A 41,543-nucleotide genomic window follows, 5' to 3' on the forward strand; every position below is an offset into this window, starting at 1 on the left:
ACGGTGTTGAGGGCGACGTGGGAGTCGGCGGGTCTCACGCCGTCGGGGAGTTCGATGTTGGCGAGTCGGGTGCGCCCGATGGCCCTCTCCTGGTCCTCCACCGACAGGGCGTTCCACGCCTTCATGTCGTGCAGGTACTTCTGCACGATCACATAGCTGCCGCCGCGGAACCCGGCGTCCTCGTCGCCGACGAACACGGCGTCGTCCGCGGTCTCGCCCTCGGGATTCTCGCTGCCGTCCACGAAGCCGAGCAGATCGCGTTCGTCGAAGAACTTGAAGCCGTGCACCTCGTCCACCACGGTGGCCGCGCCGTCGAGCCGCTCGGCGAACAGGCGGGCCAGCTCGAAGCAGAGGTCCATGCGGCGGCAGCGGACGTGGAAGAGGAGGTCTCCGGGGGTGCCCGGGGCCCGGTGACGGGGGCCCGCCAGCTCCCTGAAGGGGTGCAGGTCGCGCGGGCGCGGCCCGTCGAACAGGCGGCTCCAGGCGGCCGACCCGATGCCGACGACGCAGCTCAGCTCCTCGGGCGGGGCGCGGAAGGCGACCGAGCGGCGCAGGGCGGACACGTCCTGCAACAGGTCACGGACGGTGTCCTCGCCGCCCTGGTCGACGGTGGCCACGAGGAACACGGCGGCTCGGGCGGGCGGGACGACGACGGGCTGCGACTCGGGCACGGGGATGCCTCCTCGCACGGGGGCGGAGCCGGACCGTTCCAGCATCACGCGGACCCGTCGAGTCGGCACGCCCGGCGGGGGCTCACACGGGGGTGTGCCCCTCGAGGTAGTCGCGCACGGCCGGGGGTAGCTCGGTGGTCGCGGTCTCCTCGATCGGCGTCCAGCGGATGCGCTCGGGCGCGAGCCGGGCGCCGTCCGAGGGGTCCTCGCTGAGGAGCTGGCACACCACGGCCGAGGTGCCGTCCAGTGGCGCGGAGCCGTCGGCCAGGTAGCCGGTGAGCTCGTAGACGACGCGGGCGGCGGTGGCCTCCGCCGTCTCGGCCGGCTGACCGGCGCCCGACGGCAACTGCCAGCCGCCCGCCTCCCGCACCAGCAGCAGCCGTCCGTCGTAGACGACGACGGCCCGTACGACGTTGTCCATGCTTTTCCTCCCCCTCGCGCGCCGCTCCCCCGGTCGCTGCTCGCCTACCCCGGCGGGCGGGGCGGCACACCGGGGTCAGGCGCGATCCACCGGCCGGTACAGCACCGGCAGGTCCCCGGGCCGTACCCGGACGGTCACCGGCAGGGTGGCCTCCACCTCGCCGTCGGCGCCGTAGGGGACGGGACGGGTGGCCTCGACGCGCAGTTCCCTCGCGTGCAGGACGCGCACTTCGGGGCGGTGTATGTGGGTGCCGGTCTTCAGCTCGTTCATCAGGCGGAAGAAGAGCCGGCGGGGCGCCTCCCGGATCATCACGACGTGGAGCAGGCCGTCGTCGACCCGGGCGCCGGGGGCGATCCGGCGGCCGGAGCCGTAATAGGGGGAGTTGGCGGCGACGACCGTGTAGCCGCGGTGGGTGTGCTCCTCACCGTCGACGGTCACGCGGTAGTCGGCCGGCCGCCAGCCGGTCACCGCGCGCAGGCCGCCCGCGTAGTACGAGGCGGAGCCGCGCAGCAGCCGGGCGTGGTTGGCGTGCCGGTTGGCCAGCGCGTCGACCCCGGCGTAGACGCTGCCGAGGACCACCGTGCGCCGGTGGACGGCGGACTCCACCTCGATGGTGTCCACGGGCCGGGGCTCGGCGTGCAGCAGGATGTCGGCGAGTGCGGCGGGGTCGGCCGGCAGGCCGAGGGCGCGGGCGAAGTCGTTGCCGCGCCCGGCCGGCACGAGACCGAAGACGGTTCCGGTGCCGCTCAGCGCGCCGCCGATGCCGCCGGTGATGCCGTCGCCGCCGACGGCGAGCACGATCCGGCCGCGCTCGCCGGCCCGGCGGGCGATGTCCTGGGCGTGCGCCAGGCTGGTGCTGTACTCGGTCTGGAGACCGGCCCCGGCCTCCCTCAGCAGGCGGGCCACCTGGAGCAGCGTGGCCGCCGCGGTGGAACCGCCCGCGGTCGGGTTGACGACGGCGGTGAACTGACGCATCGGGGGTGCCTCCGGGGCAGGCGGTCGGGTGGGGTCAGTCGGTGGGCAGCAGGACGCCGGGGTTGAGCAGGCCGTCGGGGTCCAGGCGGCGCTTGACGGCGCGCAGTGCCTCGACGGCCAGCTCTCCGGTCTCCCTGACATACCAGTCGCGGTGGTCGGTGCCCACCCCGTGGTGGTGGGAGATGGTGCCGCCGGCGGCGAGCACGGCCTCGTTGGCCGCGTGCTTGGCGGGCGTCCAGTGGGCCACCGGGTCCTCGCCCTGGGCGCTGACGACGGTGAAGTACAGAGAGGCGCCGTTCTCGTACACGTGGGAGATGTGGCACATCACCAGGGGCGGGGTGCCGGCCTGGGTGAGGGTGTCGGTGAGCGCGGTGCGCACGGCCGCGTACAGCTCGGGGACGCGGGACCAGAAGGCGGCGGTCTCCAGGGTCTCGGCGAAGGCCCCGACGTCGAGGAGGGCGTCGCGCAGGTACGGCGCGGAGAAGCGGCCGTGGGCCCAGCGCTCGCCCGGCTCCGTGCCGAGCGGGGTGCCACCGCAGGCGGTGAGGACGGCGGCGGCCTGCTCACGCCGGTACGCGGTCTCCTGCGGTGTGCCCTCGTAGCCGGTGATGGCCAGGCACCCGGCGTCGCTCTGTCCGAGACCGGTGCCGATCTTGTCGGGTGAGGCGAGGCCGATGAGGGTCTCGGTCTCGTCGGACAGGCGCAGCACGGTCGGCCGCGGTCCGTCCTGGGCGAGCCTGCGCAGCGCGGCGGCGCCCTCCTCGAAGGAGGCGAACCGCCAGCCCTCGTAGATCTTGGTCTCGGGCCGGGGGCGCACGCGCACGGTCACGGAGGTGATGACGCCGAAGGCGCCCTCGGAGCCGAGGACCAGCTGGCGCAGGTCCGGGCCGGCGGCGGAGCGGGGGGCGCGGCCGGTCTCGACGGTGCCTTCGGGGGTGGCGAGGGTGAGGCCGAGGACCATCTCGTCGAAGCGGCCGTAGCCGGCGGATGCCTGGCCGCTGGAGCGGGCCGCGGCGAAGCCGCCGATGCTGGCCCACTCGAAGGACTGCGGGAAGTGGCCGAGGGTGTAGCCCTGTTCGGCGAGCAGGGACTCGGCGTCGGGGGCGCGCAGGCCGGGCTGGAGGACGGCGGTGCGCGAGACGGGGTCCAGGTCGAGCAGCCGGTTCATGCGGCGCAGGTCGAGGGCGACGAACGCGCCGCGTTCGGGGGCGAGTCCGCCGACGACGGAGGTGCCACCGCCGAAGGGAACGACGGCCAGGCCGTGGTCCGCGCAGGCGCGCAGCACGGCGAGGACCTCGTCGTGGGTGGCGGGCAGCACCACGGCCTGCGGGACGTCCGAGGTGTCGCCGACGCGGATGCGCAGCAGGTCGGGGGTGGACTTGCCGCGGGTGTGCCGGATGCGGTGCTCGGCGTCGGTGCGGACGTGCTCGGCGCCGCCGACGGCCCCGGCGAGAACCGTCAGGGCGGCGGGGCCGGCCGTGGGGGCGGGCAGGTCGATGTCGTCCAGGGCGAGCGCGGGGGTGCTGCGCGGCTTGACGCCGAGCAGGTCGCGCAGCAGCCCGGTCACCGAGTCGGGCAGCGGGGCCGCCTTGGCCGGGTCGCCCCAGCCGTTCCACAGCATGTCCATTGAACGGTCGTCCTCACAAGGTCGGTGTGCTCGGTCCGGGCGGTGGCCGGCGGGTGGTGCGCCGGGCGGCGGTGGGCCTCCGCTGGTGCCGCCCGACCCCGGGGCGTTACACTGTGACACATGACGCCTATTCGTCACAACGGTCCGGACGGTTCCGGAGGCCCGGACAGCGATCCGGTGCTCGACGCGGTGCGCGACTGCGTGCTGGCCGTCGGGGTCCGCCGCACCACGCTCGCCGACGTGGCCCGCCGCGCCGGTGTCTCCCGGATGACCCTGTACCGGCGCTGGCCCGATCTGCGGACTCTGGTGGGCGATCTGATGACCCGTGAGTGGATCGACGTGGCCACCCGCGCGATCCCCGCGCCCGCGCCCGGCCTCGACACGCGCGCCCGGATCGTGGAGGGGATGGTGACGGGCGTCCAGGCGTTCCGGGCGCATCCCCTCTTCCACAAGATCATCGACGTGGATCCGGAGCTGCTGCTGCCCTATGTCCTCGACCGGCGCGGGGCGAGCCAGCTGGCGCTGCTCGCGCTGCTCTCCGAGGCCCTGCGCGAGGGCCACGCGGACGGCTCCGTACGCCCCTGCCACACCGAACGGCAGGCCCGCACGCTGCTGTTGACCGTCCAGTCCTTCGCCCTGTCCCTGCGCACGATGACCGACGAGGACGATCCGGAGCTGGACTCCGCCGCCTTCCTCGGCGAACTGCGCACCCTCCTGGAGAGGATCCTCACGCCATGAGCCACACCGAGGCGATGCCCGGCTCGTCCCTCAGCGCGGCCCGGCGTACCCGGGAACTGGCCGAGGCCGCGGACGGCCGGAGGGCCGACGTCCTGGTCGTGGGGCTCGGCGCCACCGGGGCCGGTGTCGCCCTGGACGCGGCGGCCCGCGGTCTGGACGTCGTCGCGGTGGACGCGCACGACCTCGCCTTCGGCACCTCGCGCTGGAGTTCCAAGCTCATCCACGGCGGGCTGCGCTACCTGGCGTCCGCGCAGTTCGAGGTGGCGCACGAGAGCGCGGTGGAGCGGGGGGTGCTGATGACCCGTACCGCCCCGCACCTGGTGGCCGCGCAGCCCTTCGTCCTGCCGCTGACGCCGATGGTGCCGACGGCTCAGGCGTCCATCGCCTGGGCCGGACTGCGGGCCGGGGACATGCTGCGGCTGGCGGCGCGCACGCCGCGCCGGGTACTGCCGGCGCCGCGCCGGCTGTCGGCGACGGAGGCGCGGCACCTGGCGCCCTCGGTACGGGGGGCCGGGCTGCGCGGCGGGCTGCTGTCCTGGGACGGCCGGGTGACCGACGACGCCCGGCTGGTGACCGCGCTGGCCCGTACGGCGGCGGCCCACGGCGCGCGGGTGCTGACCCGGACCCGGGTGCTGGAGCTGACCGGCACGGGCGCCCGTGTCCGTGACGAAGTGACCGGTGAGGAGGGGGAGATCAGGGCCCGCGCCGTGATCAACGCCGCCGGGGTGTGGGCGGGCGGCCTGGTCGAGGGCATCCGCATCCGGCCCTCGCGCGGCACCCATCTGGTCCTGCGCTCCGAACGGCTCGGGGACCTGCCCGCCGGACTGCACATCCCGATCCCCGGCGAGACCAACCGCTTCGTGCTGGTGCTGCCCCAAGGCGACGGCCGGGTGTACGTCGGCCTCACCGACGAGCCGGTCGAGGGCGGCATCCCGGATGTACCGGAGGTGCCCGAGACGGACATCGGCTTCCTGCTGGACGTGCTCGGCTCGGCCCTGGACGTGCCCGTCGGACGGGACGAGGTCGTGGGCGCCTTCGCCGGGCTGCGCCCCCTGCTCGACACCTCGGCCGGCGACGCGTCCGCCCGCACCTCCGACATCTCGCGCCGGCACGCGGTGCTCACCTCGCCGGACGGGGTGACGACGGTGGTCGGCGGCAAGCTCACCACGTACCGCCGGATGGCGCAGGACGCGGTGGACGCCGCGACCGGGGCCCGGGGACTTCCCGTCCCCCCGTCCCCCACCGCCGGCCTCCCGCTGGTCGGCGCCGCCGCGCCCGAACGGCTGCGCGCCCTGCCGGTGCCGCGCCGACTGGTCCGGCGCTACGGCACGGAGGCCCTCGCCGTCCACGCCCTCTCCACCGAGGACCCCGCACTCGCCGCGCCGGTCCTGCCCGGCCACCCGGTCACCCGCGCCGAACTCGTGTGGGCGGCCCGCCACGAGGGCGCGTTGGACGAGTCCGACCTGCTGGACCGGCGCACCCGCATCGGCCTGGTGCCGAAGGACCGGGAGGCGGCGCTGGGGGCGGCGCGGGAAGTACTGACGGAAGGGATCCTGGGCTGAGGCGGCGCGCCCGCGCGAGCGGCGTCCGCGGCCTCCGGCGCCGAGGGGGCGACGCTCCCGTGGTGGTCCCCCGGGGGTTCTCCCGCGAGGGTGGCCCCTCCCGCGGAGGGACGCTCCCGCGCGAGGGGCCCCCGGGGGGGTGACGCTCCCGCGCGGGCGGCGGCACGCCCCACCGACCACGACCGCCCACACACCCGCGACGACAGCCACCCACAACCCGGCTCCCGAACAGGCTTCGGCACCCCCGACCAGCCGACCGAACCACCTTCGGAAGACGACCACCGGCGGCAGGCAGCCGACGACAACCCCGAGCGACCCGCCCCGCCGACGGCGCTCGGAGCCTCGTTCCGTCACCGGTGGGCGGTGGCTCGCTCCGCCCCCCGTCGCGGCTCCGTTCCCCGCCCCCCTGCCGCCCATCCGCCTCACACCAGCCGCCGGATGTCCCCCCGCACCCGGTAGAAGCCGCCCGCCGCCGGGTGCAGCGCGTCGACGACGTAGCGCGCGCCCGGCTCGCGTATCGCGCGCGGGAACTGGACGTTCCAGGAGGTGTCGTAGCCGTCGGACACCACGTGGACACGGACCCGGCCGGCCTCCCGGACGCACTCCACGACGACCGATCCGGTGGGGGCCTGGGCCACGGTGGCGACCGCGTGGACGGCCGTGGCGGGGGCGTACGTCGGCAGGGCGGCGGCGAGTTTGACGTCACGGACCACCGGCACCGAGCCCTGCTGGGCCGCGCCGATCGCGGCCTCGCTCGCGTCCACGCAGACCAGGGAGCCGTCCGTGGTCACCAGGTACAGCCGTTCGTCGCGGTACTGCATCGACAGCGCCGAACCTCCGCCCGTGCCGAGCTTCCACAGCCGGGTCCCGTCGCGGTCGAAGCAGTAGACGGACGACGCCGCGTCCCCGGCGAAGACGAACCGACCGCCCGGCGAGGTGGCGCAGGAGTACACCGCGCTGTCGCAGCCGTACGTCGCCTCGATCGCGCCGGTCGCCTTCGACAGCCGCTGCACCACGCGGTGCCCGGTGCCCGCGTACACCGCGTCGTCCTCCTGCCAGCCGAACAGCACCCCGCCGCGGGTCCGCGTGTGCCACAACTCGCCGCCACCGTCGGGGCGGTAGGCGGTGACGCCCTGGTGGTGGCCGTGGTAGACGGCGTGGTCGTCGGCGCGCACCATCCAGGCGTGCTCGCCCTGGCTGCGGCGGGCCCACTGGTGTTCGTCCTCGTGGTCGATGACGGTGAGCCGGCCGCCGCGGTCGGAGACGTTGAGCACGCCCTCGTGGATGTCCAGCCAGAAGATGTCGACGTCGGCGGTGATGTCGTAGGCGGCGAAGGGCAGTTTGGAGGACAGGTCGTAGACCTTGCCGTCGTCACAGCCCGCGTAGATCCAGAAGTCGTCGGCGACCAGGCACTTCACGCCGTCCGGCAGCCCGAAGCGGGCCAGTACGGCGCCCTCGTGGTCCAGGGTGTAGACGTCGCCCGCCTGGTTGCCCACCCAGCAGTGCTCGTCGTCCACATGGATGCCGAACGCCGCCGAGCCCGTCCGGAACCGCCACAGCACCGGCGCCACGGCGCGGGCGGTGGAGGGAGCGGAACCGACCTGGCGCCGGGTCACCGGTCGCGGGGCCCGCCCGCCCGGCACCGCCGGGGCGTACCCCTTGCGGACCTTCTCCCCCACCTTCTTCGCCGCGGCGGCCCGCGCCTTCTCCACGGTCGGGAACGTGCTGGTCTGTGTCTGCCCGTCGGCACCGATCCGGCCGTACCGCACCGTCACCACCAGGCCGTCGACACCGACCTCGTAGAACTTGTGCGCGCCCCCGCCCTCCTGGGACAGCTCCAGATACGTCGTCTCCGCCGTGCTCACCGCGGACATGGCACACCCCTCCCCACAGCGGACCCGACGGCCGTCCCCGCAGGTCCTCACTGATCACACCGTAGGCGGGGGCACTGACAGCCGACCGGCGGCGAGGGCGCTCGGCGGTCAGCCGCCCAGCAGCTCCGTGAACCGGCGCGCGTCGATGTTGCCGCCCGAGGCGATGACGCCGACGCGGGGCGGGAGGTTGTCGACGCGACCGGCGAGGAGGGCGGCCAGCCCGGTGGCGCCGCTGGGTTCGAACACGGTCTTCAGGCGGTCGAAGGCGAAGCGCATGGCGTCGATGACCTCGGCGTCGCCGACCAGGGCGACGGAGTCGACCAGGTGCCGGTTGACGGCGAAGGTCAGCTCGCCGGGAACGGAGACGGCCTGGCCGTCGGCGACGGTGCGGGGCACGGGGACGGTCACGCGGGTGCCGCTCTCCAGGGAGCGTTTGGTGTCGTCGCTGCCCTCCGGCTCCACCCCGATGACCTTGGTGTCCCGGTGCATCCCCTTGGCCGCGACGGCGCTGCCGGCGATCAGGCCGCCGCCCCCGACGGGGACCAGCAGCACGTCCAGCGGACCGGTCTCCTCGATGAGTTCGAGGGCGGCGGTGCCCTGGCCCGCGATGACGTCCGGGTGGTCGTAGGGCGGGATCAGGGTGAGGCCCCGCTCCTCGGCGAGTGCCGTGCCGAGTGCGACGCGGTCCTCGGTGTAGCGGTCGTAGGTGACGATCTCGGCGCCGTACCCGGCGGTGGCCGCCATCTTGGAGCGCGGGGCGTCCTCGGGCATCAGGATGACGGCACTGGTGCCCAGTTCGCGGGCGGCGAGGGCGGTGGCCTGGGCGTGGTTGCCGGAGGAGAACGCGGCGACGCCCTTGGCCAGTTCCTCGGGCGCGAGCCGGGCGATGGCGTTGTAGGCGCCGCGGATCTTGAAGGCGCCCATGCGCTGGAGGTTCTCGCACTTGATGAACACCTCGGCGCCCACAAGGGCGTCGAGGGTGCGCGAGGTGAGGACCGGGGTGCGGTGGACGAAGCCCCCGATGCGCGCGGCGGCCGCACGGATGTCGTCGAGGGTCACGGGCAGGTCGGCGCCGGGCATGGCGAAGTCCTCTTTCTGTGCCGGTCGTTCGTCGGATGCTGTGCTTCGGCCGCGTGCGCGGCGCCGTCCGCGGGCCCTCGGCTCATTCCGGGACCGCCGGTGGTTTCGCGTAGTTGTAGACGGTCGCCCGCGACACACCGAGGAGATCGGCGATGGTCCGCGCGGCGTCGCGGGACTCGAAGTAGCCGCCCCGGTTGAGCTGTCGGACGAGCGCCTTCTTGTCCGTCCGGCTCAGCGACCGGGGCGGGGCGCCGCGCTCGGCGGAGAACTGCTCCACCGTCCGGCGTAGTTCCTGGGCGCGGCGGTCGCGCAGCGTCTCCAGGGGCGTGTCGCCGTGTCCGCTGTCGGTGGCCACGAGATTCGCCAGGGCGAGGGTCACGGGCGACAGGACGGAGACGTCGAGGTTGAGGCAGAGCGCCGCGATGTACCGCCCCTCGGCGTTCTTGATGCCGATGGAGGTGCTCTTGGCCGGACGTCCGTCGGGGAACCGGTTGGGATAGTTCTGCACGACGTCGGGGAAGGCGGGGTCGGCGATGCGGCTGAGTCCCAACTCGGTGGCGGGATCGCCCACCTGGCGGCCCGACAGGTTGTTCTCGATGGCCCGGACCGCGTGGTCGGGGTCCCGCAGGTCGTGCAGGACCACCTCGCACAGGCCCGGGAACATCCGGCCCAGCGCGACGGCGATCTTCTCGGCCTCCTGGACGAGATGCTCGTCCGCCGCCCCGCCGTCCATCCAGCGACCCCTCACCAGGCTTAGCTTTGAATTCTATTTCTGGACAATGAGGCTAAGCGATCGGCCGTCCGCTGTCCAGGGCCGGACGAAGCGGCGGCCCGTGATCCGGGGCGTCGGAGGCGGTGTCGTGGCGGCGCGAGGGTCCGTGCGGGGGTTCGGCCGAAACGCCGGTACCGGAGGCGGTGGGGCGTGGGGGACGGCCAGGGCCGGCAGGCGGCGCGGCGCGCTCCCGGATCGGACCGGGATCGGCACGTCGCGCCGCTTGCGGGCCCCGGCCGGCGCGGCGCACCGTGGAGTCGACGCTCAGGTCCCACGTGAGCGCACCCTTCGCGTCGTCCTCGGGGTGACCGGACGGGGCGGGGAACTACCCGAGCGCATGGATTCACCGTTCCCCGCCCCGGGTCGACCCGCCGCCGACGGGCCGCCGATACGTCGACGGAGCGGCGGGGGCCGGTCTGGGGCGCCGCGGCCCGGAATGCGTACCGCGGGCGTACCGAGGTGTGCCGCGACGCGCGGAGGCGGGCCGCGGCGGTCGAAGATCTCGTTCAGACCCTCCGTCGCGGCCCGGCCCGGGGCCATCGGAGACGTTCCGACCGGGTGACGGGCGGGTCCCCAGGGCTGGCGTCCTCCGCCGCGGTCCCCGGCTCGGTCGTCGAGCGGCGCATGGCGCCCTCCGCGCGGTCCGGGAGGACCTTGTTCGCGAGGCCCCGCGCCCTGGTGCTCAGCGAGCCGGGGACGGACCGCTACCGTGCGCGATCCCTTCTCGCGTGCCTGCCGGGCGACGTCCGGGTCGTCCTTGTCCATGGCCCGAGCCTGGTGCCGCCGGGGTCGGCCCACCGGAGGAGGTCGGCGTCCGTCGGTCCGGGCGGGAACGCGGTGACGCCGACGTCCGTGTCCTTCACCTCCTCGCGCGGCGCCTCGGCGAAGGACCGCACGAGCGACTTCGAGGCGTTGTGCACCGGCTGGAAGGGACCGGGGCGGTCGACGCGACCGAGGACGCGAACGCCCGCCGGCCGGTACCGCGGCGGGCCATTCCGCGCAGCAGCGGCTTGGCGAGCCGTACGGTCGAGGTCACGTCCAGCTCGATCACGGAGAGGTCGTCGTCGAGATCGGTGTCCGTGAAGGCCCGGCCCGACCCCGGCGTTGAGCACGGCGACGTCGACGTCCAGGCCGGTCGTCGCGGCGACCAGCCGGTCGACACCTTTTACGTGCCCGAGGCCGACCGGTACGGCACGGACCTCGGCGCCGGTCCCCCGCAGCCCGCGCGCCGCGTCCTCCAGGCGGCCGTCCTCGGCGTTGATCACCAGGTCGCGGCCGTCCTCGGCGAACCGCCTGGCCAGCGCGTGTCCGATCCCGCCGGACGCCCCCGTGATGGGGCCGGCGGCCCTTCCCTCGGCCATACGCCCCCGGGAACCCGGCGCCGCGGGACTCGACCGTGCGGGCTTTCCCGGGACGGGGTGCGCGCGTAACCGGCCCGTCGGGGGCGACGGTTGGCACCGGGGCCGGCTGCCACCGGGGTCTTGCGCGACGGCCCGCCGGTCCCGGCGCCGTTCCGTCGGCCCCCACCCGCATGGTGGCTCCCCACCGATGGTGCGACATTGGGATGAGACTGTCCGACGAGGGGGAATCCTGGAGGGGCGATGGGACGTGACGTCCCGGCGCTCGTGTTCACCCGCGAGGACCGCCGCCGGTACCGGGTCAAGATGCAGGAGTGCCTGGACGCGCTGGCGAAGATGCTGCGGGAGGCACGGTTCGACGCCGAGCGGCCGCAGGTCGGCCTGGAGATCGAGCTGAACCTGGTGGACGACGAGGCCGAGCCCGCCATGCGCAACAGCGATGTGCTGGACGCGATCTCGGACCCGGCCTGGTCCACCGAGCTGGGCCGGTTCAACCTGGAGATCAACGTGCCGCCGAGGCGGCTGACGGCGGGCGGTCCGGACGCCTGGGAGTCGGAGATCCGGGCCGCGCTCGACCATGCCGACGAGCGGGCGCGCTCGGTCGGCGCCCGGCTGATCATGGTCGGGATCCTGCCCACCCTGCGCCAGGAGGACATCGGCGAGGACACACTGTCGGAGAACCCCCGCTACCGGCTGCTCAACGACCAGGTCTTCGCGGCCCGGGGCGAGGACCTGCGCATCGAGGTGGACGGCGTCGACCGGCTGCGCACCTACGCGGACAGCATCACCCCGGAGGCGGCCTGCACCAGCACCCAGTTCCATCTCCAGGTCTCCCCGGAGGAGTTCGCCGACTACTGGAACGCGGCGCAGGCCATCGCCGGGGTCCAGGTGGCCCTCGCGGCGAACGCCCCCTTCCTGTTCGGCAAGGAGCTGTGGCACGAGACCCGTATCCCGCTGTTCGAGCAGGCCACGGACACCCGCCCGCAGGAGATCAAGGTGCAGGGTGTCCGGCCCCGGGTGTGGTTCGGGGAGCGGTGGATCAACAGCGTCTTCGACCTGTTCGAGGAGAACCTCCGCTACTTCCCCGCGCTGCTCCCCCTGTGCGACGAACAGGACCCGGCGGAGACCCTGGACCGCGGCGACGTGCCCGACCTCGGTGAACTCACCCTGCACAACGGCACGATCTACCGCTGGAACCGCCCCGTCTACGCCGTCTCCCACGACCGGCCGCACATCCGCGTGGAGAACCGGGTGCTGCCCGCGGGGCCGACCGTCGCCGACACCCTCGCCAACGGTGCCTTCTACTACGGCCTGACCCGGGCGCTGGTCGAGGAGGACCGGCCGGTGTGGTCGCGGATGTCCTTCAAGGCCGCCGAGGAGAACCTGCACACGGCCGCCCGGCACGGCATGGAGGCGCTGCTGTACTGGCCCGGGGCCGGCGAGGTCACCGCGCCCGAACTGGTGCTGCGCAGGCTGCTCCCGCTCGCCCACCGGGGCCTGGAGCGCTCCGGGATGGACGAGGCGTGGCGGGAGCCGCTGCTCGGCATCATCGAGCAGCGCTGTGTGGCGGGCCGCAACGGCGCGGTGTGGCAGAAGGAGATGTTCCACCACGTCATCGACACCACGCACTGCTCCCGGCACGAGGCGCTGCGGCGCATGACACAGCTGTACATCGACTACATGCATCTCAACGCCCCGGTCCACACCTGGCCGGTCGACTGACGGGCCGGCTCCCGTACCGGTCAAGCCAGTACGAGTACCAGTGGTATCCCCCGGCACGGCACCAGCCGCATCCCCTCATGGACGCCGATCCGGCTCTCCCCGACCAGCAGTTCCCCGAAGTCCGGCCCCTTGGTGAGGGACCCGGCCAGGTGCGCGGGGTCGGCGGAGGCGGCGACGCGGCCGCGGGCGTTGACCAGGTGAGCGGGGCGCGCGAGGCGGCGCAGCAGCGGGAGGACGGCGGCCTCGAAGTGGCGCAGATACACGTCGGCCGCGGCCACTCCGGCGAACTCCCCCTGGAGGTAGACCGGCTCGGACAGCGTGAGGCTGTACTCGTCGGAGCAGAGGTAGTCGACGTACGGCCCGGCCACCGCCCGCCGTCCGGTGTCGCGGGGCAGCGCGAACCAGTCCCAGTGGGTGTAGTCGGAGTACGCCGACCGGCCGGGATCGAGGTCGAGCAGCAGCGGGCGTACGCCGCTGTCGGCGCCGCACTGCCACCACTCCAGCCAGGCGGGCACATCGGCGAGCAGTCCGGGGGCGGCGACGAAGCCGACGCCGGAGACCAACTCGTCCCGGACGAGGCGCCGGTGGAGTCCTGGACGCAGGGCGGCGAGGTCGGCGCTGGCGGGCCGACGACCCTCGGTGGCGGCCCGGGTGAGCAGGGCGGCCGTGTCGGCGCGGGTGGCGGCGACCGCCTCGAAGACGGCCTCCAGGGCGCCGCCGATCTGCGCGGCCACCCATGGTTCCGGCTCCGTGCCGAGGGCGGCGAGCCCGGGGCTGACGCCCATCGTGTCCTCCAGGGGACGGGAACCGGACGCGGCGCGGTCAGAGCGCGAGGCGCACGGCGACGAGCCGCGCCGTCGACTCCCTGACGCACCGCTCGGCCAGCGTGCCGGCCGTTTCGTGGGCCCCATCCTGCACCGCGGAGATCACTTCACGCTGCCGGTCCGCAACTTCTTCACGACAGGTGTCGTCGGCGAGGACGAGGCAGAGCAGTGCGCCCAGCTCGCCCTGGAGCGCGAGCTGTTCGCGGGTGAGCCGGGCGGACTGGGCGGCGGCCGCGAGTTCGACGTGGAAGCGGCCGTACAGCCGGCTGCGGGCGGGCGCGTCCTCGGCCCTCCGCAACTCTTCGGCGGTACGGCACAGTTGACGCAGGTCCTCGGGCTCGGTGCGCTGGGCGGCGAGGCGGGCGGCGGCGCCGGACAGGGCGGCCCAGTGGTCGCCGAGATCGCGCAGTTCCTCGGTGCTCCAGCCGCGCAGCCGGGTCTTGAGCCGGTCCTCGGCGGGAAGTTCGGGCAGCGAGACGAAGCTGCCGCCGCCCCGGCCCCGGCGGGTGATCAGCAGGCCCTGCTGCCTCAGGGCCATCAGTGCCTCCCGCAGGGTGACGGTGGAGACGCCGAGCCGGCCGGCGAGGGCGCTCTCGCCCGGCAGTTGCTCGCCGTCGGCGAGGAGGCCCAGCTCTATGGCGTCGCCGAGGCGTCGGACGACCGTGTCCACCCGGGCCCGGCTGTCCACCGGACTGAAGACGGCCCGGCGGGCGCCGCCGTCGCTCTGGTCCTGTCTCACGGCCATCACCTCATGCGTTGACTCAAGCTTTACCCCGACGGGCTCTTGAGCTGAGAACTATGACTTCATATCTTTGCCGCCAACGTACCGCGCGCCAGAAAGGTTCCCCCATGCAGGGAATTGCGATCCGGCTGCAGGACCTGCGCAAGTCGTTCGGGCGGACGGCCGCCGTGGCGGGGGTCGACCTGGAGATCCGGGACGGCGAGTTCTTCTCCATGCTCGGCCCGTCCGGCTCCGGCAAGACCACGGTGCTGCGGCTCGTCGCCGGGTTCGAGTCACCCGACCAGGGCCGGATCGAGCTGGCAGGACAGGAGGTCACCGGGCTCGCCCCGTTCGAGCGGGATGTGCACACCGTCTTCCAGGACTACGCGCTCTTCCCGCACATGACGGTCGAACAGAACGTCGCCTACGCGCTGAAGATCCGCAAGGTGCCGAAGGCCGAGCGGCTCGCCCGCTCCCGCGAGGCACTCGCGGAGGTACGCCTCGCGGGCTACGGCGACCGGCGGCCGGCCCAGTTGTCCGGCGGCCAGCGCCAGCGCGTCGCGCTCGCCCGCGCCCTCGTCGGCCGCCCCCGTGTGCTGCTCCTGGACGAGCCGCTCGGCGCCCTCGACCTGAAGCTGCGCGAGCAGATGCAGAGCGAACTCAAGGCGATCCAGCGGGAGGTGGGGATCACCTTCGTGTTCGTCACCCACGACCAGGAGGAGGCCCTGACGATGAGCGACCGGATCGCCGTCTTCGACCAGGGCCGCATCGCCCAGGTCGGCACCCCCGCGGAGATCTACGAGCGTCCGGCGACCCCCTTCGTCGCCTCCTTCGTCGGCACCTCCAACCTGCTCGACGGAGAGGTGGCCCGCCAGGTCGTCGGCGCTCCGGGCACATACAACATCCGGCCGGAGAAGATCCGCGTCCTGAAGGAGTCCGCGGAGGCGGACGAGCCGGAGCACGCCACCGCCACCGGCACGGTCGCCGACGTCGTCTACCTCGGCGACGCCACCCGCCTCCTCGTCGACCTCGACGGCGGCGGCCGGCTCACCGCGGTGCAGCAGAACCTGGAGACCTCCGCCGAGGACGTCGCCGCCTACCGCGGCACCCGGGTCCGCCTCCAGTGGCACCGCCGCCACGCCGTCCGCCTGCCCTCATGACCGCCGTCCCCACCTGGAGAAACGCCGTGCGTCTCACCCGAACCCTGCGCACCGCCGCCTGTGTCGGCGCCGTGCTCCTGCTCGCCACCGCGTGCGACTCCGCCGGCTCCACCACCGCCGGCGGCCTCAACCCGCCTCGTCTGAAGGCCCCGACGAAACTCGGCAGGACCGAGGGGCAGGTCAATCTGATCGCCTGGGCCGGCTATGTCGAGGACGGCTCCGACGATCCCAAGGCCGACTGGGTCAGCGACTTCCAGAAGCAGACGGGCTGCCAGGTCCACTCCAAGGTCGCCGCCAGCTCCGACGAGATGGTCAAGCTGATGAAGACCGGCGAGTACGACGCCGTCTCCGCCTCCGGCGACGCCTCCCTGCGCCTGATCGCCTCCGGTGACGCGGCCCCCGTCAACACCTCCCTGGTGCCCAACTACAAGGACGTCTTCAGCGGGCTGAAGAACGGCGCCTGGAACTCGGTGCACGGCACGATGTACGGCATCCCGCACGGCCGGGGCGCCAACCTGCTGATGTACAACACCCAGAAGGTGAAGCCCGCGCCCACCTCCTGGTCGGCGGTCTTCGAGGGCGCCTCGAAGTACAAGGGGCACGTCACCGCGTACGACTCGCCGATCTACATCGCCGACGCGGCCCTGTATCTCAAGGCCACGAGGCCCGAGCTGAAGATCGAGGACCCGTACGCACTGGACCAGAGGCAGTTCGACGCGGCCGTGGCCCTGCTGAAGAAGCAGAACGCGGACGTCGGCGAGTACTGGGGCGACTACCTCAAGGAGGTCTCCGCCTTCAAGAGCGGGGACTCGGTCGTCGGCACCACCTGGCAGGTGATCGCCAACCTGGCGGCCGCCGAGGGCGCCAAGGTCAAGGCACTGGTGCCGAAGGAGGGTTCGACCGGCTGGTCCGACACCTGGATGGTCTCCAGCAAGGCCAAGCATCCCAACTGCGCCTACAAATGGCTGAACTGGATCGTCTCCCCCAAGGTCAACGCCGAGGTCGCCGAGTACTTCGGCGAGGCCCCCGCCAACTCCAAGGCCTGCGCCCTGACCGAGGACAAGAACTTCTGCGCGGTCTACCACGCGGCCGACGAGGACTACTGGAAGCGGATCGCCTTCTGGAACACGCCCATCGAGCAGTGCCTGGACGGCCGGACGGACGTCACGTGCGTGCCCTACGCCAAGTGGGTGCAGGCGTGGACCGAGATCAAGGGCTGAGCCGTGGCGAGTGAAGCGCCGGCGACGGCACGGGGCTCGGGTGTGCGGCGGCTCGCCGGGGCCCTGCACCGCCGGCCCCGGCTGCGCCTGGCCCTGCTGCTCACCGGGCCGCTCCTGTGGCTGGTCGTCCTCTATCTCGGTTCGCTGGCGGTGCTGTTCGCCTCCGCCTTCTGGACCACCGACTCCTTCACCTCCCAGGTGGTGAAGGTCTGGTCGACGGACAACTTCCACGCGCTGGTGACGACGCCGGTGTTCCGCGAGGTGATCGTGCGCAGCGTGGGCGTCGCGCTCGCGGTGACCGCGCTGTGCGCGCTGATCGCCTTCCCGGTCGCCTTCTACACCGCGCGGGTGGCTCCACCGCGCCGCCGCCCGCTGCTGGTGGTCGCCATCCTCACGCCGTTGTGGGCGAGTTATCTGGTCAAGGTGTACGCGTGGCGGCTCATCCTGTCCCAGGGCGGGCTCGCCGACTGGCTGCTCGCGCCGTTCGGACTCAGCGGCCCCGGGTTCGGCCTGCCGGCCACGGTGCTCACGCTGACGTACCTGTGGCTGCCGTACATGATCCTGCCGATCCACACCGCGCTCGAACAGCTCCCGGCGCAGCTGCTCGACGCGTCGGCGGACCTCGGGGCCCGCGCGGGGCGCACCTTCCGCTCGGTGGTGCTGCCGATGGTGCTGCCTTCGGTGGCGGCAGGCTCGGTGTTCACCTTCTCGCTGAGCCTCGGCGACTACATCACCGTGCAGATCGTCGGCGGCAAGACGCAGCTGATCGGCAATCTGGTGTACTCCGACATCGAGTTGAACCTGCCCATGGCCGCCGCGCTGGGCACCGTCCCGGTGGTCGTGATCGTCCTGTATCTGCTGGCGATCCGCCGGACCGGCGCGCTGGACAGTCTGTGACCACCCCCGGAGAGGATGAGCGACGTGCATCTCGGCCGCAGTGCGCGCATCGCCCTGCGCATCGGCGCCGGGCTCGGTTTCGCGGTGATCTACGTCCCGCTGCTGCTGGTCCTCGCCAACTCCCTGAACCCGGACCGCAGCGCGAGCTGGCCTCCGCCGGGCCTGACCGGGCGCTGGTGGTCGGCGGCCGTGCACGACTCCGGCGCCCGGCACGCCCTGTGGACGTCGGTGAAGGCGGGGCTCGGCGCGACCGCCGTCGCGCTGGTCCTCGGCACGCTGATCGCGTTCGCCGTGGCGCGGTACCGCTTCTTCGGCCGGGACACGGTGTCGTTCGTGGTGGTGCTGCCGATCGCGCTGCCCGGCATCGTCACGGGCATCGCGCTCAACTCCGCCTTCAGCACCGTCCTCCAGCCGCTGGGCGTGGGGCTCGGCCTGTTCACGGTGATCGTGGGGCATGCCACGTTCTGCATCGTCGTGGTGTTCAACAACGTGGTGGCGCGGCTGCGCCGCACGACGGGCTCGTACGAGGAGGCGGCCATGGACCTCGGCGCGAGTACCTTCCGCGCCTTCGTGGACGTCACCTTCCCGCTGGTGCGCTCGGCGCTGCTGGCCGGTGCGCTGCTGTCGTTCGCGCTGTCCTTCGACGAGATCGTGGTCACCACGTTCACCGCGGGGCCCGGCATCGAGACCCTGCCGATCTGGATCTTCGGCAATATGACACGGCCCCGGCAGGCGCCGGTGGTGAACGTCGTGGCCGCCGTCCTGGTCCTGCTCTCGGTGGTCCCCATCTACCTCGCCCAGCGGCTGTCGGCGGACACGGCGACCTCCAGCCGGGTGTGAGACGGGGTTCTGACACGCGCGGGGGACGGCTGGTGCGGGCGTGCCGCACGCCGTACTGGAACCCTGCGGCCCATGACCAACCCTCCCAGCGTGAACAGCTACGTCGACCGGGTCACCGCGGGTCCCGGCGGGGCGATGACGGACGAGGCCGGGATCATCACCGGTGATCTCACCGTGGCCACGATCCTGCGGTCCGACGGCCGCAGCGCCCGCGTCGCCGTCCAGCACTTCGGCGGCGACACCTGGTACACCCTCACCGGCAGTCCGGCGCCGGTCCCGGACGGCCGGCTCGCCGCCTACCACCGTGACCTGCTGGGCCGCATCCGCCGGGGTGGCGGCACCCGTGCGATCTGACGCTCGATCAGTTCACCGAGGAAGACCCGTCGTTCGACTGTCCCATGAACACGCAAAAAGACGGCTACAGCACCTTGACCCCGGGTTTGGTCCAGACCAATTATGGCCTAGACCAGTAGCCCCGGCCGGGCCCCTGCCGTGCGACACCCCCCTCGATCGACTGTCGTTCGCCAACCGGGAGAACCCGATGAGACGTCCGAGATCCGCACGCGCCCTGCTCACCGGCGTGGCCACCCTGGCCGCGTCCGCGGGGCTCGCCCTGGGGATCGGGGGCACCGCGCACGCGGCGACTCCGCTGCCCGCGCATGTGTTCGCCCCCTACTTCGAGGCCTACAACGGCGACAGCCCCGCCGCGCTCGCCCAGTCCTCCGGCGCGAAGTACCTCACCATGGCCTTCCTCCAGACCGAGAAGAAGGGCTCCTGCACGCCCTACTGGAACGGGGACACCGGCACCCCCGTCGACTCCTCGGTCTACGGCTCCGACTTCGGCACCATCCGCTCGCGCGGCGGCGACGTCATCCCCTCGCTCGGCGGGTACGCGGCCGACAACGGCGGCACCGAGATCGCCGACAGCTGCACCGACGTCGACTCGATCGCCGCCGCCTACGAGAAGATCATCACCACCTACGACGTCCCCCGGCTCGACATGGACGTCGAGGACAACTCCCTGACCGACCAGGCCGGCATCGACCGCCGCAACCAGGCCATCAAGAAGGTCCAGGACTGGGCCGCCGCCAACGGCCGCTCGGTGCAGTTCTCGTACACCCTGCCGACCACCACGACCGGCCTCGCCGACAGCGGGCTCGCCGTGCTGCGCAGCGCCAAGAGCGCGGGCGCCAGGGTGGACGTCGTCAACCTCATGACGTTCGACTACTACGACGGCGCCACCCACCACATGGCCACCGACACCCAGACGGCCGCGAGCGGGCTGCACGACCAGCTCGCCTCGCTGTACCCGAACCTGTCGGACAGCCAGCTGTGGAACATGATCGGCGTCACCGAGATGCCCGGCATCGACGACTACGGCGCGGCCGAGACCTTCACCACCGCCGACGCCACCGCCGTGTACGACTGGGCGGTCTCCAAGGGCCTGAACACCCTCTCCTTCTGGGCGCTCCAGCGCGACAACGGCGGCTGCCCCGGCACCGGAGGCTCCGACAGCTGCTCGGGCATCAGCCAGGACACCTGGTACTTCACCCACGCCTTCGCACCGTTCTCGGGCGGTACGACCACCCCGCCGGCCGACGACTTCTCGGTCTCCCTCTCCCCCGCCACGGCCTCGCTCGACCCGGGCGGTTCCACCACGGCGACCGTGAAGACGTCCGTGGCCTCGGGCAGCGCCCAGTCCGTCGGGCTGACGGTCGGCGGCGCGCCGAGCGGGGTGACGGCCACGCTGAGCCCCGCCTCGGTCACCGCGGGCGGCAGCTCCACCCTCACCGTGAAGGCGGCCGCCTCCACGGCTCCGGGCACCTACCCGCTCACCGTCACCGGCACGGCGGGTTCGGCCAAGCACAGCTCCACCTTCAGCCTGACCGTGAACGGGACCGGCGGCGGCACCCCGACGGCCCTGGCCAACGGCGACTTCGAGAGCGGCTCGCTGTCGCCCTGGACCTGCGACAGCGGGGCCGCGGTGGTCTCCTCCCCGGCGCACGGCGGCAGCCACGCCCTGAAGACCGAGCCGACCTCCTCGGCGACCGGCCAGTGCGCCCAGACCCTCACCCTCAAGCCGAACACGTCCTACACGCTCAGCGGCTGGGTGCAGGGGTCGTACGCCTACCTCGGCGTCAGCGGTGGCGCGACGGCCAGCACCTGGACCTCCTCCTCGTCCTGGCAGAAGCTGACGGTGCCGTTCACCACCGGCTCGTCCGGCACGGTCACCGTGTACGTGCACGGCTGGTACGCCCAGGGCACGGTCTACGCCGACGACCTCGCCCTGTCCTGACCCGTACGTCCCCGCGGCCGGGCCCGCCCGGTGGTCGCACCGGGCGGGCCCGGCCGCGGTCCTCGCCCCGCGCCGCGCGGCGATCCTCCGTAGGCTGAGAGCGGCTTCCGGGAGGACGTGACCGCAGGCAGGGAGACGGCCGTGATCGGACTGGCCGCGGCGTTCGCCGTCGCGGGCGCGGCGAGCAACGCCGTCGGCACCGCGTTCCAGCGCAGGGCCGCGTCCGCGAGCAGCCGTGGCGGGATCCGGCTGCTCGCGGAGCTGGTGCGCCGGCCGTTCTGGATGGTCGGCATGGCGGGCGTGATCTGCGCGGCCCTGTTCCAGAGCCTCGCCCTGGTCAACGGCCCGCTGGCGCTGGTCCAGCCGCTGTTCATCCTGGAGCTGCCCTTCGCGCTGCTGATCGCCGCCCCGCTGATGCACCGGCGGCTGCCCCGCTCGGGCTGGTGGGGCGTCGGGGCCTGTGTGGCGGGCCTCGCCGTGCTGCTGATCGCCGCCGCGCCGCACGGAGCGCTCGACCAGGCCCCGCTCACCCGCTGGATCCCGGCCCTGTGCCTGTGCGTCGGCGCCATGACCGCCGCCGTGCTCCTCGCCGGCCCCGGGCGCCCGGCGGTCCGGCGCGCCGCGCTGCTGGCGGCCGCCTCCGCCACGGGCAACGCGCTGACCGCCGCGCTGCTCAAGTCGGCGTCGGGCACCTTCGCCGACCACGGTTTCCCGGCGTTCCTGCGGTCCTGGCAGACGTACGGCTTCGCGCTCGCCGGGGTGGCCGCCGTGCTGCTCCTGGAGAACGCGCTCCAGGCGGGCCCGCTCGCCGCCGCCCAGCCGGCGCTGACCATCGGCGACGCGGTGGTCAGCCTCGCCCTCGGCATCACCCTGTTCCACGAGCGGATCCGTACGGGCTGGTGGCTGGTGCCCGAGACGGGCGGGGCGGTGTTGCTCGTGGCGGGCGTGCTGGTGCTGAGCCGGGCCGTGCAGCATCTGCGCCTGTTCCGGGTGCCGGCCGAGGAGGAGGCCGCGACCTGAGCGGCGTGAGCGGCCTCGCGGATCAGCTCGGGCGTACGAGCCGTACGTCGTCCACGCCGAGCAGGCCGAGGAGCGGCACCTTGGCGATCCGCTGGGCGGGGTCGACCACGAGCCCGGCGCCGCGGACCAGGTCGAGCAGGAGTTCGGCGAGCGGCATGACCATGTGCCTGCCCCAGCAGCGCTCCGAGGAGTGGCCGAAGGGCAGGTAGCCGGGGGTGTCCTCGGGGTCCAGGTGGTCCCAGCGCTCGGGGCGGAAGGCGTCGGGCTCGTCCCACAGGGCGGGGTCGCGGTGGGAGAGCAGGGGCAGCAGCAGGACGTCGTCGCGGACGCCGATCCGGCCGTCGATGGCCGGGTACTCGGGCGAGGCGTTGCGCAGCAGGTTCCAGGAGGGCGGCAGCAGGCGCAGCGACTCGTGGATGATGTTGCGGTTCGGGGTGCCGTCGTCGAAGGGCGCGCCCAGCCAGAGCGCGTTGGCGACCAGGGTGGAGACGGTGAAGCAGACCGGGGCGGCCGCCCTGCGGTACATGCCCATCGCGTACCGTCGTTCGTGGTAGCCCCGTGCCTGTGCCGTCCGCGCGCCGAGGCCGGTGAGCCGGCCGTCCGGGCGGGGCCAGCCGGGCAGCGCGGCGCCGACCGCGATCACCGACCAGGTGAGCTTGGGGGTGAGTTCGAGGGTGCGGCTCATCAGCATCCGCAGCCGCCGGGGATCGCGGCCGAGGACGAGGTCGCGCAGGAAGAGGTGACCGGTCAGCGGCCAGGAGCCGGTGAGGTCGGCGTTCCTGGCCACGGGTCCGGCGAGGGCCTCGCGGACGTCGTTGCCCAGGGTGCGGGTGATCCGGGAGGCATCGGCGCGGCTGATGGAACGGCCCTGCAACGGCTTGAAGGTGGGGCGTTCGGTCTCCGTCGCCCGGCGCGCGGCGAGGATGCGGTCGGAGACCTCGGGCCCGGCGACGCCGATGGTGTCGGGTTCCAGCCGGAAGACGTCCTGGCCCAGGTGGTCCCGGATGAGCGCGGCGAGTCGCGGGGCGAGCACGGTGGTGCGCGTTCGCGCTGCGGATGACGGCGACGGCGGCATGGCGGACGCTCCGGATGCGAGGACAGGGCGAGAGGGGCCGAGGGGAGGCCGAGGGGCCGCGCCGCGGTGGGACACCGTTGTCCGGCCGGCCCCGCGAGGGCGCACGGCCGGACAACGGTGTCAGGCGCCGCACGGGGCGGCGGTGCGCCGTCAGTACCAGATGTACCAGGCGTTCGCCTTGAGGCTCTTGCTGGCCGCGACCTTGTTGCGGATGGCGAAGAGAAGCTTCATCACTGCACCTCCTCTCGAGTGGGCGGGGTGACGCGTGTCGTCCCGTGCGAGCCCGTGAAGATCACGTGTCGGTGGCTCCGGGAAGCTTCCCTTGATCGGTCGTCGAATAATCACGGCCGAACACAACTGGCCTTTCAGGTAATTGAATTCGGTCAATTTTTTGTCATCGATGCTCCGATGGGGCCCGATGCCGACACGAGCACGCGCGAGACCGGCCCGTCGGGGCGTCCGCACTGATGGCGGAGGGTGGCGACCGTCCGGATGCAGGACGTCGCGACACCCACAGCGGACGCAGGGGCGGTCACGCCTCCGGGGATCCGGCGGGCGCAGATTGGCCGAATGTACACGCGACGGAAGACCGCGTTCCGGTGCTCGCGCGGTTTCCGCACCCCTTTTGGCCACCACGCCGCATCAAATGACCCAGTTCATCCCCTTATCGTCCTTATTGTGCGAGGTAGCGGACGAGTCGCATGTCCCGGTCGAGGAGGCGATGGCGTGGCGACGAGTGGAATCAGCCGCCGGAGGGCGGCGCGCCTGGCCCTCGGCGCGGGTCTCGGTGTGGCCGCCGGTGCGCTGACCGGATGCGGCGGCGACGGGTGGGGCCCGGGTTCGGCGGGGCCCGGCGGGGAGCGGCAGGCGCCCCGGCTGATCGGCGACGGCTCGACGTCCCACACCGGCCGGCAACCGAACCAGCCGGACGCGCCCACCCCGCTCGAACCGGGCGAGACGCCGCCGCAGTTCGTGGTGTTCTCCTGGGACGGCGCGGGCGAACTCGGCACCGGCCTGTTCCCGCGCTTCCTGGAACTCGCGCGCGAGCACGACGCCCGGATGACCTTCTTCCTGTCCGGCCTCTACCTGCTGCCGGAGGACAAGAAGCGGCTGTACCGGCCGCCGAACAACCCGGTCGGCGCCTCCGACATCGGCTATCTCACCGACGGCCACATCAAGGAGACCCTGAAGTACGTCCGCCGGGCCTGGCTCGACGGGCACGAGATCGGCACCCACTTCAACGGGCACTTCTGCGAGGGCTCCGGATCGGTGGCCGACTGGACCCCGGCGCAGTGGCACGCGGAGATCGAGCAGGCCCGGTCCTTCGTCAAGTCGTGGCGGACCAACACCGGCTGGCGCGACGAGCCGCCGCTCCCCTTCGACTACGACAAGGAACTCGTCGGCGGTCGCACCCCGTGTCTCCTCGGCCAGGAGAACCTGCTGCCGGCCGCGCGGGAACTGGGCTGGCGGTACGACGCCTCGTCACCGGGCGGGGTGCAGCGCTGGCCGCGCAAGCGGAGCGGCCTGTGGGATCTGCCGTTGCAAGGCATCCCCTTCCCCGGACGCAGCTTCGAGGTACTGTCCATGGACTGGAACATGCTGGCCAACCAGTCCCTGAACTCGACGCGCGCGCCGTCGTACAACTACCCCTACTGGCGCGCCCAGACGTCGCAGGCGTACATGGCGGGGTTCGACCGGGCCTACGAGACCAACCGAGCGCCGCTGTTCATCGGCAACCACTTCGAGCAGTGGAACGGCGGCATCTACATGGACGCGGTCGAGGAGGCGCTGCGGCAGATCGCCGGGCGGCCGGAGGTACGGCTGGTCTCCTTCCGGCAGTTCGTCGACTGGCTCGACGTCCAGGACCCGGCGATCCTCAGGCTGCTGCGCACCCTGGAGGTCGGCGAGAAGCCGGCGGGCGGCTGGAGTGCGTTCCTGCGCCCGGCCGGGCGGGGCGCAGTCGCGGGGTGGCGTGGCGGGCGCGCATCTGACGGGAGGTCAACAGCGTGACCGCGTCAGCGGCCGTGGCCTACGGCCCGGAGGGCATCCATGTCGACGTGGTCGCGCCGGGCTCCACGCCGACGGAGACGACCCGGACCCGGGAGGCGGGGACTCCCGGCATCCGGCATCCGGCAGCGGACCACGGCCGGGATCCCGCTGGGCCGGCCGCGCCGGAGGAGATCGCCGAGCCGCCGGGTGGCTCCTCGGCGACCGGTCCTCCTTCGTGACCGGCACGGTGCCGCGGGGCGCCCGTGCCTGACCCGGGCTTTCGTCAGCCGAGTCCCATGACGCTCATGGTGCGCTCGGCCATGCGCTGCTCCCCGAGGGCGTTGGGGTGGACCGGCACGATGTTCGAGCCGAACAGCAGCGGCTCGATCCAGCGGGTACCCGCGGCCTGGCAGGCGTCGTGTCCGTCGGAGACCTGCGAGAAGTCCACGAAGGTCGCCCCGGTCTCCTGTGCGGCGCGCTGGACCACGGAGTTCAGGTGGGCCTGGAGGGCGCGCAGATACGGGATGTCGCCGGAGGCGATCGGCAGCTTGACGAAGCAGGACGCGTCGAAGGAGGAGGGCACGATCCACGGGTACCCCAGCACCGCCACCTTGGCGTTGGGCGCCTTGGCCCGCAGGGCGGTCAGGGCGCTCTTCAGCGCGGGGTAGGTGTTCGCGTCGATCGCGTCGTCGAAGGACGTTCCGTACTTGTCCTTGCAGGGGTGGCCGAAGCCGGCGCTGAGGACGCCGGCGGTGCCGCAGTCCACGATGGCGCTGACGAAGGTGTTGTTGTCGTTGCCGCCGATGGTCAGGGTCACCAGGTCGGTGTTCGCGTCCACCGCGTCCAACTGCGGTGCCACGCCCGGGTACTGGGACTGGGTGAAGTCCTTGGTCTGGGCGGCGCCGCAGGTCACGTCCGTCAGCGAGGCGCCGGTCGTCTGCGCGAGGACGTGCGGGTAGTTCACGGTGGAGCGCAGGCAGAGCAGATTGCTGGTGTCGACGGGCGTGACACCCGAGCCCGCGCTGTAACTGTCGCCGAGAGCCACGTAGTCGAGGGGCGTCGCGGCATGTGCGGGGGCGGCGGTGAGGCCGAGGGCCAGCGTGCCGGCGAGTGCGGTCGCCGCGGCGGCGACACGGCGCAGGGTGGGGGTGGGCATGAGGTGTGCTCCCTCTTCATACGCGACGGGTGCGGGGCAGGGGGTGGCGCCGGGCGTCGGGGCTCGGGTGGGGGCGCGCACGACGACGGCCGTGGAGCAGGGAGTTGCGGTACTACCAGCGAGTTCTACCGCTAGGTAATGTGCGGGCAGCTGATCGCCGAGTCAACATTGCGGACCGAAGTTCTTGAAATGCTCATGAAACATGGGCGTCGGAATCCAGGCACCACAGACGACTTGACGGCGAAACGTGCTGATGGGCTGTCAGGGCACCATCGGTGGTGGAATCGGCGCACGACGGACGATTCCAGCACGAAGGGGCCCGCGAAGCGGTGGACCGGCGGCCACCGACCCCGCCGTGTCGTGGCCGGTGGCCCTACGTCGCCTGCGGCACCGTGCGGTTCACGGCCGGCCGGCAGGCCCACGACGCGAGGCGCGTGGTCCCGGTGTTCGCCCCGAGGACCAGGTCACGGCCGTCGGCGATCACGCCCCGCGGGTCCGGAAGCACCTCAGGCGGATCGTGCCGGTGTGCCCGTATGTCCGTCGCCTCGTCGCCGACTCCGCGAACTCCCCGCGCTTCTCGAAGATTTCGGTGCCCGCCCCCGGCCCCGACGGCTTGCCATCACCGCCCGGCGATGGCAAGATCACTTCCGCTCGAACAACGGTTTCACAGCCCTCACTTCTCTGCGAAGGACCGAAGTCCATGGTCTCGGCGTCCCACAGCGGCCGCCGTCGGAACTGAGCCCCCTGCCCCCGGCAGCGCGCTCAAGCGTTCCCGCGCCCTCCTCACGGCGGCCCGACGATGCGGTGTTCACCGCACCGCCCACCTCGCTCACCGAGGTGATCACTCATACGCACGACCGCTTTCACCGTGAGGACTTCCCACATGCACGCCGATGTCCAGAGTTTCGCCGTCGCCCATCTGCTGCGCCGCCCCGCGGCCCGTCGAGTGGGCGGCTTCGTCGCGGGGTTCGATCCGGCCACGACGAGCCCGTACGTCAACTACGCCACCCCCGTCCCCGGCGCCGAACCCACCGACGCGGAGGTGGCGGACCTGATCACCGCGTTCCGCACGCGCGGGCTCACGCCCCGGCTGGAGTTCGCCCCGGACGCCGCCCCGCGGGTCGAACCGGCGCTCCGGCGGGCCGGGTTCCGCACCGAGGCGGTGCACGATTACCTGGTCTGCACGCCCGCGACGCTCACCGTACCGACGGCCTCGGCGGAGCCGGGGGCGTCACCGGAACCGGGAGGACCCCGGGGCCGGGTCCGGGTGGAGGCGCCGGTCTCGGAGGACGACTACGTCGCGATCGACACCGCGCTGGCCGAGGCGTTCGGCGGCGAGTGGGCGCCGTCCCCGGAGGGCGCGGCCCGGTTGCGGCGCACCGAGGAGGGCGGCGGAGCGGTCCGGTTCGTCCGCGCCGAGGACGGGAGCTGCGCGGGCGGCGCCCTGTGCTCGGCGCCCGCCGAGGGCACGGCGGAACTGGCGGGCGTCGGCACGCTGCCCGCGTACCGGGGCAGGGGGATCGCCGCGGCGGTCACCGCGAACCTGGCCGGGACGCTCTTCGCGCGGGGCGCCCGGACGGTGTGGCTGGAGTACTCCGGCGAGGGCTCGCGCCGCGTGTACGAACGCGTGGGCTTCCGGCCCGGCGGGACCCGGCTGTACCTGACGCACGAGGGGTGATGCGAAGCCCCGTCAGGGCAGGGGGTTGTCCTCGACGAAGCGGCGGACCTCGTCGACGAGGGCGGCGGGGTTGTCCAGCTGGACGAGTGTGCGGGCGCCGGGAATCTCCACGTAGCGGGAGGCCGGGAGGAGCCGCGCGAGGCGGCGGCCGGTGTCCGGCGGCATCATCCGGTCCTCGGCGCCCCAGGCGACCAGGGCGGGGCGGGTGAAGGAGGGGAGGTTGCCGGCTGCCTTCAGGTAGCAGTCCTTGCGGGTGGAGCGCAGGAACTTCACCAGGTCACGCCGGATGTGGCGGTCGGTCAGCAGGGGCGTGTACCAGCGGGCGATCATCTCGTCCCTCAGGGGGCGCTTCGCCATGCCGCCCAGCGAGGTCTGCATCCGGGCCAGGAAGGGGAAGCGGAAGGTCTGGGCGAGGAGGAAGACCCCGCCGGGGATCCTGCTCGCGGCGGACAGGACGCGGCCCTGGACGCCGGGCGGGTAGTTGTCCAGGGCCTCGCAGGAGGTGAGGACCAGGCGGGCGATGCGCTCGTCCCGCACACCGACGAGCAGTTGGGCGGTGCCGGTGTCGTTCTGCACGAGGGTGACGTCGCGCAGGTCGAGGCGGTCCATGAACTCGGCGAGCAGGCGGGCGACGCCGTGCGCGGAGAGGTCGGCGTCCGGGCGCATCGGGCGCCGGTGGCTTCCGATGGGGAGCACCGGGACCAGGACCCGGAAGTCCGGGCGCAGCGCCCGGGTCACCTCGGTCCAGACCGACTCGTCGAAACCGAGGCCGTGGGCCAGGACGACCACGGGGCCGTCTCCCCCGGTGTCCTCGTAGTCGATCGTCCCCGCGCTCAGCTCGATCTCCGGCATGCCCGTGCCTCCGAAACAGGTTGGCCATTCTTGCCACCGCGCTTGATAGATCGTTCTAGTGACAGAATAGACGCCGACCGCCCGCAGGCAACCGGCTTTCCGGAGGTTCGTTCCGTGAGCGACGGCAAGACCACCAGCACGCATGAGACACGGCAGCGCATCGTGCGCGCCGGCACCGAGCTGTTCCGGCGCTCGGGCTACACCGGCACGGGCATGAAGCAGATCGCCGCGGCGGCCGACGCGCCGTTCGGTTCGATCTACCACTTCTTCCCCGGCGGCAAGACGCAGCTCGCCGAGGAGGTCGTCCGCACCTCGGGCGCCGTCTACCTCGGCCTCGTCACCACCCTGATGACCCCCTACGAGGACCGTGTCGCCGCCACCGCCGACGCCTTCACGGCCGCCGCCGGCACCCTCGTCGAACTGGACTTCGCCGACCCCTGCCCCATCGCCACGGTCGCGCTGGAGGTGGCCAGCACCAACGAGCCCCTGCGCCGGGCCACTTCGGAGGTCTTCGACAGCTGGACCGCCCAGCTGGCCGCCTACTACGCCGCCGGCGGCATCCCCGAGCCCCGCGCCCGCGACACGGCCACCTCCGTCATCGCCCTCCTGGAGGGCTCCTTCATGCTGTCCCGCGCGGCACGCAGCACGGCGCCGGTGCTGGCGGCGAGCGGCGCGGCCGCGGCGATCGTGCGGGCGGCGCTGGCCGGGGAGTGAACGGCGCCGTCGCCCCTGGCGACGCGCGCGGCGCCGCGCGACCGCCCCCTCACAGCTGGAGGAGGGCGAAGCCGCCGTAGAGGGCGAAGGCGGCGAGGAGGCCGAGCCGGCCGGCCGCGGTCCGCACGGCGGGGCCGGGCCCGGCGCCGTACGCGCCGGTCAGGGCGAAGCGGCCCGCTCCGACCAGCGGGAGGGCGCCGGACAGCGGTTCGCCGGGGAGCACGGCGACGAAGAGCGGAACCGCCAGCGGGGCGACGGCCCGGACGAACACCGCGAGTGCGGGTCCGCGCTGGCCAGGTGGTCCGAGCGGGGTGACCGGCGCCGTACCCGCCCCCAGGTGGCGTCCAGGACCACAGGAGGCGAAGAAACCCAGCGAGGGACTGCCGGCCAGCGGCCTGAACACCGTCCTCGTCAGGGTTCCGGGCCGGGGCGGCCCGTTCCTCGCGTCGTAGGTCCCCGCTCCCGGCGGCGGCATCCGGATCAGGCCGTCCCCCGGGCCTCGTGCCGTGCGTGTACGTCACGGGGTACCCCGTCGCGGCCGGTGCGTGCCCCCACGTCGACGGACACCAGGTCCAGGCCCTGTCGCGGAATTGTCCTTGATCGGTAACAGCGGGAGCGCGGGCGGCTCCCCAGCCGTCCTGGCATGTGCAGCACACCACACGAGAGCCGGGTACACGGCGGGGAGCAGGGGGCGGACATGGCGCGGCACGCTGGGCGGGGATGGTACGGCCGGGTGATCGGAGCGGCGGTCGGGGTCACGGCGGTGGCGGCCGCCGCCTCGGTGTGGACCGCGCAGGCGGGGCAGAACGCCCCGGCCGCACCGGCCCACCACAGCGCGGCGAAGACGGTGGCCGTGTCCCCCGTCATCGCCCACTCCTCCGACGCCGGCGCGCACGCCGTCAACATCACCATCGACGACGGCCCCGACCCGACCTGGACGCCGCAGGTCCTCCAGGTGCTGCGGGAGAACGGTGTCAAGGCGACGTTCTGCATGGTCGGCCCCCAGGCGCAGGCGCACCCGGACCTGGTCAAGCAGGTGGTCGCGGCCGGGCACCGGCTGTGCGACCACACGGTCTCGCACGACACCGGCATGGACCACAAGTCCGAGTCGTACCAGTCGCAGCAGATCCTGGACGCCGAGCGGCAGATCACCAAGGCGTCCGGTGGCGTGCGCCCGCTGTACTACCGGGCGCCGGGCGGCGCGTTCACGCCGTACAGCAGGAAGCTCGCCGCCTCGCGCGGTATGCGTCCGCTGGGCTGGAACGTCGACTCCAAGGACTTCGAACGGCCGGGCACGGAAGTGATCGTCTCCACCGTCAGGAGCGAACTGGCCAACGGTCCCACGCTGCTCTTCCACGACGCGGGCGGCGACCGCTCCCAGACCGTGGCCGCACTGCGCACCCTGCTGCCGTGGCTGAAGCAGCAGGGCTACGGCTTCGGCTTCCCCGTGCGCTGACCGGAGCGCGTCCCACCGGCCGGTGAACCCCCGGGAAATTCTTGGCCACCGAGCACCCCGGACGGGTGTTCGGTTCCTGCCGGGTGTCTACGATGAGCCCGTCCCGGTGGCGATCAACCCGCCCCGCGGACGCGTGCGTACGTCGTCCGGAAAGGCTCAGCATGCCGTTGCCCCGCCTCGGCACGCGGTCGCACCGTCTCCGGACGGCGCCGACCGTGTTCCTCGTACTCGCCGTGGCCCTCGCCCTGGCGGCCCTGTGCTCCGGCGGCTCCGGACACAGGAAGCCGGCCGCTCCGCGCCTCGTCGTCGAGGTGTCCGAGAGCCACTGCGGCCGGGGCTGGAGCCACCCCGAGCCCGGGGTGCGGACCTTCGAGCTGCACAACACCTCCGACGGCGCCGCCGAGGTCTACCTGGAGGACCCCGGCACCCACGCGGTGTACGGCGAGGTGGAGGGCATCGGCCCCGGCACCACACGGCAGTTGACGGTCCGGGTGGGCAAGGGCGCGTACGCCTTCATGTGCGTGCCGGACGACGCCGACGCCGTCACCGGCCCCACCGTCCGGGTCACCACCGGACGGCGCGGCCCCGGCGCCGCGCCGGTCACCGAGCACGACCTCGTCCCGCCCGCGCTCGCCTACCAGAAGTGGGTGGGGGACGGACTCTCCGCGGCCGTGCGGCTTTCGGCCGGGCTCCAGGACGCGATCGACCGCGGCGACCTCGCCGCCGCCCGCTCCGCCTGGCTGCCGGCGCACCTGCGGTACGAGCGGCTCGGAGCGGCGTACAACGCCTTCGGCGACGCGGACGGGAAGATCAACGGCACCGACGCCGGACTGCCCGGCGGGGTGCACGACGCCGGCTTCACCGGGTTCCACCGCATCGAGTACGGCCTGTGGCACGGCGAGCCGGCGAGCGGTCTGCGCGCCCCGGCGGCGGCGTTGGTCAAGGCGCTCACCGGGCTGCGCGACAGCTGGGCGCAGAACCGCATGGACCCCGCCCAACTCGGGCTGCGCGCACATGAGATCCTCGAGAACACGGTGCAGTTCGAGCTGACCGGCCGCACCGACTACGGCAGCGGCAGCAACCTCGCCACCGCCCGCGCCAACCTGGACGGCACCCTCGAAGTCCTGTCGCGGCTGCGCCCGCTGCTCACCACCCGTTATGCCGATCTGCCAGGGCTCGACCGGGAGTTGGCGCAGGCCGGAGACACCCTCGACGGCTTCCGGCACGACGGGCGCTGGACACCGCTCGGCCAACTGACCCGCGCCCAGCGGGAGCGGACCGACTCCGTGCTCGGCGGCCTCGTGGAGCGGCTGGCGTCGGTGGCGACCCTGTGCGACCCCCGGAGGACCGTGTGAGCACCGCAGAACGACCCCATGGACTCGCCCGGCGCGGCTTTCTGCGCGGCGCCGCCCTCACCGGCGCGGGCCTCGCGACCGGCGCCGCCGCACCCGGCGCCGCCACCGCCGAGCCGACCGCCGCCCTCGCGCCGTTCCACGGTGTCCACCAGGCCTCGGCGATCGCGACCCCCCGCCGTACCTGTGTGTTCGCCGCCCTCGACGTGACCGCCGGGACCCGCGCCGAACTCACCGACCTGATGCGCACGTTGACCGAACGGGCCCGGCTGCTCACCTCCGGCGGCACGCCGGACCCGGCGGGTGTCACCGCGCCGCCCGCCGACTCGGGCATCCTCGGCGACCGGCTCCCCGGCGGGCAGCTGGCCGTCACCGTGGGCGTCGGCGCCTCGTTGTTCGACGACCGGTTCGGACTCAAGGCGCTCAGGCCCAGGCGGCTGACCGCCATGCCGGCCTTCCCCGACGACGACCTCAGGCCCGAGTGGTGCCACGGCGACCTCAGTCTCCAACTGCACGCCGACGATTCGGACACCACCCTGCACGCGCTGCGCGACCTCACCCGGCACACCCGGGGCGGCATCCAGGTCCGCTGGCGGATGGACGGCTTCTCCAGCCCGCCCCGGCCCTCCGGCACCCCGCGCAATCTGCTGGGCTTCCGCGACGGCATCGCCAACCCGGACACCACCAGTGCCCGCGAGATGGACCGACTGATCTGGGTGGACCGCGCCTCTGGCGAGCCGGACTGGGCCGTCGGCGGCAGCTACCAGGTCGTTCGGCTGATCCGGATGCTCGTGGAGTTCTGGGACCGGGTGTCGCTCGGCGAGCAGGAGCGGATCATCGGCCGGTCCCGCTCCTCCGGCGCGCCGCTGGACGGCGACCGCGAGCACGACACGCCCACGTACGCGGACGATCCCAAGGGCGACGTCATCCCGCTGGACGCGCACATCCGGCTGGCCAACCCGCGCACCCCGGCCACCGCCCACCAGCGGCTGCTGCGCCGTGCGTACAACTACGACCGGGGCATGGACGACAACGGCAACCTCGACATGGGCCTGCTGTTCTCCTGCTACCAGCAGGACGTCGTGCGGCAGTTCGAGGCCGTGCAGCACCGGCTGGCCGGCGAGCCGCTGACCGACTACGTCAGCCCGTTCGGCGGCGGCTACTTCTTCGCACTGCCCGGGGTGCGCGATGCCCAGGACTGGTACGGACGCGCCCTGTTCGCCTGACATGCCCGGACGCCCACCCGCCCGGTCCGGCCCCCGCTCCCCGTCCGACCGGGCAGTTCACCCGAACCTGTCCGGACAAGCCGGCGGCCCGCTCGGTCAACACCCCGTCAAGTTTTCCCCCAGCTTCCCTGACTCGGTGTTCATCCACGCGACATCATGGCTCCGCCGACGCGCCCCGCAAGGAGCGCAGCATGCCTGCTCGTACACCGCACAGACGTTCTGTCCAAAGGGGTAGACCACCATGGCCAGCAGAGGAAGACGAGCCGCGATGCGCAGCCTGGGCGCGCTCGCGGGAGTCGCGGCGCTCACCGCGCTCGGCAGCAGCGCGCCCGGGTGGGCGGCGACGCCCGCCCACGCGCACGGGGCCTCGTCGACCGCGACGCCGATCAAGCACGTCGTCGTGCTCTTCGACGAGAACATCTCCTTCGACCACTACTTCGCCACGTACCCGAAGGCCGCCAACACCGACGGCACGAAGTTCACCGCGTCGAAGCACACCCCGAAGGACATCGACACGCTCGCCCACGCCGGGCTGCTGGAGAACAACCCCAACCAGTACGCGCCGAAGCGGCTGTCCCCGTCCCAGGCGATGACCTGCGACCAGAACCACTCCTACAGCGCCGAGCAGTACGCCTACAACGGCGGCAAGGCCGACCAGTTCGTGCAGAACACCGAGGTCGACAAGTGCAGCGGCGGCCTGTTCGGCGAGCCGGGCCTGGCGATGGACTACTACGACGGCAACACCGTCACGGCGCTGTGGAACTACGCCCAGCAGTACACGCTGAGCGACCGCGCCTACAGCTCCACCTACGGCCCGTCCACGCCCGGCGCGCTCAACCTCGTCTCCGGCAACACGCACGGCGTGGTCTCCATCGACCCCACCACCGGCGAGCAGACCAGCAAGCCGGACCGGTACACGGTCCAGTCGCCGGACGCGAACGGTGTCGGCACGGTCATCAACGACCCCGACCCGGCCTGGGACGACTGCTCCGGCAAGGACCACACCAGCAGCAACGCGCTGGCGTCGATGCAGGGCAAGAACGTCGGTGACCTGCTCAACGACAAGAAGGTCTCCTGGGGTTGGTTCCAGGGCGGCTTCCGCCCGACGACCGCGTGGAACGGCCAGGCCGGCTCCTACGCCAAGTGCGACGCCACGCACACCAACGTCGGCAACGCGTCCGTGGTGGACTACAGCCCGCACCACAACCCGTTCTCGTACTACAAGTCGACGGCCAACCCGCACCACCTGCCGCCGAAGTCCGTCTCCGAGATCGGTCACGACGGTCAGGCCAACCACCAGTACGACCTGACCGACTTCTCCGCCGCGCTCAAGGCGGGCAAGCTGCCGTCCGTCAGCTTCCTGAAGGCCGGCCAGTACCAGGACGGCCACGCCGGCTACTCGGACCCGATCGACGAGCAGCACTTCCTGGTCGACGAGATCAACGCGATCCAGAGCTCGCCGCAGTGGAAGTCCACCGCGATCGTGGTCGCCTACGACGACTCGGACGGCTGGTACGACCACGCCTTCGCGGCCCCGCGCAACGGCTCGACCGACACCTCGGTCGGCTCCAACGGCAAGGCCACCGACGGCCCGGCCTGCCAGAGCGGCCCGCAGGCGGCCGGCGGCTACGCGGACCGCTGCGGCCCCGGCACCCGCCAGCCGCTGCTGGTCATCTCGCCCTACAGCAAGGTGAACAAGGTCGACCACACGCTGACCGACCAGGCGTCCATCACCCGTTTCATCGAGGACAACTGGCACACCGGCCGCATCGGTGACGCCTCCTTCGACGCCCACGCCGGCTCGCTCGGCGGGATGTTCGACTTCCGGCACCCGAACAACAAGCAGGTGCTGCTGAACGCCGACGGCTCCGTGAAGTCCGTCGGCCCGATCAAGCACGTCGCCCCGGTGCACACCAGCATCACCCCGGGCCCGGCCCTGCAGAACGCGGCCGACACCACGGACGCGTCCTTCCCGACCCTCCCGGTCGGCCTCGGCGCCGGCGCCCTGCTGGCCGCCGGTGTGACGGGCACGTACCTCACGATGCGCCGCCGTCAGCAGGCCTGACGACAGGCCCCCTGGGTGTGCCCCCGGCCGACGGCCGGGGGCACACCCGTATGCGCGGAAAAACCGGTGGTCGCGACGCCGGCCGTGATGCTGGGATGGCGCGATGCGGAGCGAGATCTCGACGACCGTGGACCGGGGCGCCTTCGCGGACGCGGTGACGCCGTGGGAGCGGGAGTCCTGGCGGGCCGCGGCCCTCGACTGGGTCCGGGGGCGGCTGGCCGAGCACGGCCTGCGCGCGAGCGGTGAACCGCGGGTGCGGCTGCGCCCGTGGTCGGTGCTGGCGCGGGTGCCGGTGGAGGGGCGGGCCCCCGTCTGGTTCAAGGCGAATCCGCGTGCCGGCGCCTTCGAGGGCCCGCTGACCGCCGCGCTGGCCCGCTGGGTGCCCGGACATGTGCTGGAGCCCCTGGCCGTGGACGCGGCGCGCGCCTGGTCGTTGCTGCCGGACGGCGGCGATCTGTTCCGGCACGTGCTCGCGCGGGAGGCGGTCGAACCGGCGGTCTGGGAGGACCTGCTGCGCCAGTACGCGGGCGTGCAGCGCGCCCTGACCCCGCGCACGGCCGAGCTGGAACGACTCGGGGTGCCCGCGGCCCGCACCCTCGACCTGCCCGAGGTGTTCGACCGGCTGCTCGCGGCGAACACGGCGCTCGGACCCGACGCACGCGCCCGCCTCACCGCCGCACGGCCCCGGATCGTGGACTGGTGCGCCGAACTCGCGGCCGTCGGCGTCGAGGACACCCTCGACCACGCGGATCTGCACGACGGGCAGCTGTTCCGCCCGGAGCCGGGCCGGTTCACGTTCTTCGACTGGGGGGACGCGGCCGTCTCCCACCCGTTCTGCAGCCTCAGGGTCACCGCCGAGAGGGCCCGCGAACGCTACGGTCCACAGGTGCTGCCCCCGCTGCGCGACGCCTACCTGGAGCCCTGGACCGGCACCGGCCGCCCGGCGGCCGACCTGCGCAGGGCCGCGAGCCTCGCCTGGCGGCTCAGCTCCCTGGGCCGCGCCGCCTCCTGGGGCCGGATGTTCCCCGACCCGGCACGCCCCGCCCCCGGCGCCGCGCAGAGCGCCGAATGGCTGCTGGAACTCCTGAACGAGCCGCCGTTCTGAGCCCGTTGGCCTCAGTGCGGCCGAGGTCGCCGGGGCGGCGCGCGCGACGGACACTGGCGGTATGAGCCGTCACGCTCCCCCGCCCGGCCGTCGCGCCGTCCTGGCGGCGCTCGCCGGTGCCGCCCTCGGCGCGGCGGGCTGCTCCGGCACCACGGCCCCCGCGGCACGCGTCACGCCGTCGCCGGCTGCCCCGGAGCTGCCGCACACCACGCCGTGGCGGCCGGGGCCGGGCGAGGTCGAACCGGCGGCGAAACGGCGCGCGGTGCGGCTGGTGGAGGCGATCGGCGCATGGCCGACCGGGCACGGGGGACCCGCGGCCGCCCGCTCGCGCGTCTCGGCCCTCGGCCTGCCCCCGGCGCTCGTCGGCCAGGCCGGCCCCCTGCTTCCCCCGGCCGATCAGGCCGCGCTCCAGGTCGTCTTCGCGCAGTACGGCGGAATCCTGTCCCGGTCCGCGAGCGTGCTGGTGGTCTGCCGGCAGTGGGCCCGGCGGGGGGCGGCGCTCACTCCGGGCGGTACGACCGTGGACGTACGGCTCTCGCGGGGACCGCACGGCTGGACGGTCGACGCCCTGCGTCCGGCGCACCCGGGGCCGCCCGCCCGGTCCCTGCCCCCGGACACCCGCGCGGCCCTGTCCGACGACCGGATCACGCTGCCGCCCGCCGCCGTCGCCGACCTCCTCAGCGGCCGGGTGCACACCAGCGTGACGCGGGCGATGCGCGCGCTGGCGCGGACGTACCGGATCGGGGTGAGCGTCGTGCGCTCCGGGCATCCGCTGGACGTCTTCGGCACGGACAGGCCGAGCGACCACCCGCGGGGGCGGGCCTTCGACGTGTGGCGGGTCGACGGCCACCCGGTGGTGGACCCGGCGACCTCACGGACCCTGATCGAGCGGTTCATGCGGGACGCGGCCGCGGCGGGGTCGTACAACGTCGGCGGCCCGGTGCCGCTGTCCGGCGGCGCCACCGGGCAGTTCTTCAGCGACGCCACCCATCACGACCACGTGCACATCGGCTTCCGCGCCTGACCGGTTGCGCCGGGGCCGGGCACGCCCCGACGCTGGAGCGGTGACGCATCCGGGAGTCGGCGTGATCCCGGCGGACGGCCCAGGGCTGGGGCGGCGCCGGTTCCTCGCCCTGTGCGCCGGTGCGGGGCTCGGTACGGCCGCCGCCTGCACGGCCGCGCCATCCCGGTCCGGGGGCGGCCACCGGCCGGAGACGGAACGGGACGCGCCGGGCACCGCCGGCTGGCGGCTCGGGGCGACGGGCCCGCCGGAGGCGGTGACCGGTTATCCGGACCGGGTGAGCGTGGTCCCGGGCGAGAGCTTCGGCCTGCACGTGTCGACCACGGCGGCGTCGTTCCGGGTCTCGGCGTACCGGGTCGGCTGGTACGGCGGCGCCCAGGCCCGGCGGATCTGGACCTCGGGCCGGATACCGGGCCGGGCGCGGACCGCCCCGCTGGTGCTGCCCGCCACCCGGACCGTGCGCGCCGACTGGCCGGTCAGCCTGCCCGTCGACACCACCGGCTGGCCGGAGGGCGCCTACCTGCTGCGCCTGGAGGCGGACACCGGCCATCAGCGGTACGTCCCGTTCGTGGTCCGCTCCACCGACGGCACGGGCCGTACGGTGCTGCTGCACGCGCCGGCCACATGGCAGGCGTACAACCGGTGGGGCGGCGCCAGCCTGTACGCCGGCGCGGACGGCGCGTACGCCACGCGCTCCCTCGCGGTCAGCTTCGACCGGCCCTACGACGGGAGCGGCGCGGAGAAGTTCCTGACCTACGAGCGGGCGCTGGTCGTGCTCGCCGAGCGTCTCGGCATCCCGCTCGCGTACAGCACCGGAACCGACGTCCACCGGGACCCCGGGGTGCTGCGGGGCGCGCACGCCGTGGTCTGCCTGGGGCACGACGAGTACTGGACTCCCGAGCAGCGGGCGCACGTCACCGCCGCACGGGACGCCGGGACGAACCTCGCCTTCCTCGGCGCGAACACCTGCTTCCGCCGGGTGCGGCTGGAGGCCGGGGAACGCGCGGGGGATCGTACGGTCGTCTGCTACAAGACCGACTACCGCGCGGACCCCTGCTACCCGTCCCGCCCGGCACAGGTCACCACGGACTACCGGCTCCCGCCCGGCGCCGACCCCGAGTCCGCGCTCACCGGGGTGCTCTACGAGGGCTATCCGGTCGACGCGCCGTACGTCGTGCGGGCGGCCGGTCACTGGGCGTACGAGGGCACCGGCGTCCGCGCCGGGGACGCCTTCGCCCATCTCGTGGGCGTGGAGTACGACCGGGTCACCCCCGGCGCCCCCACTCCCGGCCCGCTGGAGATCACCGCGCACTCCCCGCTGGTGTGCGCGGGCCGGCCGAGCCACAGCGACTCGGCGTACTACCAGGCCCCAGGCGGGGCAGGGGTGTTCGCGACCGGCACCATGCGCTGGGTGGAGGGACTGCTGGCGGGGACGGGCGAACTGGGCCGCGACCACGGGATGGACGCCCGTACCCGCGCCTTCGTCACCCGCACCACGGAGAACGTGCTGCGCGTGTTCGCGCGGGGTCCGGCGGCCCGGCACGCGCCGCCACCGAACGCCGACGTCCATGCCGTGTACGGCGGTTGAGCAGATCCGAGGCGGTCCTCGGCGCGCCTCGGTCAGGCCTCCTGCGACCGCAGCCGGTCCTGGCGGGCCCTGTTGAACAGGCGCCACAGATGCTTGGCCACGGCGCACGGCGCGGAGTCGGCGCGGCACTGGCGGCAGGCGCGGGTGTGCTGCTCGTACTGGGTACGGGCGTCTTCTAATGCATCGCTGACAGCAGACATGGAAATCTCCGGACGGGGCGCGCTCCGAGCGGCGCGCCGACTTGACCGACCGGAACGGCCGGCCCCCAAAGGTGATCATGCTACTGCCGGGACTTCCGCCGCACCAATCCGGGCAGGGCTGCCGACGTGGGGCAGAAGCGGCCGCGCCCTGGTGTGGGCCCGCGGCGACCGGGGTCTGCTCAGACGTTCGGCGTCATCCTTCGGCACCGGTCCCCGTGAGGGACGCGAGAGCGGCGTCGAGACGACGGGTCGCCTCGTCGGCGACCGGGCGAAGGGCGTCGAGTCCGGTCAGGGCCACCATCGTCTGCGGGTCGAGGGCCTGCACGGCGGTGCGGTCGCCCTCGGCGCGGACGACCACGTTGCAGGGCAGCAGCAGGCCGATGGTGCGGTCCGCCTCCAGGGCCTGGTGGGCCAGCGGCGGGTTGCAGGCACCGAGGATGACGTAGTCCTCCATGTCCTGGTCGAGTTTCGCCTTGAGGGTGGCGGTGACGTCGATCTCGGTGAGGATGCCGAAGCCCTGGTCCGCGAGGGCCTCGCGCACCAGGGTGACGGCGGTGGCGAAGTCCGTGTCGAGATGCACCGTGTGGTCGTAACGCATGGGGTCTGCCTTTCCTGTCGTCTCGCCTGGCGCCGACGGGTGTCCAGCCCCGGGCCGGGCATGCATGAACCGTTCCGCGGGGCCTTCGTCCGGCGCCGGGCGTCGGCGTCCTCGCCCTCCGGCGCGGACCGGCGTCCTCTCACGCCAGCGAGAGGAAGAGCTTCTCCAGGCGCGTGCGCATCTGCTCGGGGTCCTCGCCGCTCCGCTGTCCGTCCTCGAAGTCGGCCACACACTTCTGGAGGCCGGTCGAGATGATCGCGAAACCGGCGCGGTCGAGCGCCCGCGACGCGGCGGCCAGCTGGGTGACGACATCCTCGCAGTCCCGGCCGTCCTCGATCATCCGGATCACCCCGGAGATCTGGCCCTGCGCGCGGCGCAGCCGGTTCAGCACGGCCTTCAGGGACGCGCCCTCAAGCTCCAGTTCCACGCTCACTCCTCAAAAATACCCCCAGGGGTACTGTACGTCCCCGTTCGGTCCGGCGGCGACCGCCGGGGCGCCCCCGTACGGTGTCCCGTGCGCCCCGGGCACACGGGACACCGCGCCGGTCAGAGGCTGCGCAGACGCGCCAGCGTCGCGTCCAGGTCGGCCTTGCCGGGCCGGTTGTACGGCAGCTTGGCGAGCATGGCGGCCATGCCGCAGGTGTTGGTCACGGCGGAGAACACCAGACCGCCCGCGACACCGGCGGACAGCAGCCGGAAGGCCGGGTGGACGAACTCGCCCAGGGCCAGGCCGAGCAGGACGAGCGATCCGGCGGTGAGGCGGACCTGGCGGTCCATGCTCCACGCCGACTTGACGTCACAGGCCACGGGGCGGTCCAGGTCGTTCCCCTGGGCGGCCCAGGCGCCGGTGCCGCCCGCGAGGGTCGCGGTGTGGATGCCCTTCTCGGCGAGCTGCCGGCACGCCTTCTCGGAACGGGCGCCCGAGGCGCAGACCACGAGGATCTCGGCGCGCTCGGCGGCGCTGCGGATGTCGGGGAGCGCGCGGTCGAGCTGGTCCAGCGGGATGTTCAGGGCACCGGGAACGTGACCGCCGGCGTACTCACCGGGGGTGCGGACGTCGATCACGGTGAGTTCGTGCAGACGAGTCTTGGCCTGGCGGGGATCGACGGCGGGAATGGTCATGGCAGATTGGTCCTTGTGTGTTGTTGATGTTGCCCCGGAGCGGGAGTTGCCCTTCCCTCGGGGTGTCTGTGGGGGCCCGGACCGCCGCGAGGCGATCAGAAGAGGGTGTCGAGGAGCATGGAGACGGAGACCGCGAGCAGGACGTACGCGAAGACCCGTTGCAGCGTGCCGCCCTTGAGCTTCTTCGACAGGCGTTTGCCGTCCCAGGCCCCGAGGATGGCCGCCGCGGTGAACGGGGCGACGACCGCCCAGTCCAGGTGCATCCCGGTGCCGGCGCGGGCGCCGAGCGCGGCCAGCGAGTTGATCGTGATGACCAGCAGGCTGGTGCCGACGGCGCGGCGCATGGGCAGCTTGAGCACGCCCACCAGCGCGGGGACGGCGAGGAAGCCGCCGCCCACCCCGAGGAATCCGGTCACCGCGCCGAGACCGGCACCCGCGGCGCCGGCCTTGCCCGGGTTCACCCGGGCACCGGACTCGGGGCCGGTGCGGGCGGGGCGCAGCATCCGCAGCGCGGCGAGGGCCGCGATGACCGAGAAGGCCACGGTCAGCACCGCCTGGGGAAGATGTC

Annotated in this window: 41 protein-coding genes (1 of these 41 running past the window's edge); 21 read left to right on the top strand and 20 right to left on the bottom strand. The window is 73.1% G+C overall.

Going from position 1 to position 41,543, the window contains the following annotated elements; all coding sequences use genetic code 11:
* From QSK45_RS36140 to QSK45_RS36155, 4 genes are all read right to left on the bottom strand, one after another.
* Positions 1-671, bottom strand: partial view of a Dyp-type peroxidase gene (locus tag QSK45_RS36140; protein WP_285563176.1) — the 5' portion only. Its footprint begins 298 nt before the window's first position; the window shows 671 of its 969 coding nt (coding positions 1-671); the start codon lies at positions 669-671; its stop codon lies off the left edge, out of view.
* An 82-nt stretch (positions 672-753) separates the two neighbouring features.
* Positions 754-1,092 carry an NUDIX domain-containing protein gene (locus QSK45_RS36145; RefSeq protein ID WP_285563177.1) on the bottom strand — a complete coding sequence of 113 codons (339 nt, stop codon included), beginning with the start codon at positions 1,090-1,092 and terminating at the stop codon, positions 754-756.
* A 75-nt stretch (positions 1,093-1,167) separates the two neighbouring features.
* On the bottom strand, positions 1,168-2,067 hold the full coding sequence (locus tag QSK45_RS36150) for a YegS/Rv2252/BmrU family lipid kinase (RefSeq protein ID WP_285563178.1): 900 nt from the start codon (positions 2,065-2,067) through the stop codon (positions 1,168-1,170).
* Positions 2,068-2,101: 34 nt separating this feature from the next.
* Positions 2,102-3,694, bottom strand: a complete 1,593-nt coding sequence (locus QSK45_RS36155) for an FAD-binding oxidoreductase (RefSeq protein WP_285563179.1) — start codon at positions 3,692-3,694, stop codon at positions 2,102-2,104.
* A 120-nt stretch (positions 3,695-3,814) separates the two neighbouring features.
* Here QSK45_RS36155 and QSK45_RS36160 point away from each other — a divergent pair, with 120 nt between their 5' ends.
* Together QSK45_RS36160 and QSK45_RS36165 are read left to right on the top strand one after the other, a co-directional pair.
* Entirely contained in the window at positions 3,815-4,432 is a 618-nt protein-coding gene (locus tag QSK45_RS36160; RefSeq protein ID WP_285563180.1) for a TetR/AcrR family transcriptional regulator, read from the top strand.
* Complete coding sequence (locus QSK45_RS36165; protein WP_285563181.1) at positions 4,429-5,994, top strand: glycerol-3-phosphate dehydrogenase/oxidase; 1,566 nt, start codon at positions 4,429-4,431, stop codon at positions 5,992-5,994. Before QSK45_RS36160 ends, QSK45_RS36165 begins: the two co-directional genes overlap by 4 nt.
* A gap of 422 nt (positions 5,995-6,416) precedes the next feature.
* Here the strand turns inward: QSK45_RS36165 and QSK45_RS36170 are convergent, their stop codons facing one another.
* The 4 genes from QSK45_RS36170 to QSK45_RS36185 all read right to left on the bottom strand — a co-directional run bounded on the left by QSK45_RS36170 (position 6,417) and on the right by QSK45_RS36185 (position 11,081).
* Positions 6,417-7,868: a WGR domain-containing protein gene (locus QSK45_RS36170; protein ID WP_285563182.1), complete on the bottom strand. Its 1,452-nt coding sequence runs from the start codon at positions 7,866-7,868 to the stop codon at positions 6,417-6,419.
* Between the two features lie 108 nt (positions 7,869-7,976).
* On the bottom strand, positions 7,977-8,948 hold the full coding sequence (locus tag QSK45_RS36175) for a pyridoxal-phosphate dependent enzyme (protein ID WP_285563183.1): 972 nt from the start codon (positions 8,946-8,948) through the stop codon (positions 7,977-7,979).
* An 82-nt stretch (positions 8,949-9,030) separates the two neighbouring features.
* Positions 9,031-9,681, bottom strand: coding sequence for a helix-turn-helix transcriptional regulator (locus QSK45_RS36180; RefSeq protein WP_285563218.1), 651 nt, complete (start codon positions 9,679-9,681; stop codon positions 9,031-9,033).
* 743 nt (positions 9,682-10,424) lie between these two features.
* Positions 10,425-11,081, bottom strand: coding sequence for an SDR family NAD(P)-dependent oxidoreductase (locus QSK45_RS36185; protein ID WP_285563184.1), 657 nt, complete (start codon positions 11,079-11,081; stop codon positions 10,425-10,427).
* Positions 11,082-11,321: 240 nt separating this feature from the next.
* Here QSK45_RS36185 and QSK45_RS36190 point away from each other — a divergent pair, with 240 nt between their 5' ends.
* On the top strand, positions 11,322-12,800 hold the full coding sequence (locus tag QSK45_RS36190; RefSeq protein ID WP_285563185.1) for a glutamate-cysteine ligase family protein: 1,479 nt from the start codon (positions 11,322-11,324) through the stop codon (positions 12,798-12,800).
* A 20-nt stretch (positions 12,801-12,820) separates the two neighbouring features.
* Here QSK45_RS36190 and QSK45_RS36195 read toward each other — a convergent pair whose 3' ends face one another.
* Positions 12,821-13,585 (bottom strand): cache domain-containing protein, encoded by a 765-nt coding sequence (locus tag QSK45_RS36195; RefSeq protein WP_285563186.1) that lies wholly within the window; start codon positions 13,583-13,585, stop codon positions 12,821-12,823.
* A gap of 37 nt (positions 13,586-13,622) precedes the next feature.
* Entirely contained in the window at positions 13,623-14,363 is a 741-nt protein-coding gene (locus QSK45_RS36200; protein ID WP_490993667.1) for a FadR/GntR family transcriptional regulator, read from the bottom strand.
* Positions 14,364-14,473: 110 nt separating this feature from the next.
* On the opposite strand from QSK45_RS36200, the gene QSK45_RS36205 reads away from it, so the two are divergent.
* The 7 genes from QSK45_RS36205 to QSK45_RS36235 all read left to right on the top strand — a co-directional run bounded on the left by QSK45_RS36205 (position 14,474) and on the right by QSK45_RS36235 (position 21,778).
* Positions 14,474-15,505 carry an ABC transporter ATP-binding protein gene (locus QSK45_RS36205; protein ID WP_285563188.1) on the top strand — a complete coding sequence of 344 codons (1,032 nt, stop codon included), beginning with the start codon at positions 14,474-14,476 and terminating at the stop codon, positions 15,503-15,505.
* A 26-nt stretch (positions 15,506-15,531) separates the two neighbouring features.
* Positions 15,532-16,725: an ABC transporter substrate-binding protein gene (locus QSK45_RS36210; protein ID WP_285563189.1), complete on the top strand. Its 1,194-nt coding sequence runs from the start codon at positions 15,532-15,534 to the stop codon at positions 16,723-16,725.
* Positions 16,726-16,728: 3 nt separating this feature from the next.
* On the top strand, positions 16,729-17,622 hold the full coding sequence (locus QSK45_RS36215; RefSeq protein WP_285563190.1) for an ABC transporter permease: 894 nt from the start codon (positions 16,729-16,731) through the stop codon (positions 17,620-17,622).
* A gap of 24 nt (positions 17,623-17,646) precedes the next feature.
* Positions 17,647-18,462, top strand: coding sequence for an ABC transporter permease (locus tag QSK45_RS36220; RefSeq protein WP_285563219.1), 816 nt, complete (start codon positions 17,647-17,649; stop codon positions 18,460-18,462).
* A gap of 72 nt (positions 18,463-18,534) precedes the next feature.
* Complete coding sequence (locus QSK45_RS36225; RefSeq protein WP_285563191.1) at positions 18,535-18,816, top strand: hypothetical protein; 282 nt, start codon at positions 18,535-18,537, stop codon at positions 18,814-18,816.
* A 187-nt stretch (positions 18,817-19,003) separates the two neighbouring features.
* Positions 19,004-20,758 carry a carbohydrate binding domain-containing protein gene (locus QSK45_RS36230; RefSeq protein WP_285563192.1) on the top strand — a complete coding sequence of 585 codons (1,755 nt, stop codon included), beginning with the start codon at positions 19,004-19,006 and terminating at the stop codon, positions 20,756-20,758.
* A gap of 141 nt (positions 20,759-20,899) precedes the next feature.
* On the top strand, positions 20,900-21,778 hold the full coding sequence (locus tag QSK45_RS36235; protein ID WP_285563220.1) for a DMT family transporter: 879 nt from the start codon (positions 20,900-20,902) through the stop codon (positions 21,776-21,778).
* Between the two features lie 22 nt (positions 21,779-21,800).
* On the opposite strand, the gene QSK45_RS36240 is transcribed toward QSK45_RS36235, so the two are convergent.
* The gene (locus tag QSK45_RS36240) at positions 21,801-22,853 is read right to left on the bottom strand and encodes a cytochrome P450 (RefSeq protein ID WP_285563193.1); all 1,053 of its coding nucleotides are present in this window, start codon (positions 22,851-22,853) and stop codon (positions 21,801-21,803) included.
* Positions 22,854-23,003: 150 nt separating this feature from the next.
* The gene (locus tag QSK45_RS36245; protein ID WP_285563194.1) at positions 23,004-23,240 is read right to left on the bottom strand and encodes a tryptorubin family RiPP precursor; all 237 of its coding nucleotides are present in this window, start codon (positions 23,238-23,240) and stop codon (positions 23,004-23,006) included.
* A 339-nt stretch (positions 23,241-23,579) separates the two neighbouring features.
* Here QSK45_RS36245 and QSK45_RS36250 point away from each other — a divergent pair, with 339 nt between their 5' ends.
* Both QSK45_RS36250 and QSK45_RS36255 read left to right on the top strand, forming a co-directional pair.
* A complete protein-coding gene (locus tag QSK45_RS36250) occupies positions 23,580-24,863 on the top strand; it encodes a polysaccharide deacetylase family protein (RefSeq protein WP_285563195.1) in 1,284 nt (427 codons plus the stop codon).
* Positions 24,860-25,081 carry a hypothetical protein gene (locus tag QSK45_RS36255; RefSeq protein ID WP_285563196.1) on the top strand — a complete coding sequence of 74 codons (222 nt, stop codon included), beginning with the start codon at positions 24,860-24,862 and terminating at the stop codon, positions 25,079-25,081. The genes QSK45_RS36250 and QSK45_RS36255 overlap by 4 nt, the downstream gene beginning before the upstream one ends.
* Positions 25,082-25,125: 44 nt before the next feature.
* Here the strand turns inward: QSK45_RS36255 and QSK45_RS36260 are convergent, their stop codons facing one another.
* Positions 25,126-25,998, bottom strand: a complete 873-nt coding sequence (locus tag QSK45_RS36260) for an SGNH/GDSL hydrolase family protein (protein WP_285563197.1) — start codon at positions 25,996-25,998, stop codon at positions 25,126-25,128.
* Positions 25,999-26,881: 883 nt separating this feature from the next.
* Here QSK45_RS36260 and QSK45_RS36265 point away from each other — a divergent pair.
* Positions 26,882-27,676 carry a GNAT family N-acetyltransferase gene (locus QSK45_RS36265; protein ID WP_285563198.1) on the top strand — a complete coding sequence of 265 codons (795 nt, stop codon included), beginning with the start codon at positions 26,882-26,884 and terminating at the stop codon, positions 27,674-27,676.
* A gap of 12 nt (positions 27,677-27,688) precedes the next feature.
* On the opposite strand, the gene QSK45_RS36270 is transcribed toward QSK45_RS36265, so the two are convergent.
* Positions 27,689-28,528 carry an alpha/beta fold hydrolase gene (locus tag QSK45_RS36270; protein WP_285563199.1) on the bottom strand — a complete coding sequence of 280 codons (840 nt, stop codon included), beginning with the start codon at positions 28,526-28,528 and terminating at the stop codon, positions 27,689-27,691.
* 114 nt (positions 28,529-28,642) lie between these two features.
* Between QSK45_RS36270 and QSK45_RS36275 the strand changes: the two genes are divergently transcribed.
* Positions 28,643-29,242 carry a TetR/AcrR family transcriptional regulator gene (locus QSK45_RS36275; RefSeq protein ID WP_285563200.1) on the top strand — a complete coding sequence of 200 codons (600 nt, stop codon included), beginning with the start codon at positions 28,643-28,645 and terminating at the stop codon, positions 29,240-29,242.
* A gap of 49 nt (positions 29,243-29,291) precedes the next feature.
* Here the strand turns inward: QSK45_RS36275 and QSK45_RS36280 are convergent, their stop codons facing one another.
* On the bottom strand, positions 29,292-29,645 hold the full coding sequence (locus QSK45_RS36280; RefSeq protein WP_285563201.1) for a hypothetical protein: 354 nt from the start codon (positions 29,643-29,645) through the stop codon (positions 29,292-29,294).
* A gap of 294 nt (positions 29,646-29,939) precedes the next feature.
* On the opposite strand from QSK45_RS36280, the gene QSK45_RS36285 reads away from it, so the two are divergent.
* The 7 genes from QSK45_RS36285 (at position 29,940) to QSK45_RS36315 (ending at position 39,055) form a co-directional block, all read left to right on the top strand.
* Positions 29,940-30,698 carry a polysaccharide deacetylase family protein gene (locus QSK45_RS36285; RefSeq protein WP_285563202.1) on the top strand — a complete coding sequence of 253 codons (759 nt, stop codon included), beginning with the start codon at positions 29,940-29,942 and terminating at the stop codon, positions 30,696-30,698.
* A gap of 161 nt (positions 30,699-30,859) precedes the next feature.
* Complete coding sequence (locus tag QSK45_RS36290) at positions 30,860-32,053, top strand: EfeM/EfeO family lipoprotein (RefSeq protein ID WP_395482025.1); 1,194 nt, start codon at positions 30,860-30,862, stop codon at positions 32,051-32,053.
* Positions 32,050-33,276, top strand: coding sequence for an iron uptake transporter deferrochelatase/peroxidase subunit (gene efeB, locus QSK45_RS36295; protein WP_285563203.1), 1,227 nt, complete (start codon positions 32,050-32,052; stop codon positions 33,274-33,276). The genes QSK45_RS36290 and efeB overlap by 4 nt, the downstream gene beginning before the upstream one ends.
* A gap of 241 nt (positions 33,277-33,517) precedes the next feature.
* Positions 33,518-35,341: a phospholipase C gene (locus tag QSK45_RS36300; RefSeq protein ID WP_285563204.1), complete on the top strand. Its 1,824-nt coding sequence runs from the start codon at positions 33,518-33,520 to the stop codon at positions 35,339-35,341.
* A 103-nt stretch (positions 35,342-35,444) separates the two neighbouring features.
* Positions 35,445-36,446, top strand: coding sequence for a phosphotransferase (locus QSK45_RS36305; RefSeq protein WP_285563205.1), 1,002 nt, complete (start codon positions 35,445-35,447; stop codon positions 36,444-36,446).
* Positions 36,447-36,507: 61 nt separating this feature from the next.
* Complete coding sequence (locus QSK45_RS36310) at positions 36,508-37,470, top strand: hypothetical protein (protein WP_285563206.1); 963 nt, start codon at positions 36,508-36,510, stop codon at positions 37,468-37,470.
* A 40-nt stretch (positions 37,471-37,510) separates the two neighbouring features.
* Complete coding sequence (locus QSK45_RS36315) at positions 37,511-39,055, top strand: N,N-dimethylformamidase beta subunit family domain-containing protein (RefSeq protein ID WP_285563207.1); 1,545 nt, start codon at positions 37,511-37,513, stop codon at positions 39,053-39,055.
* A gap of 32 nt (positions 39,056-39,087) precedes the next feature.
* Here the strand turns inward: QSK45_RS36315 and QSK45_RS36320 are convergent, their stop codons facing one another.
* From QSK45_RS36320 to QSK45_RS36340, 5 genes are all read right to left on the bottom strand, one after another.
* The gene (locus tag QSK45_RS36320; protein WP_285563208.1) at positions 39,088-39,255 is read right to left on the bottom strand and encodes a hypothetical protein; all 168 of its coding nucleotides are present in this window, start codon (positions 39,253-39,255) and stop codon (positions 39,088-39,090) included.
* A gap of 193 nt (positions 39,256-39,448) precedes the next feature.
* Positions 39,449-39,853 (bottom strand): DUF302 domain-containing protein, encoded by a 405-nt coding sequence (locus QSK45_RS36325; RefSeq protein WP_285563209.1) that lies wholly within the window; start codon positions 39,851-39,853, stop codon positions 39,449-39,451.
* Between the two features lie 139 nt (positions 39,854-39,992).
* Complete coding sequence (locus tag QSK45_RS36330) at positions 39,993-40,280, bottom strand: metal-sensitive transcriptional regulator (RefSeq protein ID WP_285563210.1); 288 nt, start codon at positions 40,278-40,280, stop codon at positions 39,993-39,995.
* Between the two features lie 119 nt (positions 40,281-40,399).
* Complete coding sequence (locus QSK45_RS36335) at positions 40,400-40,975, bottom strand: rhodanese-like domain-containing protein (protein ID WP_285563211.1); 576 nt, start codon at positions 40,973-40,975, stop codon at positions 40,400-40,402.
* 95 nt (positions 40,976-41,070) lie between these two features.
* A partial coding sequence (locus tag QSK45_RS36340) for a sulfite exporter TauE/SafE family protein (protein ID WP_285563212.1) occupies positions 41,071-41,543 on the bottom strand: 473 nt, incomplete at its 5' end.

Origin of the sequence: Streptomyces hygroscopicus subsp. hygroscopicus, from assembly GCF_030269125.1 — a bacterium.
Lineage (GTDB): Bacteria > Actinomycetota > Actinomycetes > Streptomycetales > Streptomycetaceae > Streptomyces > Streptomyces hygroscopicus_C.

What these genes read in the sequence shown, in the direction of transcription:
- QSK45_RS36145 (WP_285563177.1), bottom strand. Translation starts at nt 1,092, where the DNA reads ATGGACAACGTCGTACGGGCCGTCGTCGTCTACGACGGACGGCTGCTG.
- QSK45_RS36150 (WP_285563178.1), bottom strand. Translation starts at nt 2,067, where the DNA reads ATGCGTCAGTTCACCGCCGTCGTCAACCCGACCGCGGGCGGTTCCACC.
- QSK45_RS36155 (WP_285563179.1), bottom strand. Translation starts at nt 3,694, where the DNA reads ATGGACATGCTGTGGAACGGCTGGGGCGACCCGGCCAAGGCGGCCCCG.
- QSK45_RS36160 (WP_285563180.1), top strand. Translation starts at nt 3,815, where the DNA reads ATGACGCCTATTCGTCACAACGGTCCGGACGGTTCCGGAGGCCCGGAC.
- QSK45_RS36165 (WP_285563181.1), top strand. Translation starts at nt 4,429, where the DNA reads ATGAGCCACACCGAGGCGATGCCCGGCTCGTCCCTCAGCGCGGCCCGG.
- QSK45_RS36170 (WP_285563182.1), bottom strand. Translation starts at nt 7,868, where the DNA reads ATGTCCGCGGTGAGCACGGCGGAGACGACGTATCTGGAGCTGTCCCAG.
- QSK45_RS36175 (WP_285563183.1), bottom strand. Translation starts at nt 8,948, where the DNA reads ATGCCCGGCGCCGACCTGCCCGTGACCCTCGACGACATCCGTGCGGCC.
- QSK45_RS36180 (WP_285563218.1), bottom strand. Translation starts at nt 9,681, where the DNA reads ATGGACGGCGGGGCGGCGGACGAGCATCTCGTCCAGGAGGCCGAGAAG.
- QSK45_RS36185 (WP_285563184.1), bottom strand. Translation starts at nt 11,081, where the DNA reads ATGGCCGAGGGAAGGGCCGCCGGCCCCATCACGGGGGCGTCCGGCGGG.
- QSK45_RS36190 (WP_285563185.1), top strand. Translation starts at nt 11,322, where the DNA reads ATGGGACGTGACGTCCCGGCGCTCGTGTTCACCCGCGAGGACCGCCGC.
- QSK45_RS36195 (WP_285563186.1), bottom strand. Translation starts at nt 13,585, where the DNA reads ATGGGCGTCAGCCCCGGGCTCGCCGCCCTCGGCACGGAGCCGGAACCA.
- QSK45_RS36205 (WP_285563188.1), top strand. Translation starts at nt 14,474, where the DNA reads ATGCAGGGAATTGCGATCCGGCTGCAGGACCTGCGCAAGTCGTTCGGG.
- QSK45_RS36225 (WP_285563191.1), top strand. Translation starts at nt 18,535, where the DNA reads ATGACCAACCCTCCCAGCGTGAACAGCTACGTCGACCGGGTCACCGCG.
- QSK45_RS36230 (WP_285563192.1), top strand. Translation starts at nt 19,004, where the DNA reads ATGAGACGTCCGAGATCCGCACGCGCCCTGCTCACCGGCGTGGCCACC.
- QSK45_RS36240 (WP_285563193.1), bottom strand. Translation starts at nt 22,853, where the DNA reads ATGCCGCCGTCGCCGTCATCCGCAGCGCGAACGCGCACCACCGTGCTC.
- QSK45_RS36260 (WP_285563197.1), bottom strand. Translation starts at nt 25,998, where the DNA reads ATGCCCACCCCCACCCTGCGCCGTGTCGCCGCCGCGGCGACCGCACTC.
- QSK45_RS36265 (WP_285563198.1), top strand. Translation starts at nt 26,882, where the DNA reads ATGCACGCCGATGTCCAGAGTTTCGCCGTCGCCCATCTGCTGCGCCGC.
- QSK45_RS36270 (WP_285563199.1), bottom strand. Translation starts at nt 28,528, where the DNA reads ATGCCGGAGATCGAGCTGAGCGCGGGGACGATCGACTACGAGGACACC.
- QSK45_RS36285 (WP_285563202.1), top strand. Translation starts at nt 29,940, where the DNA reads ATGGCGCGGCACGCTGGGCGGGGATGGTACGGCCGGGTGATCGGAGCG.
- QSK45_RS36290 (WP_395482025.1), top strand. Translation starts at nt 30,860, where the DNA reads ATGCCGTTGCCCCGCCTCGGCACGCGGTCGCACCGTCTCCGGACGGCG.
- QSK45_RS36300 (WP_285563204.1), top strand. Translation starts at nt 33,518, where the DNA reads ATGGCCAGCAGAGGAAGACGAGCCGCGATGCGCAGCCTGGGCGCGCTC.
- QSK45_RS36305 (WP_285563205.1), top strand. Translation starts at nt 35,445, where the DNA reads ATGCGGAGCGAGATCTCGACGACCGTGGACCGGGGCGCCTTCGCGGAC.
- QSK45_RS36310 (WP_285563206.1), top strand. Translation starts at nt 36,508, where the DNA reads ATGAGCCGTCACGCTCCCCCGCCCGGCCGTCGCGCCGTCCTGGCGGCG.
- QSK45_RS36320 (WP_285563208.1), bottom strand. Translation starts at nt 39,255, where the DNA reads ATGTCTGCTGTCAGCGATGCATTAGAAGACGCCCGTACCCAGTACGAG.
- QSK45_RS36325 (WP_285563209.1), bottom strand. Translation starts at nt 39,853, where the DNA reads ATGCGTTACGACCACACGGTGCATCTCGACACGGACTTCGCCACCGCC.
- QSK45_RS36335 (WP_285563211.1), bottom strand. Translation starts at nt 40,975, where the DNA reads ATGACCATTCCCGCCGTCGATCCCCGCCAGGCCAAGACTCGTCTGCAC.